General features: G+C 63.0%; 54 protein-coding genes and 1 riboswitch (2 of these 55 only partly in view). Of the genes, 20 read left to right on the top strand and 34 right to left on the bottom strand.

Annotated features, from left to right (window positions below; translation table 11 throughout):
• Nucleotides 1–298, top strand: partial view of a D-alanyl-D-alanine carboxypeptidase/D-alanyl-D-alanine-endopeptidase gene (locus tag IAG25_RS31960; protein ID WP_187608420.1) — the final stretch only. Its footprint begins 1,325 nt before the window's first position; the window shows 298 of its 1,623 coding nt (coding positions 1,326–1,623); its start codon lies beyond the left edge, outside the window; the stop codon is at nt 296–298.
• A gap of 4 nt (nt 299–302) precedes the next feature.
• Here the strand turns inward: IAG25_RS31960 and IAG25_RS31965 are convergent, their stop codons facing one another.
• Both IAG25_RS31965 and alr read right to left on the bottom strand, forming a co-directional pair.
• Nucleotides 303–1,331 (bottom strand): MerR family transcriptional regulator, encoded by a 1,029-nt coding sequence (locus tag IAG25_RS31965; protein WP_187608421.1) that lies wholly within the window; start codon nt 1,329–1,331, stop codon nt 303–305.
• 55 nt (nt 1,332–1,386) lie between these two features.
• Nucleotides 1,387–2,490 (bottom strand): alanine racemase, encoded by a 1,104-nt coding sequence (gene alr, locus IAG25_RS31970; RefSeq protein ID WP_187608422.1) that lies wholly within the window; start codon nt 2,488–2,490, stop codon nt 1,387–1,389.
• 173 nt (nt 2,491–2,663) lie between these two features.
• Here alr and IAG25_RS31975 point away from each other — a divergent pair, with 173 nt between their 5' ends.
• Nucleotides 2,664–3,092, top strand: a complete 429-nt coding sequence (locus IAG25_RS31975; protein ID WP_187608423.1) for a DUF6632 domain-containing protein — start codon at nt 2,664–2,666, stop codon at nt 3,090–3,092.
• On the opposite strand, the gene mntP is transcribed toward IAG25_RS31975, so the two are convergent.
• On the bottom strand, nt 3,058–3,627 hold the full coding sequence (mntP, locus tag IAG25_RS31980; protein WP_187608424.1) for a manganese efflux pump MntP: 570 nt from the start codon (nt 3,625–3,627) through the stop codon (nt 3,058–3,060). The genes IAG25_RS31975 and mntP overlap by 35 nt on opposite strands.
• 8 nt (nt 3,628–3,635) lie before the next feature.
• A riboswitch (yybP-ykoY riboswitch) is annotated at nt 3,636–3,802 on the bottom strand.
• A gap of 119 nt (nt 3,803–3,921) precedes the next feature.
• Here mntP and IAG25_RS31985 point away from each other — a divergent pair.
• Nucleotides 3,922–4,368 (top strand): ester cyclase, encoded by a 447-nt coding sequence (locus IAG25_RS31985; protein WP_035502114.1) that lies wholly within the window; start codon nt 3,922–3,924, stop codon nt 4,366–4,368.
• On the opposite strand, the gene IAG25_RS31990 is transcribed toward IAG25_RS31985, so the two are convergent.
• Entirely contained in the window at nt 4,365–4,853 is a 489-nt protein-coding gene (locus IAG25_RS31990) for a hypothetical protein (RefSeq protein ID WP_187608425.1), read from the bottom strand. The genes IAG25_RS31985 and IAG25_RS31990 overlap by 4 nt on opposite strands.
• Before the next feature lie 76 nt (nt 4,854–4,929).
• Complete coding sequence (locus IAG25_RS31995; RefSeq protein ID WP_187608426.1) at nt 4,930–6,630, bottom strand: outer membrane protein assembly factor BamB family protein; 1,701 nt, start codon at nt 6,628–6,630, stop codon at nt 4,930–4,932.
• A 132-nt stretch (nt 6,631–6,762) separates the two neighbouring features.
• On the opposite strand from IAG25_RS31995, the gene IAG25_RS41675 reads away from it, so the two are divergent.
• Complete coding sequence (locus IAG25_RS41675) at nt 6,763–6,897, top strand: hypothetical protein (protein WP_255504097.1); 135 nt, start codon at nt 6,763–6,765, stop codon at nt 6,895–6,897.
• A 41-nt stretch (nt 6,898–6,938) separates the two neighbouring features.
• Here the strand turns inward: IAG25_RS41675 and IAG25_RS32000 are convergent, their stop codons facing one another.
• From IAG25_RS32000 to IAG25_RS32010, 3 genes are all read right to left on the bottom strand, one after another.
• The gene (locus tag IAG25_RS32000) at nt 6,939–9,455 is read right to left on the bottom strand and encodes a membrane-bound PQQ-dependent dehydrogenase, glucose/quinate/shikimate family (RefSeq protein ID WP_187608427.1); all 2,517 of its coding nucleotides are present in this window, start codon (nt 9,453–9,455) and stop codon (nt 6,939–6,941) included.
• Nucleotides 9,456–9,627: 172 nt separating this feature from the next.
• Complete coding sequence (locus IAG25_RS32005) at nt 9,628–9,951, bottom strand: hypothetical protein (protein ID WP_187608428.1); 324 nt, start codon at nt 9,949–9,951, stop codon at nt 9,628–9,630.
• A gap of 53 nt (nt 9,952–10,004) precedes the next feature.
• Complete coding sequence (locus tag IAG25_RS32010; RefSeq protein ID WP_187608429.1) at nt 10,005–10,253, bottom strand: hypothetical protein; 249 nt, start codon at nt 10,251–10,253, stop codon at nt 10,005–10,007.
• Between the two features lie 123 nt (nt 10,254–10,376).
• Between IAG25_RS32010 and IAG25_RS32015 the strand changes: the two genes are divergently transcribed.
• Nucleotides 10,377–10,760, top strand: coding sequence for a hypothetical protein (locus IAG25_RS32015; protein ID WP_238210672.1), 384 nt, complete (start codon nt 10,377–10,379; stop codon nt 10,758–10,760).
• Between the two features lie 3 nt (nt 10,761–10,763).
• Here the strand turns inward: IAG25_RS32015 and IAG25_RS32020 are convergent, their stop codons facing one another.
• Both IAG25_RS32020 and IAG25_RS32025 read right to left on the bottom strand, forming a co-directional pair.
• Nucleotides 10,764–11,963, bottom strand: a complete 1,200-nt coding sequence (locus IAG25_RS32020; protein ID WP_187608430.1) for an amino acid aminotransferase — start codon at nt 11,961–11,963, stop codon at nt 10,764–10,766.
• Nucleotides 11,964–11,998: 35 nt separating this feature from the next.
• On the bottom strand, nt 11,999–13,399 hold the full coding sequence (locus IAG25_RS32025; protein ID WP_187608431.1) for an amino acid permease: 1,401 nt from the start codon (nt 13,397–13,399) through the stop codon (nt 11,999–12,001).
• Nucleotides 13,400–13,744: 345 nt separating this feature from the next.
• Here IAG25_RS32025 and IAG25_RS32030 point away from each other — a divergent pair, with 345 nt between their 5' ends.
• Together IAG25_RS32030 and IAG25_RS32035 are read left to right on the top strand one after the other, a co-directional pair.
• On the top strand, nt 13,745–14,008 hold the full coding sequence (locus IAG25_RS32030; protein WP_187608432.1) for a hypothetical protein: 264 nt from the start codon (nt 13,745–13,747) through the stop codon (nt 14,006–14,008).
• A gap of 87 nt (nt 14,009–14,095) precedes the next feature.
• Nucleotides 14,096–14,248 (top strand): hypothetical protein, encoded by a 153-nt coding sequence (locus IAG25_RS32035; protein ID WP_187608508.1) that lies wholly within the window; start codon nt 14,096–14,098, stop codon nt 14,246–14,248.
• Nucleotides 14,249–14,315: 67 nt separating this feature from the next.
• Here IAG25_RS32035 and aroQ read toward each other — a convergent pair whose 3' ends face one another.
• The 5 genes from aroQ to IAG25_RS32060 form a co-directional block, all read right to left on the bottom strand.
• The gene (aroQ, locus tag IAG25_RS32040; protein WP_035502129.1) at nt 14,316–14,762 is read right to left on the bottom strand and encodes a type II 3-dehydroquinate dehydratase; all 447 of its coding nucleotides are present in this window, start codon (nt 14,760–14,762) and stop codon (nt 14,316–14,318) included.
• A gap of 36 nt (nt 14,763–14,798) precedes the next feature.
• Entirely contained in the window at nt 14,799–15,857 is a 1,059-nt protein-coding gene (locus IAG25_RS32045) for a Gfo/Idh/MocA family protein (protein ID WP_309243992.1), read from the bottom strand.
• Between the two features lie 96 nt (nt 15,858–15,953).
• Nucleotides 15,954–17,369, bottom strand: coding sequence for an MFS transporter (locus IAG25_RS32050; protein ID WP_187608433.1), 1,416 nt, complete (start codon nt 17,367–17,369; stop codon nt 15,954–15,956).
• Nucleotides 17,370–17,703: 334 nt separating this feature from the next.
• Nucleotides 17,704–18,036 carry a DUF6396 domain-containing protein gene (locus tag IAG25_RS32055; RefSeq protein WP_187608434.1) on the bottom strand — a complete coding sequence of 111 codons (333 nt, stop codon included), beginning with the start codon at nt 18,034–18,036 and terminating at the stop codon, nt 17,704–17,706.
• Nucleotides 18,037–18,106: 70 nt separating this feature from the next.
• Nucleotides 18,107–20,503 carry a type VI secretion system Vgr family protein gene (locus IAG25_RS32060; RefSeq protein WP_187608435.1) on the bottom strand — a complete coding sequence of 799 codons (2,397 nt, stop codon included), beginning with the start codon at nt 20,501–20,503 and terminating at the stop codon, nt 18,107–18,109.
• Nucleotides 20,504–21,152: 649 nt separating this feature from the next.
• Between IAG25_RS32060 and IAG25_RS32065 the strand changes: the two genes are divergently transcribed.
• The gene (locus IAG25_RS32065; protein ID WP_187608436.1) at nt 21,153–22,727 is read left to right on the top strand and encodes a sensor domain-containing diguanylate cyclase; all 1,575 of its coding nucleotides are present in this window, start codon (nt 21,153–21,155) and stop codon (nt 22,725–22,727) included.
• A gap of 77 nt (nt 22,728–22,804) precedes the next feature.
• Nucleotides 22,805–23,020 (top strand): hypothetical protein, encoded by a 216-nt coding sequence (locus tag IAG25_RS32070; RefSeq protein ID WP_187608437.1) that lies wholly within the window; start codon nt 22,805–22,807, stop codon nt 23,018–23,020.
• A gap of 7 nt (nt 23,021–23,027) precedes the next feature.
• Here IAG25_RS32070 and IAG25_RS32075 read toward each other — a convergent pair whose 3' ends face one another.
• The 3 genes from IAG25_RS32075 to IAG25_RS32085 all read right to left on the bottom strand — a co-directional run bounded on the left by IAG25_RS32075 (nt 23,028) and on the right by IAG25_RS32085 (nt 26,061).
• Complete coding sequence (locus IAG25_RS32075) at nt 23,028–23,708, bottom strand: response regulator transcription factor (RefSeq protein ID WP_187608438.1); 681 nt, start codon at nt 23,706–23,708, stop codon at nt 23,028–23,030.
• A complete protein-coding gene (locus tag IAG25_RS32080; RefSeq protein ID WP_187608503.1) occupies nt 23,698–25,548 on the bottom strand; it encodes a PAS domain-containing sensor histidine kinase in 1,851 nt (616 codons plus the stop codon). The genes IAG25_RS32075 and IAG25_RS32080 overlap by 11 nt, the downstream gene beginning before the upstream one ends.
• A gap of 132 nt (nt 25,549–25,680) precedes the next feature.
• Entirely contained in the window at nt 25,681–26,061 is a 381-nt protein-coding gene (locus IAG25_RS32085; protein ID WP_222946744.1) for a response regulator transcription factor, read from the bottom strand.
• A gap of 230 nt (nt 26,062–26,291) precedes the next feature.
• On the opposite strand from IAG25_RS32085, the gene IAG25_RS32090 reads away from it, so the two are divergent.
• Entirely contained in the window at nt 26,292–27,515 is a 1,224-nt protein-coding gene (locus tag IAG25_RS32090; protein ID WP_187608439.1) for an MFS transporter, read from the top strand.
• Nucleotides 27,516–27,583: 68 nt separating this feature from the next.
• Complete coding sequence (locus tag IAG25_RS32095) at nt 27,584–28,549, top strand: LysR family transcriptional regulator (RefSeq protein ID WP_255504099.1); 966 nt, start codon at nt 27,584–27,586, stop codon at nt 28,547–28,549.
• On the opposite strand, the gene pssA is transcribed toward IAG25_RS32095, so the two are convergent.
• On the bottom strand, nt 28,539–29,150 hold the full coding sequence (gene pssA / locus IAG25_RS32100; RefSeq protein ID WP_238210680.1) for a CDP-diacylglycerol--serine O-phosphatidyltransferase: 612 nt from the start codon (nt 29,148–29,150) through the stop codon (nt 28,539–28,541). The two genes, IAG25_RS32095 and pssA, sit on opposite strands and share 11 nt — an antisense overlap.
• Nucleotides 29,151–29,336: 186 nt before the next feature.
• On the opposite strand from pssA, the gene IAG25_RS32105 reads away from it, so the two are divergent.
• From IAG25_RS32105 to IAG25_RS32120, 4 genes are read left to right on the top strand one after another with little or no spacing between them, the layout of a single operon-like run.
• Nucleotides 29,337–29,843, top strand: a complete 507-nt coding sequence (locus IAG25_RS32105; RefSeq protein WP_187608440.1) for a MerR family transcriptional regulator — start codon at nt 29,337–29,339, stop codon at nt 29,841–29,843.
• Nucleotides 29,840–31,396 carry an MFS transporter gene (locus tag IAG25_RS32110; RefSeq protein ID WP_187608441.1) on the top strand — a complete coding sequence of 519 codons (1,557 nt, stop codon included), beginning with the start codon at nt 29,840–29,842 and terminating at the stop codon, nt 31,394–31,396. The genes IAG25_RS32105 and IAG25_RS32110 overlap by 4 nt, the downstream gene beginning before the upstream one ends.
• A 21-nt stretch (nt 31,397–31,417) precedes the next feature.
• Entirely contained in the window at nt 31,418–32,380 is a 963-nt protein-coding gene (locus IAG25_RS32115) for a LysR family transcriptional regulator (protein WP_187608442.1), read from the top strand.
• A gap of 31 nt (nt 32,381–32,411) precedes the next feature.
• Nucleotides 32,412–32,837 (top strand): HIT family protein, encoded by a 426-nt coding sequence (locus tag IAG25_RS32120; protein ID WP_187608443.1) that lies wholly within the window; start codon nt 32,412–32,414, stop codon nt 32,835–32,837.
• A 26-nt stretch (nt 32,838–32,863) separates the two neighbouring features.
• Here IAG25_RS32120 and IAG25_RS32125 read toward each other — a convergent pair whose 3' ends face one another.
• Nucleotides 32,864–33,715: a LysR substrate-binding domain-containing protein gene (locus IAG25_RS32125; protein WP_187608444.1), complete on the bottom strand. Its 852-nt coding sequence runs from the start codon at nt 33,713–33,715 to the stop codon at nt 32,864–32,866.
• 77 nt (nt 33,716–33,792) lie between these two features.
• Between IAG25_RS32125 and IAG25_RS32130 the strand changes: the two genes are divergently transcribed.
• Nucleotides 33,793–34,740 carry a DMT family transporter gene (locus IAG25_RS32130; RefSeq protein ID WP_187608445.1) on the top strand — a complete coding sequence of 316 codons (948 nt, stop codon included), beginning with the start codon at nt 33,793–33,795 and terminating at the stop codon, nt 34,738–34,740.
• Nucleotides 34,741–34,764: 24 nt separating this feature from the next.
• Here the strand turns inward: IAG25_RS32130 and IAG25_RS32135 are convergent, their stop codons facing one another.
• On the bottom strand, nt 34,765–36,003 hold the full coding sequence (locus IAG25_RS32135) for an MFS transporter (protein ID WP_187608446.1): 1,239 nt from the start codon (nt 36,001–36,003) through the stop codon (nt 34,765–34,767).
• A gap of 190 nt (nt 36,004–36,193) precedes the next feature.
• Here IAG25_RS32135 and IAG25_RS32140 point away from each other — a divergent pair, with 190 nt between their 5' ends.
• Entirely contained in the window at nt 36,194–36,535 is a 342-nt protein-coding gene (locus tag IAG25_RS32140) for a hypothetical protein (RefSeq protein ID WP_051626863.1), read from the top strand.
• 9 nt (nt 36,536–36,544) lie between these two features.
• On the opposite strand, the gene IAG25_RS32145 is transcribed toward IAG25_RS32140, so the two are convergent.
• Together IAG25_RS32145 and IAG25_RS32150 are read right to left on the bottom strand one after the other, a co-directional pair.
• Nucleotides 36,545–37,048, bottom strand: a complete 504-nt coding sequence (locus IAG25_RS32145; protein WP_187608447.1) for a DUF421 domain-containing protein — start codon at nt 37,046–37,048, stop codon at nt 36,545–36,547.
• A 58-nt stretch (nt 37,049–37,106) separates the two neighbouring features.
• Nucleotides 37,107–37,700, bottom strand: a complete 594-nt coding sequence (locus IAG25_RS32150; RefSeq protein WP_187608448.1) for a ParB-like protein — start codon at nt 37,698–37,700, stop codon at nt 37,107–37,109.
• Nucleotides 37,701–37,894: 194 nt separating this feature from the next.
• On the opposite strand from IAG25_RS32150, the gene IAG25_RS32155 reads away from it, so the two are divergent.
• On the top strand, nt 37,895–39,097 hold the full coding sequence (locus IAG25_RS32155) for a GAF domain-containing sensor histidine kinase (protein WP_187608449.1): 1,203 nt from the start codon (nt 37,895–37,897) through the stop codon (nt 39,095–39,097).
• Nucleotides 39,098–39,128: 31 nt separating this feature from the next.
• Here IAG25_RS32155 and IAG25_RS32160 read toward each other — a convergent pair whose 3' ends face one another.
• The 11 genes from IAG25_RS32160 to IAG25_RS32210 all read right to left on the bottom strand — a co-directional run bounded on the left by IAG25_RS32160 (nt 39,129) and on the right by IAG25_RS32210 (nt 53,683).
• Nucleotides 39,129–39,350 carry a DUF3079 domain-containing protein gene (locus IAG25_RS32160; protein ID WP_035502180.1) on the bottom strand — a complete coding sequence of 74 codons (222 nt, stop codon included), beginning with the start codon at nt 39,348–39,350 and terminating at the stop codon, nt 39,129–39,131.
• 36 nt (nt 39,351–39,386) lie between these two features.
• The gene (locus IAG25_RS32165) at nt 39,387–40,562 is read right to left on the bottom strand and encodes an NAD(P)H-dependent flavin oxidoreductase (protein ID WP_187608450.1); all 1,176 of its coding nucleotides are present in this window, start codon (nt 40,560–40,562) and stop codon (nt 39,387–39,389) included.
• A gap of 75 nt (nt 40,563–40,637) precedes the next feature.
• Nucleotides 40,638–41,306, bottom strand: coding sequence for a response regulator (locus IAG25_RS32170; RefSeq protein ID WP_187608451.1), 669 nt, complete (start codon nt 41,304–41,306; stop codon nt 40,638–40,640).
• A gap of 45 nt (nt 41,307–41,351) precedes the next feature.
• The gene (locus IAG25_RS32175; RefSeq protein ID WP_187608452.1) at nt 41,352–43,199 is read right to left on the bottom strand and encodes a type IV pili methyl-accepting chemotaxis transducer N-terminal domain-containing protein; all 1,848 of its coding nucleotides are present in this window, start codon (nt 43,197–43,199) and stop codon (nt 41,352–41,354) included.
• 18 nt (nt 43,200–43,217) lie between these two features.
• Nucleotides 43,218–43,901 (bottom strand): respiratory nitrate reductase subunit gamma, encoded by a 684-nt coding sequence (narI, locus tag IAG25_RS32180; RefSeq protein ID WP_187608453.1) that lies wholly within the window; start codon nt 43,899–43,901, stop codon nt 43,218–43,220.
• Nucleotides 43,898–44,575 carry a nitrate reductase molybdenum cofactor assembly chaperone gene (narJ, locus tag IAG25_RS32185; protein WP_187608454.1) on the bottom strand — a complete coding sequence of 226 codons (678 nt, stop codon included), beginning with the start codon at nt 44,573–44,575 and terminating at the stop codon, nt 43,898–43,900. The genes narI and narJ overlap by 4 nt, the downstream gene beginning before the upstream one ends.
• Nucleotides 44,576–44,589: 14 nt before the next feature.
• A complete protein-coding gene (narH, locus tag IAG25_RS32190) occupies nt 44,590–46,143 on the bottom strand; it encodes a nitrate reductase subunit beta (RefSeq protein WP_187608455.1) in 1,554 nt (517 codons plus the stop codon).
• Nucleotides 46,140–49,847 (bottom strand): nitrate reductase subunit alpha, encoded by a 3,708-nt coding sequence (locus IAG25_RS32195; RefSeq protein ID WP_187608456.1) that lies wholly within the window; start codon nt 49,845–49,847, stop codon nt 46,140–46,142. Before IAG25_RS32195 ends, narH begins: the two co-directional genes overlap by 4 nt.
• Nucleotides 49,848–49,990: 143 nt before the next feature.
• Nucleotides 49,991–51,379, bottom strand: coding sequence for a NarK family nitrate/nitrite MFS transporter (locus IAG25_RS32200; RefSeq protein ID WP_187608457.1), 1,389 nt, complete (start codon nt 51,377–51,379; stop codon nt 49,991–49,993).
• A gap of 2 nt (nt 51,380–51,381) precedes the next feature.
• The gene (locus IAG25_RS32205) at nt 51,382–52,632 is read right to left on the bottom strand and encodes an MFS transporter (protein WP_187608458.1); all 1,251 of its coding nucleotides are present in this window, start codon (nt 52,630–52,632) and stop codon (nt 51,382–51,384) included.
• Between the two features lie 184 nt (nt 52,633–52,816).
• Entirely contained in the window at nt 52,817–53,683 is an 867-nt protein-coding gene (locus IAG25_RS32210) for a hypothetical protein (RefSeq protein WP_187608459.1), read from the bottom strand.
• Between the two features lie 205 nt (nt 53,684–53,888).
• On the opposite strand from IAG25_RS32210, the gene cyoA reads away from it, so the two are divergent.
• Complete coding sequence (gene cyoA / locus IAG25_RS32215) at nt 53,889–54,773, top strand: ubiquinol oxidase subunit II (RefSeq protein WP_187608460.1); 885 nt, start codon at nt 53,889–53,891, stop codon at nt 54,771–54,773.
• 3 nt (nt 54,774–54,776) lie between these two features.
• Nucleotides 54,777–56,334: the 5' portion of a cytochrome o ubiquinol oxidase subunit I gene (gene cyoB, locus IAG25_RS32220; protein ID WP_187608461.1), read on the top strand. It continues 452 nt past the right edge of the window; only the first 1,558 of its 2,010 coding nucleotides appear in the window; the start codon lies at nt 54,777–54,779; its stop codon lies beyond the right edge, outside the window.

The following is a 56,334-nucleotide window of genomic DNA, read 5'->3' on the forward strand; positions in this document are numbered from 1 at the left end:
GCCGATCTATCCGGTGTATCGCGACGCGTTGTCGATTCTGGGCATCGATGGCTCGCTCGCGGCCATCGGCCGGGATGTCGTCGGCAAGGAGCACATCAGGGTGAAAAGCGGCGCGACCGTGACCAACGGCCAGATGGTCGCGATGAACATGGCGGGTTACATGGACGCGAAGAGCGGGCGGCGCCTCGCCTATGCGCTCTTCGTCAACCACGCCGGACCGGTTCAGGCGCTGACCGACACGCTCGAAGTGTTCGACGACGAAGCGACGATACTCGGCATCGTCTGGGCGCGGTATTGAGGCATTACTCGGTGCTTTCGAGACGCCTCATCGCGTCGCGCATGAAGCCGAGCAACGCCTCGTTCGTCCACGATCCCCTGGTCAGCTCCGGCTCGTTTTGCAACGCATGCCGGATCTTCGCGTGCGTCGCGCGATCGTCGCCCGCGTAGCTGCGAAAGAGCGCCATCCAGCGTCGCGCCAGATCCTGCGCACGCGGCGAATCGGGCGTCGTGCCCTCATCGATCGCATCGCGGACATCGGCCATCAACTCCGGCCACGCCATCGCGTGCCTGCCGTAGTTCTCGCGCAGGAAGCGGAACTCCGCCGGCGACAGATAGCGCTCGTAGATCGCGATCTTCGTCACCGAGAAAGCGCGGATCACATAGTCCCGCAATTCGGGCGATATGCCGATGCTCGCCTGCATCGACGGTTCGTTGTCGTGCATACGGTTCAGCTTTGAAAGCAGGCGCGGATCGTCGTTCGTATCGCGCGCTAGCAGCGTCATCCAGCGGTCGGCGAGCGCGCGGGCACGCGCGTCGTCGGCCGGCACGCCCGCGTCCATTAGCGCACGCGCATCGGCGATGAGCGCCGTCCATTCGGATGACTGCGTGTGCGTGTTGCGGTACATAGGCAGGCGATCGAGTTCTTCGGGCGAAAAGTAGCGGTCGAACATCGTCATCAACTCCAGCGTATTGAGCCAGTCGGCCAGCTCGGGCTCCTTGCCGTCGATCAGCATGCCGCGCAGATTTCCCAGGCGGTCGCGCAAACGCGCCGCCTTCTCGATCTGATGATCGAGCATGACGATCTGCCGCGCGATGAGTTCGGCAAGAGGCGTGTCGGGCTGGGAGAGATAAGCGCCGATGTCGGCAAGCGAAAGGCCGAAACCGCGCAACGCCTGGATCCGGTGAAGCCGGGCGATGTCGTCGCGGTTGTACAGGCGGTAGCCGTTATCGGCGCGCGCTGAAGGTGTGAGCAGGCCAATGGCGTCGTAGTGATGCAGCGTGCGGACGGTCAGTCCGCTCTTCTTCGCCAGTTCTCCTGTTTTCAACAGCATGCGAGCCTCCGTTCAGTGCGCACGAAAGAGGCTAGAACCTTACGCTACGTGAGGGTCAAGCGGAATGTGCTTCCGGCTCGCTCGTCACGCCCGCATCGACGCTCACCGGCACGCGCCGCGCGAGCGCGCATATCAGCTCGTAGCCGATCGTGCCGGACGGCTCGGCCACTTCGTCCACCCTGACGTGCTCGCCCCACAGCTCCACCGACGAGCCGATGCCCGCCGCCGGGCACGGCGTCAGATCGACGGTGAGCATGTCCATCGACACGCGTCCGACGATGCGCGTGCGCACGCCGTCGATCATCACGGGCGTGCCGGTCGGCGCGTGGCGCGGATAGCCGTCCGCGTAGCCGCATGCCACCACGCCGATTCGCATCGCGCGATCCGCCGTGAAAGTGCGGCCATAGCCGATCGTCTCGTTCGGCGCGAGCGTCTGCACGCCGATGATGCGGCTTTCGAGCGTCATCGCTGCGTGCAACGGGAAGCTTTCGATGTCGCGCGCGCGGCCCGTCGGCGATGCGCCGTAGAGGATCGTGCCGGGCCGCACCCAGTCGCGATGCGCGCGCGGATGCCACAGCACCGCCGCCGAATTCGACAGCGAGCGCGTGCCGGGAAGGTTGCGCGTGGCGACATCGAATTCGTCGGTTTGCCAGTCGATCGCGCCGTCGTCCGCGTTCGCGAAGTGGCTCATGAGGCCGATCGAGCCGACCGCTGCGATGCCCGACGCACGTTCCCAGGCGGCCTCGAACTCGCCCGGCCGAAAGCCGAGACGGTTCATGCCCGAGTTCATCTTCAACTGGATGTCGATGCGTTCGCGCGGCCGCGACGCTTTCAGCAGCGCGAGTTGTTCGTCGCAATGCACCGTCACCGTGAGGCGATGACGATCCGCCGTCTCGACGTCCGCAGGCTCAAAAATGCCTTCGAGCAGCAGGATTGGCTTTTCCCAGCCGAGTTCACGCACGCGCACGGCTTCGTCGAGGTCGAGCAGCGCGATGCCGTCCGCTTCCGCGAGCGCCGGATAGATGCGCTCGATGCCGTGACCATAGGCATTCGCCTTGATCACAGACCAGACGCGCGACGACGGCGCTAGGCGTTTGACGAGTTGGAGGTTCTGACGAACGGCGTCGAGATGAATGCGCGCGGAAATCGGACGTGGCATGACGTGCTGGACAAAAGTTCGAAGGCAGTGAATAGATGAATCGTATCGGCCAAATGGCAGTCGTTGTTATTTTATTTACGCCGTTTTTTGGTGAATACGCCTGCCCACCGCAACGCCGTCCGGGCGCGCTTCGCGGTATCGTGCGCTCATGTCGCGCCGCCGAGGATTTCGCCATGAACGACGCCCGCCGTCTCGCTTGTCTGCGCATCGTGCTCGTCATCGTCGGGCTGATCGCGTTGTTCGGCGTCTTTCCGCTGATGCTGCTCTGGCCTTCGGGATGGGCGTGGGAAAGCGCCCACGAAGGCCGCTCCGAATATGCGCTGATGATCGTCGGCATCTATGCGACGCTCGGCGTGTTCCTGCTGATCGCGTCGCGCGCGCCGATGCGGCATCTGAGCCTCATCTGGTTCACGGTCTGGTCGAGCGTCGTGCATGGCGCGATCATGGCCGTGCAATCGTTCGGCGGCGCGGGTCATCTCGGTCATCTGGCGGGCGATGTGCCCGCGCTTTTCATCGTCGCCGCCGCGCTCGCCGTCTTCACGCCGCGCGGCGACAAGGCGCGCAGGCTCAGCTCAGATAGCCGAGATGCTCGGCCAGAATGACGCTGCCGACGCCGATCAGAATCAGCCCGCCGACGATTTCCGCCCGCTTGCCGATCGTCGCGCCGACGAGCCGCCCGACCATCACGCCGATCGTCACCATCAGCATGGTCGCGAAGCCGATGGTCGCGGCGGTCGAGAAGATATCGACATCGATGAATGCGAGGCCCGCGCCGACCGCCATCGCGTCGATGCTGGTCGCAAAACCGGTGAGCGCGAGCACCCAGAACGAATGCGAGTTGGGCTTTTCCTCGTCGTGGGGCGCTTCGCTGAAGCCCTCGCGGATCATGCGCGCGCCGAGCACGAACAGCAGGCCGAACGCGATCCAGTGATCCCAGGCCGTCACGTATTGCGCGGCCGCCTTGCCGAGCGCCCAGCCGACGAGCGGCGTCAGCGCCTCGATCACGCCGAAGATCACGCCGGTCTTCAACGCTTCCGCGATGCGCGGCTTGTGCAGGGTTGCGCCCTTGCCGACCGCGGCGGCGAATGCGTCGGTGGACATGGCGAAGGCAAGGAATATTGTGGAAGCGAGATTCATCGGGTAGCGCTCTGGTCGGGCAAGATGGAACGACAGAACGCGCGCCCGACCGGTCGCGAGTTCTGTCGATGGTCTTGCCAACCTGTGATGGTTGCTCATGCCACGGTCCGAACGACCGAGCGTGTTGACATGAGCGCCTTTCCATTGCGGAAAAGCCGGCTACTCCCCAGCGAAGAACCGAAAGCTTAACACGGCTTAATGACCGTTCCTGCGTTTATGAGATGCGTTGAGGTACAGTGAGCGGGCAATGCCGCCGTTCCCACCTCGTGCAGACAGCACCGTGAAGGAGGCACCATGCCGGCAGCTCACCTGACTCAATCGGCCGCGCGCGAAACGGTCGAGCGTCTCTATCGCGCGTTTTCCACGAAGGATGTCGCGCTCTTGCGGCAGGCCGTCACGCCCGACTGGCAGTACATTCCCGAGCCGCCCGGACAGAAGCCCGGCCCGGATCAGATGATCCCCATCTTCGAAGATCTCGCCAACGCGCTGCCCGACATGCACATCGAGATTCTCGATATGCTGGTGCAGGACGATCGCGTAGGCGTGCGCGCCGAAGTGAGCGGCACGCAATCCGGGCCGTTGCTGGGCATCGCCGCGACCGAGAAGCCGATCCGCTTCGCGATTCATTCGTTTCACGAACTGCGCGACGGACTCGTGTCGAAAACCTGGCATCTCGAAGACTGGCTCAGCGTGTTCCGGCAACTCGACGCCGTGCCGCCGAGAGTCAATCCGCCGGTCTAGCCGCGCCGGATTCGCGTCTTCGCGCCGGGCATCGCGTTCGCGCGCAGGACATGCTCCACGCACAATCCGACGAGCGTCGCGTCGAGCCGCTCCAGCGCGCTCGCCGCGGCGCGCAGTGCGGGCACATCCGTGCCGAACGAATCGAAGAAAAGCCATTCGCGCTGCCTCGCCGCGACCCGCGCCTCTTGCGCCGCCGCGCACAACTCGCGCATGCGCGCGAATCCCGCCGCGCGCGCCTTCTTCTCCAGCATGCCGACGAGCACTTCGAGCGGCTCACGCGCGTCAAGGACAGCGTTCGTGCGTGCGTCGTCGAAAAGCGAAAGAAAACGCAGCACGCTGCCCTGCAAACGCCGATGCGCATCGACGAGATCGCGTATCGATTCGGCCCGCTCGTGGTCGCGCGCCGCCTTCACGGTGATGATGGTCGCGCCGTAGCCGCCGTCGGCCAGTTCGCGGCCCGGTGCGTCGATAGATGGAGTCGCCATGATGCCCCGTAACCCGATGCAATTCGTTATATCGACAAGAATATAACGCATCGTGATTCCGGCGCGCGATCTCTCCTTATTTCGGCAATAACCCGAACACGGCGACAGCGTTTCTCGTGCCGACATACACCTTGCCGTTCGCGATCATCGGCGTGATGAACTTGTTGCCCTGACCGAACTGGTCACGCGCGCCCGCATCGTTGCTGCTGTAGAGCTGTCGGCCGAGATTGGTCGCGTCGTACGCGCGCAGGGCGGCCGTCGTGCCGTTCTGCGCCGCCCACAGGATGCCGTTGGCCGTGCCGTTCGCCGAAATGCTCGGCGTCGCGCCCGGAAAGGCGAACGCGTTCGATGTCTGGCTCGTCGGCGTTCCCGAAAGCACGGCGTTCGTCACCGAGAAAGCCCTGATGCTGTCGCCAACCGCGCCGAAATAGACCGAGTTGTTGAAATATGCGGGCGCGCCGAACATCGGCCCGCGAATCTGGCCGACGAGCTCCTGATAGATGTGATCCGCATTCGAATCGAACTTGCCCATCGAAAGACGGTTCACGACGTATATGGTCGCGTTCTTGCCCGCGCCGATCGCGAGATGGCGGACCGTGCCGCTCGCATCGGCGAAATCGGGCAGAACCATCGCGCCGCCCGAGCCCAGATCCTCGTCCTGATTCGATTCCTGCACCGTGTTCGAGGGCTCGAAATAATCCTGCACCCTGAGCGGCGACGTGTTCAGCCTCAAAAAGCCATTGCCGAAATTGCCGTTGATCGGCATTTCCTGCGCGTTTTGCGTCGGGTCGAAGGTGCCGTTGGCATCGAGGAAATAGATCGCTTCGCCGTCCGATGCGAGGCCCGCGCCGCTCATCCAGATCGAGCCCATCTGGCCGTTCGGCGTGACGTTCAGCACGCTCGCCTGCTGCAGTGTGTTCGCGTCGTAGCCCATGACCCAGCCGGTGTACGGCATGAAGTCGCAGTGCGAGGTCCACGCGGTGTACACGACGCCGTTGAGCAGGAGCAACGACGCGCGCTCCGCGTACTGACCCGGATCGAATGTGAGCGTGCCGTTCTGACTGCCCGCGCCGTTGCCCGGATAGGTCGCGCGAATTTCGGTCGGGCCATTGAAGAGTTCGGCGCCTGTCGCGATGTCGAGCGCGTGGATGCGCTGGTGATAGCCGCCCGACGCGTCCTTCGACATGCCGACGACATACATCGCGCCATTCGGTCCGCGCGAACGGTCGATGACCGGCGTCGCTGTGACGCCGATGGTCGGCGTGATCTGCGTGCACTTGTGGTCGTCGCTGGGCGACTCGCCGTTGCCAAGCGTCGAGACTTTCCAGAGCACGCTGCCAGTGTCGGCGTCGAAGGCGTACACGCTGGCGTTTTCCGTCGCGACATACACGACGTTGTGCGTGCCGCCCGCAATCGGGACGCCTGCGAGAAAGAGCGGCTGGGCATCGACGGCGCCGTCGACGGGGAAGGTCGCGAGCTTGCCGAAGCTGGCCGAATTGACGTTCGCGGGCGTGAGGACGGTTTCCGCGAGTTGTTGCCCAGTGCGGGCGATGTCGTTGTGCCAGGTGGCGACGTCCATCGGAGACGCGGCAGCAGGCGCCGATGCGCCCGACGGACTGGACGCGCTCGACGGACTCGACGCCGCAGCAGGCGCGCTGCCGCCGGTTGCCGCAGCCGTGGTATCGCCGCTGGAACCGCCGCCGCTGCACGCACCGACGATCGCTACAACAAGCGCAACGCCGGCTGCGGCGGCCAAAGTCAGGAACCGCGTGTTCATCTGCATGCTCCTCTACGGTGAGACACAACGCCACGGCGATCCACTTCACGCGCAAAGAATTTGTTGCAATGCGTCACAATGTGCTAATCTAGGGTTATTACCTAGATAGTTACCCCTAGTACGGAGTCCACCATGGGAATCATCGCCGCTACCCCGATCGCCCTCGTTTCCTTCATCGCCGCCAAGCTCCGCGCCGCCACGCGCGACGCGCTCGTCGCACGCGCCAAGGTCAGCGCGCTGATGGCCGAAGCCTACCGTCGTTCGTAACGCGCAGGCGCGGGAGAATATTCCCGCGCCTTCTTCATTGCTCATTGCAGCGTGTAGGCGATCACGTAGTCGCCTGCCTTCGTGCCGAGCGAACCGTGACCGCCCGCCGTCACGAGCAGATACTGCTTGCCGCTCGCATCGGCATAGCTCATCGGCGTCGCCTGACCGCCTGCCGGCAGGCGCGCTTCCCACAGCTTCTTCCCGTCGCGCACGTCGTAGGCGCGGACGTACCGGTCGAGCGTGCCCGTCAGGAACGCGACGCCGCCCGCCGTCACGATCGTCCCACCGAGGCTCGGCACACCGAGCGGCATCGGAATCGGCAGCGGCGCGCTGTCGATGATCGTGCCGTTCTTGTGCATCCACGCGATCTTGTTCGTGCGCAGATCGACGCCCGCCATGTAGCCCCACGGCGGCGCCTGACACGGAATCCCGAGCGGCGATAGAAACGCACTGATCTCATAGGCAAACGGCGTGCCGCGCGCCTGCTTGATGCCGCTCGTCTCGCTCGTGCTCGTCGCGCCTTCCTGCAGCTTCTCGCGCGGAATCAGTTTCGACGTGAACGCCATGTAATCCGGATTCGCGATGAGAATTTGCCGAACCGGATCGACCGAAATTCCGCCCCAGTCGAACACGCCGAAATTGCCGGGAAACACCAGCGTTCCCTGCTCCGATGGCGGCGTAAACGGCCCGTCGTAGCGCAGACTCCTGAACTTGATGCGGCACCAGAGCTGATCGAACGGCGTCGTGCCCCACATGTCCGCTTCCTTCACGTGCGGCGGATTGAAGTTGAGCGCGGAGACCGCCTGCGTCGGTGCGCTGTGGTCGCCCTTCGCCGCGCCCTGCGGCACCGCCACTTCGCTGATCGGCACGATCGGCTGCCCGGTTTCCCGATTCAGCACGTAGATGCTGCCCTGCTTCGTCGATGCGATCACCGCCGGCTGCATGCCCTGCGCCGTTTGTAGGTCGACGAGGGTCGGCTGCCCGCCGACATCCATGTCCCAAAGATCGTGATGCGTGAACTGATAGTTCCAGCGCGCCCTGCCCGTCGCGGCATCGAGCGCGACGAGGCCCGCCGCGTACTTCTCGGCCTGCGGCGTGCGCTCGCCGCCCCACTGATCGGGTGTCTGATTGCCCATCGGCAGATAGATCATGCCGCGCTTCTCGTCGACGCTGAACATCGACCACATGTTCGGCGAATTGCGCACATAGGTGCCGCCCGCCGCGATCGGTTCGGTGGCGTCCGGATTGCCCGGATCCCAGTTCCAGACGAGATGACCGTCGTTGACGTCGAACGCGCGGATCACGCCGGACGGCTCGTTGTTCGATTCGTTGTCGGTCACGTGGCCACCGACGATCACGAGGTTGCGGAACACGGCCGGCGGCGACGTCGAGTAATAGCCGCCCGGCGTGAACGGGCCGATGTTGGCGCGCAGATCGATCGCGCCTCCCTTGCCGAAACTCGCGCAGGGTTTGCCGGTTTCCGCGTCGAGCGCGATCAGGCGGGCGTCGGCGGTCGGAAGGAAGAGACGGCGCGGGCATTCGGCGAGCGCCGTGGTTTGCGCGGGCGTCTGCACCGGCGCGGCGGGCTCCGATGCGGCCACGGGCCCGGAAGCGGCCTGCGCCTCGGTGTCCGATGACGCGGCCGGCGCGCTCGCCTCGACCGGCGCGGAAGCTGTCGCGGCTTCGGCGGGCATCGGATGCATCGCCGTATCGTAATAAGCGACGCCGCGGCAAGTCATATGCTCCCAATGCTTGAAGCCGATCGGGCTCTGAATCTGCGGATCGAAGCGCCACTTTTCCTTGCCGCTCGCCGCGTCGAGCGCGATCACCTTGCTGTGCGGCGTGCACAGGAAGATCGTGTCGCCGACCTTGAGCGGCGTGTTCTCGTCGGTGGTTTCGGTCGGATCGTCGGGGCCAGGCATGTCGCCGGTGCGATACGTCCACGCCACTTTCAACTGATGCGCGTTTTCCGGCGTGATCTGCGCGAGCGGCGCGTAACGCTGCGCGAGCGGCGAGCCGCCATAGTCGGTCCAGTCGCCCGGCGCGCGGCCGGTCGCGGCGTTGGCATCGGCCTGATTCGCGTCGGCGGCCACATTCACGTCGATGCGTCCCGGCCGGTCGTGCGGATCGATGAAATACGTGCCGATGCCGAGCAAGAGCGCGAGCACGATCGCGGCGGCGAGCGGCGTGCGCGCCGCGCGCGCGGTCGAAGGCGGACCGAACAGCGCGCCGCGATGCACGAACGGAATCAGCAGCCACAGCCCGAGCAGCAGCCAGATCCACAGACGCGGCATCAGTTGCCAGAAGTCGAAATGCACTTCGAACACGGCCCAGACCGTCGATCCGAAAAGCACGAGCGCGAAGAGCAGCAGCGCGGAGCGCCGCCGTATCAGCAGCAACAGCCCGGTCAAGACGATGGCCCCGCCCGCGATCGCGTAGTACCACGATCCTTTCAGCGTGACGAGATACGCACCGCCCGCCGCCAGCAACGAGCCGATGACGATGAACACGACGGCCGTGAAGAACGTAAGCGGATGAAGTCTTCCGTTGCCAGCCATGCTGAAACCCTCCGTGACGATGAATGGCGGAACACGGCCGGTGCGCGGTCGTGGTTCGGACGCTGTCGCGTCGTGGGTAGGAGCAAACGCTGTGCCGTTCGGCGGGAGATGACGCGTGCGACGCGTGCTTACAGAAGACTTGCCTTGGAAAAGGCGCGTGCGCGCCTGCGGATCAGCGCGGCCGCGGCCAGAGTCCGCCGCACGCATTCGCCGGCATCACGCCGGAGACGAACGCCGCCTTCAGATCGGCGCGTTCGGAGAAACGCGGCGCATCCATCCACATCAGGAATTCGTCGCCCCAGTTTCCCCACGCGTTTTCGTCGAAATCGAAATCCTCGTCAATGCGGCCGTTGTCGCGCAGATACGCGCCGACCACTTGCGTGCCGTTCCAGTACGCGACGGCGACGTCGGTGAGATCGGCGGTCATGCCGCGCGGCAGATCGCGCAGCAGCATCGCGACATGCGCTTTGAACGATTTGAATTCAGTCGGTCTCATCGCGTGCTCCGCTTCAAAAAAGTGCGTGAAAAAACTGCCTGCGGCGTGCCCGTTCAGCCGAACACGCCTTTGTTCAAATCCTTTTCGAACGCGGCGGTCCATTCCGTGCCGTGTCCGATGCGATATTCGCGTTCCTTGAGCGTGGAACGTCGAGTGATGGTGACGACGCCCTGCAACGGATAAACATCGTCCACGATGTCGGACGCGCCACCTTCCTGCACGAGAAAATCGCCTTCATCGAGCCGATGGCGCGCGAGAATCGCGAGGAATTCCGTTCTTTCGTCCGGTGCGATCACAGTCATGAGACCCTCCATGATCGAAGCCTGTCTTCATTCAAAGTAGCACACGCGCGGAGGAACGTCGGCGCATATCTTGCGACGAGCGCGGGACGGCGCACGCGCCATTTTTAAGCAAGGAGTCGATCGATGATGAAACGCGCATCCAACACGATTCGCGCGGGCGCGCTCGCGGCGCTCGTCGCGTGCTCGCACGCGCACGCCGACGATGCCGTCTGCGGCACACTCGAAAGCGCGACGAACGGGCAGGACGGCATGATCGCGCTGCGCGAAGGAGAAAGCGTGAATTTCTGGCGGGGCGGCGCCGTGCGGCACGGCGCGCTGCATGTCTACAAGGACGGCGAGGTGTATCGCGTGTACTGGCAGCCCGAGGGAAGCGGCGACCTGTACGTGCTCGCGAATGAAAGCGCGACGAGCGCGCGGCTCATCCTGACGCCGCCGCGCGGCACGAAGGTCGATACGGGACCGGGCAGCCTGCCGCCGCAGAAAGTGCTGTCCTGTCCCGCGCTGTAACGATTATTTTGCGGCGAGCACCTTGCCGATCGCATCGGCGACGGTCTGCACGTTGCTGTCGTTCAGACCCGCGACGCACATGCGGCCCGAGCGCAGGATATACACGCCGAATTCCTCCTTGAGCCGATCCGCCTGATCCGCGACGAGACCCGTGTACGTGAACATGCCGCGCTGCTTGATGTAGCGCGTGAGCATTTCGCCGCGCACGTGATCCTTCAGGCCGTCGTGGATCGCCTGACGCATGCGCGCGATGCGCTGGCACATCGACGCGAGTTCCTGTTCCCACGAGCGCTTAAGCTCAGGCGTATTCAGCACATGCGTGACGATCTTCGCGCCGTGCGTCGGCGGATTGCTGTAGTTCGCGCGCACCGCGCTCGTCAACTGGCCGAGCACGCGGTCGGCCTCGGCGGCATCGTCGCTGATCACGTGCAGACCGCCGCAGCGCTCGCCGTACAGCGAGAAATTCTTCGAGAACGAATTCGCGATGAACGCCGGCACGCCACGGCGCGCGAGTTCGCGCACGGCGAACGCGTCGTCGTCCAGACCTGCGCCGAAGCCTTGGTACGCCATATCGACGAACGGCAGCAGATCGCGCTTCTGCAGCACGTCGATGATCTTCAGCCATTGCGACTGATCGAGATCGACGCCCGTCGGGTTATGGCAGCACGCGTGCAGCAGAACGACGCTCTTCGCGGGCAATTTGTCGATGGCTTCGAGCATCGCGTCGAAGCGCAGGCCGCCGGTGGCTTCATCGTAATAAGGGTACGTGTTCACCTCGAAGCCGGCGCGCTCGAAGATGAAGCGATGGTTCTCCCACGTCGGGTCGCTCACCCACACTTTCGATTGCGGGAAATAGCGCTTGATGAAGTCCGCGCCGACCTTAAGCGCCCCCGAGCCGCCGAGCGTCTGCACGCTCGCGATGCGACCGTCCGCGCGCGACGGGCTGTCGTTGCCGAACACGAGCGACTGCACCGCGTCGCGATAATGCGCGAAACCGGCCATCGGCAAATACGGTTTCGGGCCGAGTTCCTTCAGGATCGACAGTTCCGCTTCGCGCACCGCCTGCATCACGGGCAAGCGGCCTTCGTCGTCGAAGTAAATGCCGATGCTCAGGTTGACCTTGTTGGTGCGCGGGTCCTTCTGGAAATTTTCGTTCAGCGACAGGATGGGATCGCCGGGGTAGGCATCGATATGTTCGAACATGGTGTCGGTATCAGGACGAGAGTCAGGACGAGAGATCAGCGGGATTGCAGGCGGTTGGCGCGCTTCGCGTCAGCGCCCCTTTTTTTGAGATAGTAGCCGATTCCGAGAACGGCCAGCCAGACGGGGATCAGGTAGACGGACAGGCGCAGGTCCGGAATCTCGTACATGACCCACACGATGCACGCGAGAAACGCGAGCACGATGTAGTTTGTGAACGGATGGCCGAAGCTCGGAAACGATGTTGTTTCGTTGCTCGCGCTTTTCTGCCGGCGGAACATCACGTGGATGATGCTGATCATCGCCCAGTTGATGACGAGCGCCGACACCGCGAGGCCCATCAGAAGGCCGAACGCGCGTCCCGGAATCACGTAGTTGATGACGACGCAGGCCGCCGTGACAGTCGCCGACACGGCCAGCGCCGCGAGCGGAATGCCGCGCCCGCTGACGCGCAGGAGCGCGCGCGGCGCGTTGCCCTGTTGGGCGAGACCGTAGAGCATGCGGCTGTTCGCATACACGCCGCTGTTGTACACGGACAGCGCGGCGGTCAGCACGATCACATTGAGCACGTTCGCGACGAGCGTGCTGTTCATCTCGCGAAAGATCAGCACGAACGGGCTGCCGCCGGTCGCGACCTTGTCCCACGGATAAAGCGCCAGCAGCACGCCGAGCGCGCCGACATAGAAAATCAGAATGCGATAGATGACCTGATTGGTCGCACGCGGAATGCTGCGCGACGGATCTTCCGCCTCCGCCGCCGTGATGCCGACGAGTTCCAGCCCGCCGAACGAGAACATGATCACGGCCATCGACATCACCAGCCCGTGCACGCCGTTCGGAAAGAAGCCGCCGAGCCGCCACAGGTTGGTGACGCTCGCCTCCGGGCCGGCCTTGCCCGACGCAAGCAGATAGCCGCCGAACAGAATCATTCCGACGATCGCCGCCACCTTCACGATCGCGAACCAGAACTCCGTCTCGCCGTAGGACTTCACGCTCGTCAGGTTGATCGCATTGACGATGACGAAGCATCCGAGCGCCGATATCCACGTCGGCAATCCCGGCCACCAGTACTGCATGTAGATGCCGATAGCCGACAGCTCCGCCATGCTCACCAAAATATAAATGGCCCAGTAGTTCCATCCGGAAGTGAAGCCGGCGGCGTGGCCCCAGTACTTGTCGGCGAAATGGCTGAAGGAGCCGGCGACCGGCTCGTCGACGATCATCTCGCCGAGCTGACGCATGATGAAAAACGCCATCAGGCCGGCGATCGCGTAGCCGAGCAGCACGGACGGCCCGGCGAGCTTGATCGTCTGCGCGACGCCGAGAAATAGCCCGGTGCCGATCGCGCCGCCGAGCGCGATTAGCTGGATATGCCGGCTCTTGAGTCCGCGCTTGAGTGTTTCGCTTTGGGGTGCGTCGTTCGTCTTGCCTGAAACCATGTCGATGCCTGCGTGAACCGCAAAAATTACCGCTTTCGTATGACCGAACGATCGACCGGGTCGTTTCGTCCGACTTTTGACGCGTCTCTTGAAATGAAAACTGTTGTTTTTTCGTGCGGACGACCCCACAGGGCGCTGCAAAAAAGGCCGATTATCTGTGCACGGATCTGCGATTTTACCGCCCGGCGACCCGAGAAGCCTTGATGGGCGGACCTACCGCAGTACGCGTCCGATCTTCAGAACCGCACAACAATCGATTTGAGGCTGGAATCAGGTGTTGTTCGGAGGATTGACAAGGGCGCGTCGGCGGGAGAATCGCATCATCCACTCACAAACGGGGTCGCCATGTATCAGACGATGGAAGGAAACGCCAGGCCGCATCGCACGGCAGAGTGTTTCATCGAAGGATCGCAGGTCGGCGCGGCAGCGACGCAAGCTGAATTGCTGCAAGCGCTGCAGTCGGCGTCGGACAACATCATGCGCCTCGCGGGCAAGCTGCGCGGCGAGCGCGATGCCACCGCCGACGATGCCGAGACCATCACCGAGCAGCATGCGCTCGCGCAAGAGCTGATCGGACGTTTGCTGGCGCTGCCCGCGTCGCAGGCGTAACGGACCAACAGGGCTAACGGAAGGCGGGCAGCGGTGACGGCATGAGCCGCCCGCGCCCGGAGCATCGGGGAGAAGGAAATGAGCTACTTGACGATCATCGCCGCGGTCTGGGGCATTTGCGCGGTCTGCGCGGTGCTGTTCATCCGCGGCGCGGCGCAGCGCAATCCGGAACCGTTGCGCGTGCAGCGCGACCACGAACCGGTGCGGCATGCATCAAAGGATTTCGGTCGTTCGGTCTGACCCGGTGTTACCGGCGAGACGCGCACACGCCTCGCCGGAAAGCCTCGCAACGCAGTGCCTTTGCGCCTTACTTGCCCGCGTTGATCGCAGCGACCGCCGCGCGCAAGCCCAGCAGATAGCTGTCCACGCCGAAGCCCGAAATCTGCCCCTTGGCGATTTCCGCGAATACCGACTTGTGGCGGAACTCTTCCCGCGCGTGAACGTGCGACATATGCACTTCGATGACCGGCGCCGTCAGAATGGCGAGCGCATCGCGGATCGCGTAGCTGTAATGCGTCCACGCGCCGGCGTTGATCACGATCGCATCGATCTTTTCCTCGAACGCGCGATGAATCCGCGAGCACATCTCGCCTTCGATATTCGTCTGGTAGCACTCCACCTCCACGCCCAGCTCCTTGCCCAGCGCGGTCATTTGCTCGTCGATTTGCGCGAGCGTCGCCGTGCCGTACTGCTTCGGGTCGCGCTTGCCGAACATGTTGAGGTTGACGCCGTGCAGCGTCAGGATCTTTGCCATGTGATTTCCTTGAACGGGATGGGGAATTGAAAAGATTCAGGCGGTCTCGACGATCTTGCCGCTCGTGGCGGCGAGCACGATGGCCTCGGTGATCCGCAGATTCTGCAGCCCGTCGCGCGCGCTGACAATAGGCTCGGCCTCGCCGCGCGCCACGCGCCCGAAATGTTCCATCTGATGCGCGAGCGGATCGTCGCGTTGCATCGGCACGATGCTTTCCTCGAAGGGCTTCCACCATGACCGGTCTTCCGCCCGGCCGTAGGACTTGAGACGCATCGTCGGGACGGAAAGCGAGCCGAAGGTGCCCGCGATCACGTAGCAGTCTTCATCGGGATAAGTCGAATACGCCTTGTTCTCCTGCGAGGTCTGCTCCCAGCTGCGCGGGGACGCGGCCGTGTCGGAGAGCATGAACGTGCCGAGCGCGCCGCTCGCGAAGCGCAGATTGATCGCGACAGTGTCCTCGACGGGAAAGCCGCGCGTCGCATGCGAAGCGAACGCCTGCACCGCGACGATATCGCCGCACAGCATGCGCAGGTTATGCACCTCGTGAATCATGTTGAGCAGGATCGGGCCGCCGCCCGGTTCGCGCCGCCACGGCGCGCTCGCGTAATACTCGTCGGGCTTGAAGAACACCGCGCTGCCCATCACCGCGACGAGCTTGCCGAGCCGCCCTTCGTCGATCACCTGCTTCGCGCGCGCCATGATCGGGCTATGCGCGCGATGATGACCGATCAGCACCTTGACGCCCGAACGTTCGGTTTCGTCGACGAGCGCCTGCGCTTCATCGACGGTCGGCGCGATCGGCTTTTCCAGCAGCATCGGCACGCCGGCCGCGAGACAGATGCGCGCGTGCTCCACATGCAACTGGTTCGGCGTCGCGAGCACGATGCCGTCCGGGCGATCCTTCGCGAGCAGTTCGTCGAGCGTCCTGTAGAGCGGCACGCCCGCTTTCTCCGCGATGGCCGTCGCCGCCGGCGCGGGATCGACGATGGCGGAGAGCGTGCATGTCGCACTCGCCTGCGCGACGCCCATGTGCGCCTGGCCGATATAACCCGCGCCCGCCACCGCGATACGTGTCTTGCCTGAGTCAGTGTTCACTTGAATTCACCAGATCGATAAAAAGTGCGCGCGCGAAGGCACGCGGACGGCGCGGACCACGCGCCGCCGTGAGGACAACAATGGGGAAGATGAAGCCTAGGAAGCGCGGGCGTTTGCGACCGATTCCGCGCGCAGGCGCTCGTACTCGGACTTCTCGACCGGCCGCGCGTCCTGCTCGCCGAGCTGGCTGAGCGGAATGCGATACGTCTCCCGCGCGCTCCAGGCGGCGATGGCGGAGATGATCGTGACGGCGAGCGTGATCGAGCCGATCGTGAGCGGAATGTTCGTCGATCCCGGCGGCGCGACGGTCGCGAAGAGCGCGGGCAGGAGCGCGGTGATCGTCGTGCCGACGTTCTGCGAGATCGCCATCGCGGACACGCGCGTGCGCGTCGGGAAGAGCTCGGGATAGAAGCTCGGGAAGATCGCGTTATAGCCCTGGTAGACGACGCCCCACATCAGCAGCGACGCGACGATCGCCATGCCGACGCTATGAATGCTGATCGCGTAGAGATACAGATACGACAGCAGCCCCGATGCAATCGCCCCGACGATGATCGGCGGCTTGCGCCCGATCTTGTCGGAGAGATTGCCGACGAGCGGAATCACGACCACGGCGAGTATGTTGCCGACGACCGGAATCCACAGATACACGCTCTTGTGAAAACCGACGCCGTAGGCTGCCTGCACCGCGTACGCCGCGCCGAAGATCGTCGCGACCACGGGGATCACGTTCATCAGCGCCATGCAGACGACGCGGAACATGTCGCCGAGGTTGTACTTGAAGGCATCGACGATCGGCGAGCGCGGCACTGCGCCTCTCTCGCCTTCCTTCTCGAACGCGGGCGTCTCATGCACTTCGCGGCGGATGATGTAGCCCGCGACCAGCACGAACGCCGAAAGCAGGAACGGAATGCGCCAGCCCCACGAGTTGAACGAATCCTCGGGCATGTAGTACGCGAGCGGCAGGAACACGGCGGCGGCGAGAATCTGTCCGGCCTGCACGCCTTGCAGCGTGAAGCTCGCGAAGTAGCCGCGCCGTCCGAATGGCGAGTGTTCGAGAATCATCGAACTGGCGCCCGAGATTTCGCCCGCGACCGCGAAACCCTGCACCAGCCGCAGGATCACGAGCAGCGCCGGCGCGAGCATGCCGACGCTGTGATAGGTCGGCAACAGGCCGACGGCCATCGTCGAAAAGCCCATCAGGAACATGCACAGCACGAGCACGTTCTTGCGGCCGTGCGTGTCGCCGAGATGGCCGAGCACGAACGCGCCGATCGGCCGCGCGACATAGCCGACGCCGTAGGTCGCGAGCGACGCGACGATCGCCACTTTGGGATTGCCCGATGGAAAGAAAAGCTGCGGAAAGATGAGGGCAGCGGCCTGCGCGTAGATGAAAAAGTCGTAGTACTCGAGTGCGGAGCCTATCCAGCCGCTCGCGGTGGCTTTCTTCGTCTGCTTCCGGTGCTCGGCGTGCGACTCGCCGTTTGCACCCGAGAGAGAGTTCGTGTCCATGACGTCTCCATTTATGTTCGCACGACGGTTTCTGTGGCCATCTTTACGACGATACTGCTTTTTCGTTCTTCGCCGACGACGTCCGCGCCGGGTCGCGCGCAGGACATCTCTTCATGATCGCCCCTGAATCGAAAGCTTTCGATGAGGCAAAACCCGCGCGCCGGCGTCTGGCAGAACGGTGTGAGCGCAAGATTACTATGTCGGCGGAAAAGCATAATTCGGCGCGGAGGAAAGTCAGAATGCGCTCGGAGAGAATAATCGGGCGGCGGCGAGGCTGCGTCGGAGTCTTGGCCAGAGGCTGCCGGTCGCTTGGAGTTCTTGGGAAACAGAAGGATCACCCTGGCAGGCCCGACACCGGCAGACCGGTCGACGGGTTCAAACCCTTCTCCTTCGTGAGACGGTTCACCAGTTCGTCCGATGGCTTCCGTGGGGGCACCGCAGCGTCCTGCTGCTTTTGCCATTCGAATGTGCCGTCCCATGGCGGGAGTTTGGCAGGTGGCAGTGGAACAATCTTGTCGATATCGGGAATGGTTGGGTTCAGCAACTCATTCTCATGCAGAAAGCGAAGTATTCGATCATACCGATACACACGCTCTTGATCATGCCGGAGCGCCAGTTCGGTCGATGGTGGTCCCTTGAAACCATCCCGCAACGAGAAAGCGGACATTGCGTTTCCGGCTTTTACGCCTTTCTGGTATGCCACAACAGCGTCAGACAGCCGGCCATCAGTTAGGAGATCAATCCCCAAATCGTAGCCCGCAGGCCCGTACCCCTGATCTACTGCACAGTTTCGCATCTGTTTTGATACTTCCGGGGCTGCCTCGGGAGCTGATCGGCTGTCCTGGCAAGCTGTTTGGCAGCGTTGAGCGGATCCGATCTGATGTCGCACTTGCCTTGCTCCACGCGGCACATTTCTCCAGGATGTCGCCAGGCGTGCCGTTCTCGATACGGTTGGCGTTGATCTTGATGTACGATCCGCCTGCGCCAATCCAGACTTCCTTCGCCGCCGAAAGCACGAGGCGACCGTTTACGCTGGAGATCGTCACGTCCTTAAGCGCTGACAGCGCCATCTCGTCGTTCTGCGATTGGATCTCCACTTTCCCCTTCGCAAACAGTTTCATCCCCATCCGCTGTGCGAACATCGAAATCGCGTCGCCCGCCGCGACGGTGAAGCGCCTAAGCACGCCAATGTCCGCGCTGCCGCCTGCCGTCGCGATCAGGTTCTCGTTAGCGCTGAATTGCATATGCGACCCCGACACGAGACCGACTCCATCTGGAGCGCTGACCAGTACACCCGCCCTCTTTAGTTGCGTGAGCGTGCCATCGAGAAGCTCCTTCTGCTTCTCGTAATCCGCTGCGATCGCTCGAGCGGCCTTAGCTGCCTCCGAGAGCGACTGCATCTGATGATATGCCTGTTCGAGCAGATCCTGCGCAGGCTGCATTTCGAGCTGTTTGCCGGTCGCCGCGTGCTGGGCATCAGCGGAAATGAACACGCCCTTTCCTCCGCGGACGGCCGCGTGCTCGTCGCTGCGCAATTCCGCGCCTTTTCCTCTTTCCTTGCGATCCCCGTCGACCATATGTCCGAGATTCAACTCGCTGGTCTGATACGGCGTCGTCAGATGAATGTGCTCAATGCCCTCTCTATCCTCCATGCGCAATTCGTTTTGCGCGGCGGTCCTGATGAGGTTTCGAGTATTGTTGAGGTTATTGACGAGGTCCGGATTCAGGCTGTCATGCAGTGCACCGATAATCACCGGCCTATTCGGATCTTGCGCCGTAAAAATGAGCGCGACTTCCGTCCCGTCAATTAACGGAAAGTGGTGCCCATAGTTGGCGCCCGCATACGGCTTGGCCATCCGGATTGCACGGCTCCTTCCACCGGGACTCCACTCGTCCAGATCGAACGGCATCTTCACGACGTACAGCCCCTTCTCCGTCAAATAGCTGTATTGGTATTTGCCGGGAGAATCCACCCGTGCTGGAAGAATGCCTTCGATCTTCGGTGGCTTGACCGAATCGATGCTCGTGCGCCATCGGCGATCCGCCGGAATCGCGCGGACGGCAGTCCAATACGACGTGCCACGTCCACCACCACAGCGGATCGACGTGATTAAGAGCCCGTGCGGCGCATCCTTTGGATTCGCATCAAGCCCCATCACCTCGCCGACTTCGAGCGAGAACGGATTGCCCCGGCCGCGATAGCTGATCTGCGTGGCCAGATGCTCCTCGTGACGCCGACGCGCAATCTCGCGACCTTCTTCCAGCGTCTCGTAGTGCTCGCCCCAATGACTATCGACACCGTCCGTGGTCTTGTCGCCCGGCGCGGCGTTCTGCTCGATCAGCAGCGACACATCCGCCTGACGATGGTTGTAGTCGTTCAACTGAATCGCTTCGGGCACGCGCTGCGTGATGGTCCTCAAAGACCGAATCGACTCTGTTCCTGCACTCTCAAGGCCAGAGTGCAAACGAAAAGGCACGACGCGCTGCTTACGAGCGTAGGCATCCAGATCATCGCCGAAGATGATGACGGTGCGATCGCTCTTCTGCTCGAAACGGAACCAGATTCCCGCTTCGGCGCAGAGCCTTTGAATAAAGGAAAACGTGGTCTCGTGAAACTGAGTAACGTACTCAAACCGCTTGTATTTTCCGCGCAGACTCTTGAAATCGAAATCGACGCCCAGGCGATAGCCGTAGTGGCGCAACGTATCCGTGATGATTTCGACAACGGATTGCTTCTGAAACAGCCTGCTTTTCCGCGCTCTTGCAAGGTCTGCTATTTTCGGAACAAGCGTGACGCGATAGTGCGTCTCATCGGCCGATGAACCAAGGTTCTCGAAGCGCTGAATAATCCCGTGCGTCGAATACTTCAACGGCATCGTGCTGAAGTCTTTCCAGCGCGACCCGAACATTTGTTCCAGATAACCTTGCGCCGGATCAACAGGCTCAATGGAAAACGTCGCCGGCCTGCCTACGACCTGGTCCATCGCGATATCGGCAAGCGCACTTGTGAATTCGATGCGATATTCATACAGCGCGCTAATGTCTGCGCGGCCATTGAATCGAAGAACCGAGATCGGCCCCGGTTGCGGCTTGAGAGTCAGGCTGTAGGCCTGATTGGGTATCACCATCGACATGCGAAAGAAGCTCCCTGAAGTTGCGCCGCCCGGCTTGCGGAAGCACCGTGGCGATCCGATTCGAGCCCCAGTCGCCTCTGCTCCGCGGTCGTGCAGCGCCTGCCAGGCCAATACGCGTGATCGTCGCACAAAGACTCTCTGCTTGGATACAGCAATATATCGCAGTCCGTAATACGCGGTCGGATGCCTCTGATCAATCAGGCACTTAGATTCTACGGAGCGAATTTCATTTCGGAATAGTCCTATGTTTAGAGTTCCTAAACCTTAGTAAATCACTCAACGAATATGCACCGGTGAAGCAAAGGACTTGGGCGATTGAGCACGGACTTCACGCCGGACGGGCGGCGCACGTTTGGGAGTCACGGGCACAGTCGCAGGATACGGCGACACCCGCACCATCGTGGATCAGCGTATATGCCGTGCGCGCGTACTCGACGAGGTTGAGCGCGACGCCGCCGGAGGGTGACCGACGCAGCCATAAAGCATCGCTAATGTGAAACGTGCGGCGCTTTGCCCTCGAGGGAGAAATTGCAGCGCCTGCTCAGCATTGCCCTAAAGTATGGGCAGCCGCGGCCGTATACACGAGTACCGGCGGTGACGGCATCGCCGTCGCCGTGTTTTCGTCCTCTCGCTGGCCCCGGTCTTCCGTATGTCAGGCAATCCGTCCTTGATCGATTCGATTCTGGCCACGCCGGCGACAGAGAACGGGCGCATCACGGCCGCGATTCGCGCATCGTTGCTGTCGACGCTCGTCGAGGACCTGCACCCGCTCCTGCTGTCCGGCATTTCCAGCGCGTTCGTCGCGATGATCGCGCTCGGGCGTCAGCAGGCGCTCTGGGCGATGCTCTGGGTCGCCGCCGATCTGCTCCTGCTCGCCGTGCGTCTGTCCATCGTGTGCCGCTATCGCGCGCTGAGCCGTCCGAGCGCGCCACATCCCGGACCGTGGGCCGAGCGCTACGCGCCGTTCGCGCTCCTGACGTGTCTCGTGTCCGGACTCGGCACGATGGCCTGCGTGATTTCCGGCGATGCCGTGCTCGCGTCGCTCGCGATCATGGTGACGGCGGGCCTCCTCGGCGGCATCGCGTCGCGCAACGCGGGCACGCCGCATCTGGCGATCGCGCAGGTGTGCCTCGGCGCACTGCCGATCGGCGTCGGCGGGCTGTTCGGGCCGGCGGGCTACTGGATTCTCGTGCCGCCGCTCTTTCTCTATATCGGCGCGATGTGCGCGGTCGTGCAGCGCCACTATCGCGGCCTCGTCGCGCTGATGACCGCTGAGCAGGGTCACGCCGAAATCGCCGCGCGCTTCGATGCGGCGCTCGCTCACATGCCGCACGGTCTCTGCACCGTCGATGCGTCGGGCAAGGTGGTGATCGCGAATCGCAAGGCGGCGGAACTGTTCGGCGCGACCGTCGAAACGCTGCGGCTGAACGTGTCCTTGCCGGAATTCATCGGCTATGTCGGGCTGTCGAAGTTCGGCGAGACGCTGCGCGCGCAGTTCTCCGAGCGTTGCGCGCAATGGCTCGAGGCAGGCAATCTGCCTCTCGATCTGCCGTTGCGCGACGGCCGCCATCTCGAACTGAGCCGCAACCCGGTGCCGGACGGCAGCGCGGTGATCATCATCGAGGACGTGACGGAGCGCCGCAAGGCCGAGGCGAAGATTCTGCACTGGGCGCATCACGACTCGCTCACGGGCCTGCCGAACCGGCGCTATCTCGGCGACCACGCCGGGCGTCTGATGGCGGGCGGCGCCGGCCGCGAAAAAGTGATGGTGATGTATGTCGATCTCGACGGCTTCAAGCGCGTCAACGACACGCACGGCCACAACGCGGGCGACGATTTGCTGAAGCTCGTCGCCGACCGCCTGCGCAACGCGATGCGCCGCGGCGAACTGGCCGCGCGTCTCGGCGGCGACGAATTCGCGATCGTCGCGACGTATATCGCGGATGCCTCGAACGCCGTGTTCGCGCGCAAGATCATCCGCGAGTTGTCCGCGCCCTACACGCTCGCGTGCGGACAGACGGTGCGCGTGGGCGTGAGCGTCGGCATCGCGCTCGCGCATCCGGGCGAAGTGTTCGAAAGCGCGTTGAAGCGTGCCGACGCGGCGCTCTACGAAGCGAAATCGGAAGAGCGCGGCAGCTATCGGTTTTCCGATCGCGACGGCGACGCGCTCACGAACGACGAGCAGGCCGTCGCCGCACTGGGCGAACGCGGCCGCGCGTGGTAACGCATCACACGTTGGTATGAGCGCGCCGAGCCGTTCGTAGAATGGTCGGCGCGCGTGCGCTTCTCTAAGCTGACGTCATGGTCACGCATTGGGAGCGCATCATGGGCGATACATCGACACGCGTGTTGTTATCGGGTTGCGCCGCCGTGCTGGCGTTCGGAACGTGGTATTCGGTGAGCGCGCCGCATGACTGGAGCGCGCTCCATCGCGCGGGTTACGACACCGAACTGCCGCTGGAGCGGATCGCGCTCGACGAAGAAGCGGCATCGTCCGTCAGAACGCCGCACCGATAAACGCGCCCTACGGCCGCTGCGCGCGCGTCGGCGTCGATGCGCCCTGCGGCATCTTCACGCCGAGCGCTTCCGCCTTCAGCACGAGATCGGCGAGCGAACGCGCCGCCATCTTCTTCATCGCCTGGCCGCGATGAATCTTCACCGTGATCTCGCTCAGATTCATTTCCGCCGCGATCTGCTTGTTCATCAGGCCCGACACGACGAACGCCATCACCTCGCGCTCGCGTGGCGTCAGCGATTCGTACGAGCGCCGCAAATCCGCGACGGAGCGGCTCGCCGCGCGCCGTTCCTCGTCGGCCTCCAGCGCCTGCGCGACGGCATCGAGCATGTCCTGATCGCGGAACGGCTTCGCGAGAAAATCCCTGGCGCCCGCCTTCATCGCTTTCACGGTCATCGCGATGTCGCCGTGCGCCGTCATGAAGACGATCGGCAAGCCCAACTGACTCGCGGCCATCTGCTCCTGCACGGCGAGGCCGCTTTGCCCTTTCAGACGCACGTCGAGGATCAGGCAACTGGGCACCTCCGGCATGTCGTACGCAAGGAATTCGTGCGCGGACGCGAACGTCGTCACGTTCAGGTCGACGGAACGCAGCAGCGAGCGCAGCGCGTCGCGCATCGATTCGTCGTCGTCGACCACGTACACCATCGCGGCGTTCGTCTTCGTGTCCGCGTCCTTGTCAATGCTCATCGTCTGCCCCCTGGTTTTCGGGCAGCACGAAGCGCAAGCGCGCGCCGCCTTCATCGGGCGATTCCGCCCATATCCTGCCGCCGTGCGCCTCGATGATCGAACGGCAAATCGACAAACCCATGCCCATGCCTTCGGCCTTCGTCGTGAAGAACGCGTCGAAGAGACGGCGCGCGTTGTCCACGCTGATGCCCGTGCCGGAATCCTGCACGGTGATCTGCGCGTAGCCTTCGTCGCTCGCGCTTTCGCCGGTCGCGATGCGCAACACGCGCGGCCCGTTCACGCCGGACATCGCCTGCGCGGCGTTCATGAACAAGTTGATGAGCACCTGCTGCAACTGCACGCGATCGCACTGCACGGTGGGCGACGGCGTCGCGAGTTCCGTGCGCACATCCACGCGATGACGTCCGAGCTCGCGCCGCACGAGCTCGATCGTCTCGCCGACGATCTCGTTCACGTCGAGCGTCGCGGGCTGGCTGTCGCGCTTTCGCGCCATCGCGCGAATACGTGCGATGACCTCGCTCGCGCGCTTGGCGTCGCGAATCATCTGCGAGATGGATTGCTGCGCTTCGGCGATTTCCGGCTGCGCGCGGTTGAGCCAGCGCAAGCCGGCGTCGCCGTTGGTGACGATCGCGGCCATCGGCTGCGTGACTTCGTGCGCGATGGATGCCGCGAGTTCGCCCAGCATCGTGACGCGCGTCACGTGAGCCAGTTCGGCGGTCGAGCGCGCGAGCGCTTCCTGCGCGAGCTTGGTGTCGGTGACGTCCATCAGCGCGCCGACGTATTCGTCGCCGTCCGCTTCCGTCGATGCGCGATGCGCGACGAAATGCACATGCTTCACCGAGCCGTCCGGCAACGAAAGCCGATGCTCCACGTCGATGTCGCACGCGCCGCCGATCGCCGATTCATGCGCGCCGCGCACGATGCCGATGTCGTCGGGATGCGTGCGCGCCAGAATCGCGTCGATGGACGGCTCGACATCGCGCGGGTAATCGAAGATGCGGTACGCCTCGTCGGACCACCACATCGTGCCGGCGGGCAGGCGCGTCGCGATGCTGCCGGTGCGCGAGAGGCGCTGCGCGTCGAGCAGAAACGCCTCGCTGCGCTTGAGCGCATCGCGCTGGCGCTGCAATTCCGCTTCCATGCGCTTGCGCTGCGTGATGTCGTTGCTGGTCGCGAGCACGGCGCGCGGCAGGCCGTTCGCGTCGCGCAGCAACGCGGCGCGGCTCGCGATCACGATCTCGCCGCCGTCGTGCCGCACGCGCGTGATCTCGCCGTCCCAGCGCCCCGAGCGCAACAGTTCCGTTCGAATCTGCGCGTGCGGCACGGGCGAGTTCGACTGCGTCATGCGATGAATCGGCTGACCGATCGCCTCTTGCGCCGAATAGCCGTAGAGCGCTTCGGCGCCGCGATTCCAGAACGTGATGCGGTCGTTCATGTCGTGCGCGACGATCGCATCGTGCGCGAGATTGAGCAGTTCGAGCTGCTCCTGCATTTTGGTCGTCGTGGACTGATTGCGCAGCGAGAGAATGCCGGTCGTGCCGATCGCGAGCAGGCTCACGGCACAGCGCGCGAGCGCCCCGCCCGACACGTTTTCGTCGTGCGAGAGAATGAAGCCGATGAGCGTGAGCACCACGCAGCCCCATGCCGTCGTGATGGTCGCGGTGCGATTGCCGGTCGACGCGACGAGCAGCACGACGATCACATACAGCACCGCGATGGCGATATCGAGCGGCGTGAGCGCATCGATCAGGAACACGACGAGCGCGATGGCCGCCGCGAGCATCCAAACGATGCGCACATCGTGACGCACCGCGCGCGGCGCGCTCTGGAATGTCTCCATCACGGCCGGACGGACGCCGGCGAATGGAAACGAACGACGAACGAAGCAAGCGGCATGGTCATTGAGCGTTCGAAAAAGCGTTCGTTGGAAAAATCGCGGCCCGCGCGCGCCGGCCGGATGACGCAATGAATTCTAATCCTTCCAAAAGCCTTGCCTGATGCGTTCCAGGCAATCGGCGACGGCGGTTCCATCGACGGGCTTGCTGAGAAAGCACACCGCGCCGCCGTCGAGCGCCTGACGACGTGCGGCGTCCGATGCGAACGCGGTGATGAACATGACCGGCACGTCCGGCTTCAGTTCGTGCAGGCGCTGTTGAAGTTGCAGGCCGGACATGCCGGGCATGTTGAGATCGGTGATGATGCACGCGAGGCCGTCGAGCGGATCGGCGTCGAGAAACGACTCCGCCGACGGATACAGGCTGACCTCCCAGCCGAGCGAGCGCAACAGGCTGGAGGAGGCGACGCGGACGGATTCGTCATCGTCGATCACGGAGACTCTGGAAGGCGATTGCAAGGGCGTTGTCCTGGACCGTGCGTGAATTTCGGCGGGCATGGGACTGGTCCACCGCTTGGATGGAACTCATCTTACGCACGCGGCGATGGCCGCGAAATCATATGTACGTATAGGTTTGAAGCGTTCGCTTTCATTCCCGCATTCGTCCGACAAAGCAGCGCGGGCGGACGTGTCGAGCGCGTTGCGCGCCAAAACCGTATAGTCCCGTTCTGCCACTCCGGGAAAACCACATGTCGACTCCAACATCGACCGCGCTCGACGGCGGCAAGCACGTCGAGCTCACGCGCGGACTGATCGCGCTTTTCGCGTTCTGCTGCGGCGCGATCGTCGCGAACCTGTACTACGCGCAACCGATCATCGAGCTCATCGCGCCCGATCTGCACATGGCGGGCGGCACGGCGAGCCTGATCGTGTCGCTTACGCAGATCGGCTACGCGCTCGGCCTGTTTTTCATCGTGCCGCTCGGCGATCTGCTCGAAAACCGCAAGCTCATGATCGCGACTGCGCTCGTGTCGATCGCGAGCCTCACGGCCGCCACGTTCACGCACACGCCCGGCTGGTTTCTCGTGATCTCGCTTCTGATCGGTTTTTCGTCGGTGGCGGTGCAGATTCTGATTCCGCTCGCGGCGCATCTCGCGCCGGACGAATCGCGCGGCAAGGTGGTTGGCACCATCATGAGCGGACTGTTGCTCGGCATTCTGCTGTCGCGTCCGATATCGAGCCTCGTCGCGGGCCACTTCGGCTGGCGCGCGATGTTCGGCGTCGCCGCCGTGCTGATGATCGGCATCACGACCGTGCTGGCGCTCACGATCCCGCGCCGCCAGCCGAGCCATCAGGCGACGTACTTCGAATTGATCGGCTCGCTCGGCCACCTCGTGCGCACGATGCCGGTACTGCGTCATCGCTCGTTGTATCAAGGGCTGATGTTCGCGTCGTTCAGCCTCTTCTGGACCGGCATTCCCGTCGAGCTGACGCGCCATTACGGACTCTCGCAGACGGCCATCGGCATCTTCGCGCTCATCGGCGCGACGGGTGCGACATCCGCGCCGATCGCCGGGCGTCTCGCGGACGCGGGCCATACCGTGCGCGCGACGCTCATCGCGCTGATTCTCGCGGCGCTCGCGTATCTGCCGGTCGTGCTGCATCCGGCGTGGGGCGTCGGCGCGCTCGTGGTGACGGGTGTCGTGCTCGATTTCGCCGTGCAGATGAACATGGTGCTCGGTCAGCGCGAGATCTACGCGCTGCATGCCGCGAGCCGCAACCGGCTGAACGCCGTGTACATGACGAGCATCTTCGTGGGCGGCGCGTTCGGCTCGGCGCTGGCGAGCCCGCTGTACGAGCGCGGCGGCTGGACGCTCGTCGCGACCGTCGCCACGGTGTTTCCGCTCGTCGCGCTGGCGCATTTCATCCTGATCGGCCGCCGTCACTCGGCCCGAACCTATACGCAAGGATAGTCGGCCTGTATCCACGGCTGATGGCGTGAAGCGCTTCGCGAACGTATCTTGATTCCATCGATGACACGATGAAATCGGGAGGCGAAGCGGATATGGACAAGCTCTTCAGCATGCGCGTGTTCTCGCGCGTCGCCGAAACCGGCAGTTTCAGCGGCGTCGCGAAAGACATGGATTGCAGCGTGGGCATCGTGTCGCGAGCGGTCGTCTCGCTCGAAGACGGCCTGCGCACGAGGCTGTTGCAGCGCACGACGCGCCGCGTGTCGCTCACCGACAGCGGCGAGCGTTACTACCGCAAGTGCAAGACGATCCTCGCCGAAATCGATGCCGCCGACGCCGAAGCGAGCGCTGCCGCCACGATCCCGCGCGGCCGGCTGCGCGTGCACGCGATGCCCGATCTGGGCCTCACGCAGTTGATGTCGACGATCGTCGAATACCGGCGCGCGCATCCGCAGGTGACGGTCGAGCTGAAGCTCTCGCCGGGCATGCCGGATCTCGTGCAGGAACAGTTCGATGTGTCGGTGCTGTCGGCGGCCTCGCTGCCCGATTCGGGCAACGCGTACCGGATCGTCGGGCGCTTTCAGCGCGTGCTGGTCGCCGCGCCCGCGTATCTGCGACGCCATGCAGTGGAATCCATCTCCGATCTGCCGATGCACGCGCTCACGCGCATCAACGCGCCGTTCGCGCATCCGTGCGACTGGCACGCGGAACTCGCATCCGGCGTGACCGGCAGCATCGATCAAATCGTGGTCAACGACGCCGCGGCGATACGCGTCGCGCTGCTGGCGGGCGCGGGCGTTTGCGCGATGCCGCATTACGTCGTCGCCGACGACATCAAGGCCGGCCGGCTCGTGCGTCTCTTTCCGGACTATCCGCTGCTGGGCGGGAATGTGTACGCGGTCTATCCGTCGCGCCAGCATGTCGATGCGAAGATCCGGACTTTCGTGGATTGTCTGTCGACGTCGCTGAAGAACGCGTTCGATGCGGCGCCGCTGGAAAGCGCGCCGCATGACATGGCTCAGGATGTCATGGCTTAGGAATGCGGATGCGGCTGATCATCAGCGATCCGGAAATCGCGTAGATCAGCACGAGCGGATGCAGCGTGAAGCCGCCGACGCGCCAGGTGCCGAGCCACATGCTTTCGCCGATCGCGCCGGACCATGCGCCGACGGTCAGCAGCAGCACGATGACGAAGGACGTGGGAATCGGCGTGCCTTCGAAATGCGTGACCTTGCCGCCGCTGCCCGACATCTCTTCGGTCGTCACGTTGTAGCGCGCGAGACGCGACACGCCGCACGCGACGAAGTACGCCAGCACCACGCGGTCATACAGCCCGCGCATGCCGAATCCATAGCCGATGATCGCTGGCGCGACGCCGAACGAAATCACGTCGGCGAGCGAATCCAGTTCCTTGCCGAGAAGCGATGCCTTCTGACGCCAGCGCGCGATGCGGCCGTCGAGCACGTCGAACACGAGCGCGGCGAACACGAGCGCGCAGGCGAGATAGATATGCAGCACGTCGGAATCGTCGAGATAGGACATCGACGAGAACAGCGCGCCCGTGCCGCACACCGCGTTACCCAGCGTGAACCAGTCGGCCAGGTGGAAATCGCGGATCATCGAGAATCGTTTTTTCATTCGTTTCTGCTTTCGTCACGTTCGGGCAGCGCCGATGGCCGGCGCCGCGAGGCTTTCAGTCTATCATCGCGCCCTCTTTCATCAGCACTCCGCACGTCAGCACCTCGCATGCCCGGCAAACCTGTACGCGAACGTACAGGTTTGCGTTATAATGCGCGGCATCGACACCGCACTTTCGATGCCGTCATGTCCGAAACCAAGCCCGCGTTCCTCACTATCCGCGACGCCGCCGAGCGCCTGCAGGTCACGCCGCGCACGCTCAAGTACTACGAGGAGCGCGGTCTCGTCACGCCGTCTCGCAGCGAAGGCCGTTACCGGCTCTACAGCGAGCAGGACCTGGAACTGTTCGCGCGCATCCTGCGGCTGCGTTCGCTCGGGTTCTCGCTGCAGGGCATCGTCGAGATGCTGAAGCGGCCAATGGAAACGCAAAGCGAAGGCGGTAGCGGCTATTCGGCTTCGTCGTTGCGGGAGATCGAACAGGCGCTGTCGCAGCAGATCGAATCGGTCGATGCGCGCATCGCGGCCGTGCGCCGCGAATTGAAGGAAGCGCAGGCGGTGCGCAGCGAACTCGCCAGCGACCTCGACTATTTGCGGCGCAGAATCGCGGGCGAAAGCAAGGAAGTGCTGCTGCGGGAACGCCTGGCCGCACGCAAGCAGCGCAAGGCGCAGAGCGCCGGGGACGCCGACGAATGACCGAAGCGGCATATCGGCATCCGAAGCCGATCGCGGAGCGCGTGCTCGGCGATCTGTTTCCGTGGGCCATCGCGCTCGCAACCGGCCTCGATTACTTCGACAACTCCGTCTTCGCGTTCTTCACGAGCTATATCGCGGGCGGCATCAACGCATCGTCCGATGAGCTCGTCTGGGCATCGAGCGCGTATGCGGTGGCGTCCGTGCTCGGCATCCTGCAGCAGCAATGGTGGATCGAGCGGCTCGGCAACCGGCGCTATATCGCGGGATGCCTGTTTCTGTTCGCGGCGGGCGCGGTGGCGGCGACGTTGTCCGAATCGGCCATCGAACTGGCGTTCGCGCGCGGCTTTCAGGGCTACTTCATCGGCCCGATGATGAGCGCCGCGCGCATCCTCATTCAGACGCGCTTTACGCCGCAGACACGCCCCGCCGCGACGCGCCGCTTTCTCAACATGATCCTGCTCGGCTCCGCGCTCGCGCCCTTGTGCGGCGGCTATCTGGTCGCGTCGCTCGGGTGGCGTGCGCTCTTCTCGTGCACCGCGTTCGCGGGCGTCGCGCTCGGCGTGCTGGCGTTCGTCGCCGTGCCATCGACGGGCCGCGTGCATCCGGAGGAGCGCGGCGAGGCGCACTTCTGGCCGTACATCATCTTCGCGTTCGCGCAGGGCGCGCTGCAGATCGTCATGCAGCAAGTGCGATTCGAGCTTTTCAGCACGTCGCCCGAGTTGATTGTGCTGACCGTCGCCGGGCTGCTGTCGCTCGCGTGGTTCGTGTGGCATCAGTGGCATCATCCGAAGCCGCTGTTGCGACTGCATGCGCTGCGCGAGAAGACGTTTCAGGTGGGCATCGTGCTGTACATCGCGTTCTACTACATCAACAACGCGATGAGTTTTCTCGTTTCGCGCCTCCTCGAAGGCGGGCTCGGCTATCCGGTCGAAAACGCGGGGCGGCTCGTCGGCTTCACGTCGATGGTTTCGCTCGCGATGGCCGTCGTCTACTTCCGCTTCTCCTCGCGCATCAGGCACAAGAAGTGGCTGATCATGACCGGCTTTCTGATAGCCGCGTTCATCGGCACATGGATGATCAACATGCCGCCCGATGTCAGCATGCCGTGGCTCATCGCGCCGATGGTCCTGCGCGGATTGCTGCTGCTCTTCATCGCACTGCCGGTCGCGAACCTGACGTTCCGTGTGTTCGCGATCGACGAGTACAGCCACGGCTATCGCTTCAAGAACATCGTCAAGCAACTGACGTATTCGTTCTCGACAGCGACGATCATCATTCTCGAACAGCATCGCGTCGCGCTGCATCAGACGCGGCTCGTCGAAACCGTCAACGTGTATGACCCGACGTTTCAGAGCGTGTATCAGAGCCTGCTCGGCGCGTTCGAGCGCATGGGCCACGGCGCGTCCGAAGCGAAGAGCCTCGCGCTCGTCGAGATCGGCCGGATCGTCACGCAGCAAGCGAACTTCCTCAGTTCGATGGATGGCTTCTACTACATCATCGGTATCGCTCTGTGCGCGAGTGCGATCGCGGCATGGCAGAAGCAAATCGATTGATTCGTCTCAGAGCAAAAGAAAGTGGACACACTCAGCAGCATGCGGATGTTTGCCCGCGTCGCCGAAGAAGGCAGCTTCACCGCCGCCGCGCAGCGCATGAACATATCGACGGCCGCGACCTCGCGCGCCATCGCCACGCTGGAAGCGCGTCTGAATACGCGGCTTCTTCATCGCAGCACGCGGCGCGTGATCCTCACCGAAGCGGGCCGGCGCTACCTGCAGCGCTGCGAGCAGATTCTCGCGTGCGTCGATGTGGCCGAAGCCGAAGCCGCCGATGCGCAGTTGCGCCCTTCCGGGCACTTGCGCATTCATGCATCGACGAGCCTCGGACAGTCGTATGTCGTGCCTGCCATCGTGCGGTATCGGCAACGTCATCCGGCCGTGTCCATCGATCTGACGCTGTCGCAGCACATGCCCGATATCATCGACGAAGGCTACGATCTCACCGTGCAGGCGAGCATCGCCGAATTGCCGGATTCGAGTCTCGTCGCGCAACGGCTCGGCACGGTGCATAGCGTGCTGTGCGCGTCGCCGGCGTATCTGCGCGAACATGGCGCGCCGCGCACGCTCGCGGAGCTGTCGCGCCATCCGTGCCATCAACTCGTTTCGCCGATCTTTCCGCGCGATGTCTGGACCTTCGAAGGCCCGAACGGCACCGAGACCTTCGCGCTCGCGAAAACGAACTTCGGCGTGAATGTCGCGGGCGCGCTGGCGGTTGCACTGCGCGAGGGAATGGGCATCGGCGCGCTGCCGATGTCGACCGCGAGCAAATTGCTTGCAAGCGGTGCGCTCGTGCGCGTGCTGCCTGAGTACCGGTTGCAGGCGCTCACGCTTCACGCGCTCTATCCGTCGCGGCAGTATCTGAATGCGAAGGTCAAGACGTTCGTCGAGTTCATCAAGGAGGTCGTGCCGCGGATTCTGGAAAGCGATGCCGCTCATATCGATGCCGCACGCGAGAGCGAACGCCATCACGAAGTATCATGAGATGCGTTGATCACGTCACAGGGAAACGACCATGAGCTACGACCCGGAGAACATCTTCGCCCGGATTTTGCGGGGCGACGCGCCGTGCATCAAGGTATGCGAGACGGAGCACACGCTTGCGTTCATGGACGTCATGCCGCAATCCGAAGGGCATGTGCTCGTGATTCCGAAAGAGCCGGCCGCCAATATCCACGACGTTTCCGATGAAGGACTCGCCGCCTGCATGCGTACCGTCAAACGCGTGGCAGCGGCGGTGCGTGAAGCATTGAAACCGGACGGTATGTTGATCGCGCAGTTCAACGGCGCGGCGGCGGGCCAGACGGTGGAGCACATCCACGTTCATATCATTCCGCGCTGGGGCGACGTGCCGCTCAAGGCTCATGGACGCGAGCGCGCCGACGATACTCAACTGGAGGCGCTGGCGCAGCGCATACGCGCGGCGCTTGCTGCCGGGTGACGGATCGGGCTGGAAAGCAGCGCGCCTTACAGCCTGAAGTTTGCCTTGATGGCGGCGATAAGCACGTCAATCGCTTCGCTTCCACGACCGGCGCCGTCACGCATGAGGACGACTTCGTGATCGCCGATTCGCGGGAGCGTGTCCAGCACGCTCATATCGTCGCTGACGCGTGCACGGTCGAGCAGCGTGACCGCAAGCCCCGACTCGACGCAAGCCTTGATGACCTGGCTCGACGCGCTATCGAGCACGACACGCCATTTGCGCCCGGCACGTTCGAGCGCGTTTGTCATCGCCACGCGATAGGGGCAAGGCTCGCCGTACAACGCCAGCGGAAGCGGACGGTCCTCGTTCACAACGAAGGTCGAGCTTCCGACCCAGACCGGCGTGGTTAGGGTCAGGACATCCGCCGGTCTGCTCGCCTTGACGGGCTGAACCAGTAACGCTACGTCGAGCTTGCCGCGCGTCACCCAGTCCCGAAGCTTGAGGCTCGGTGCGGTTTTCACTTCCAGCACCACATTGGGCCAGCTAGCCGCGAAGCCTGGAAGAATATCCCGGACGACGTGCGTCGCGTACTCGTCCGGCACGCCCAGAACGACGCGTCCCGCGAGCGTTTTTCCCTGAATATCCTGCAGCACGCGGTCGTGCGCGCTCAACAGTTCGCTCGTGCCCGCGAGCAGCCTTTTGCCGAGCGCCGTCAGCGTGACGGACTGATTGTCCCGTTCGAGCAGCCTTCCGCCAGCGATCGCTTCGAGACGCTGGATATGGATGCTGACCGCAGCCGGGCTTCTGTGAACATGCTCGGCCGCCGAACGAAACTTGCCGAGCCGCGCCACCGCATGAAAGGTGCGCAGGAGTTCGATATCGAGGATGGATTCCATGATGGTTCAGCCAAATTGAACGACCTCATGAATATATTTTGATTTTCGAATCGTCGCACGGGTATTAGGCTGGATGCATGACAAAAGCTTCTCGACCTTGCCTCGCCGCTCACTCGCCTGCCATCGAGGCGCTGCGCGTGCCTTTGCCTGCGCTGGAAGCGTTGATGGTCGTCGCGTGGAGTTCAGGTTTCGTCGGGATGCGATTTTCCACGGACTACGCACCGGTCTTTCTCGTGGTGCTGTGGCGTTGCGCGGTGCTTTCCGTCTGCCTGCTTCCGTTCGTGGCGCGCGAGATCGTCAACGCACCCGCATCGGTATTGCTGCGACAGGCCGCGATTGGCTTGTTCGCGTTGACTGGCTATATCGCGGGCGTTGCGAAGGGAATCGAACTCGGCGTATCGGCCGGTCTTTCCGCTCTGATCGCAAATCTCCTGCCGGTCGGTACGGTCGCCATTTCGTCCATATTTCTCAGGGAGCGGATCTCGGGCCGGACGTGGGCCGGCATGGCGCTCGGGATGGCCGGCGTACTCATGGTCAGTCGAGACGCGTTGACGCTTGGCTCCGCTCCGCTTTGGGCGTACGCGTTGCCGGTCGCGGGCATGATGTCGCTCGCCGTGGCCAGCATCTGGCAACAACGGAGCGCGTCTCGCGCAGGCTCGCTGAGCCTCTTGCCGACCCTCTGGACACACTGCGTCGTGTCGTGTCTCGTGTTCGCCTGCCTGCAGATGTCGCAAGGCAGCGTGAGACCGATTGCGACAGTCGGTTTTGCAGCCAGCGTCGGCTGGACGGCGGCCATCTCGACGATCGGCGGTTACGGCCTGTACTGGGTATGTTTGCGGCGTTCGTCGCCCGCGCGCGTATCGAGCGTCCTGTTTTTGAGCCCTTCCGTCACTTTCGTATGGGCGTGGGCACTCTTCGGAGAGCCGCTTTCCTGGCCGATGCTCGTCGGAACGATCGTCTCCGGCCTGGGAATCGTAGTCTTGACGCGGCCGCAGGGAAGCAGCGGCGGCGCTCGACGACTCTGACGCCGGCAAAGCCGACGCCATACGTCAATCCGCTGATGGTTCGCACTCGCCGACGAAATCCGATCCGCGAGCCGGCCGTTCCAGTGCGGCAAGGCGGCTCAGTGTCATCAATCCGAGCACCGCGAGCCCGCATCCCAGCGTGAAGTCCGCGCGCACCCCGGCATGATCGACAATCGAACCGCCGAGCGCGGAACCCACGGCAATCGCGACCTGAATGATGCTGACGAACATCGCCGAGCCCGCTTCTGGCAGGTCCGCCGTGCCGCGCTGAATCCATACGCTGAAACATAGCGGCAGCGCGCCGAAGGCCACGCCCCAGAGCAGCATCCCGGCTGCTTCGCCGATGATCGAATGGTCGAGCAGAAGCATCGAAGCGATCGCGGCGAGCAGGAGCACGATCATCGCGGCGACGGACTTTTTCAGATGCTTCGCGACCGCCATCGACATCAGCGCGTTCGAAAAGAATCCGACCAGCCCGAATCCGAACAGCAGCAACGTGATTGCGCTGATGGAGAAGTCCTGCTCCAGGAGCGGCGCGATATACGTGTAGGTCGAAAAGTGCGCGCCGAAGACGAGCGCGACCATCAGCAAACTCCACCGGGTCTCGGGACGGCGAAGCAGCGTCCTGAAATCGCCGATGCGCAGCGCCGACGCCGACGGCAGCGAGGGCACGAGAAGCGCCTGCGCGACGAGGGCGAGCGCCACCAGCCCTGCGGTCGCGGCAAACGACGCCCGCCAGGACGCGAACGATGCGATGAACGTACCGAGCGGCACGCCGATAACCGTCGCGCAGGTGACGCCCGTCAGAATGGTCGCCGTGGCCTTCGCGGCGTCCTTCGGTTCGACGAGTCGCGGTGCGGCGGCCGTCGCGAGCGTCCAGAATCCGCCCAGCGCGGCGCCGAGCAACGCGCGTCCGGCGAGCAGGACCGGGAAACTCGTCGCAATTGCGCACAACACGTTGGAAACCAGAAGTACCGCCGTCAGCAACAGAAATACAAAGCGGCGGTCCATACGTCCGGCACCGGCAATCAACGCCGGTGCGAATATCGCGGCCATGATCCCCGGCGTCGTCACCATCAGGCCGGCAACGCCGGGTTTGACGCCGAGGTCGTGAGCAATCTGGCTCAACAGTCCGACCGGCAGGAACTCGGCCGTGACGAAGGCGAATGCGCTCACGGCGACAGCGACCACGGATAGCCACTGGCGCAACGATGTGCTACCTCCATGCAACGACGCTGAAGTTGCAGGTGTATCGATTTGCATGATGAGAAACCCTGGAAGAAGCCGACCACTTTAAGCGGGCCTCCGCGCGGGAAAAAGTATTGCGGCCTGAACAGACAAGCCGACGCAGCCGAACAATCCGATACGCTCGGCGCGATAAGCCTGTCGATTCGAGGCTGCGGAGGAGTAAGCTTTCTATGCCGGACCCACATCTTTCGATGGAGACAGCGAAATGGACACCGCTTCAGAACTGGCGTCCGGCCCGGCCGGCCATACGCCCGAGTCATTGAAAACGCTGGCCGCGTATCTGGAAGTCTCTCTGGAAAAGGGCAAGTGCGTGGTCATGATGCGCCGCGGTGCGGAGCTTTTCGCGGTCTACATTGGTAATCCGGGCGACGAGGACGCCAGATTGACTCCCCACGGCACGATCTCGACGGCGATGGCGGAAGAACTGCTCGAATCGACGACTCACGTGGGTTTGAACTGGATAACCGTCGGCGATCAGAAGTATCGTTTTTTTCGAAGCTTTACCTACATCGACGAAGCCGGCGCTGTGGTGTTTGCGCCGACTTAGGCAGCCGGATTAGTGGTCGCGCTTCATCTTCTTGCGGACGAGACTAACCTGCCCGTTGCGTTCGAGTATGGCCGAATGCACGTCGTCGAGATCGAGCGTGTGAAGCTCCTGTCGCGCGGTCTCGAATACATCGGTTCTTGTGATGAGTGCCGCCGACATCTGGTCTTCGTTGAACCGGCCATCCTTATAGACTTCTCTTTCCACGCCGACCACGAGCGACTCCAGCCGGGGCGAACGCAGGCAAGCCCAAGCGAGCGCCCGATGTATCAGCACCATGACTAACGACGCAAGCATCGTCGGCACCGCTGGCGAAGCGCCGACAATAACGCGACTCAACGTGGCGCCGAGGAGTATCGCGACCACGTAATCGAAGGGAGAGCGTTGTCCGAAGGAGCGTCGGCCCGAGATACGAATGAAAACGAGCGCCGCGAAAAAGACGACGACTGTCCTGGCAGCCATCTGGAAGGCATCGAGATCCCTGCCTTCTCCGAATATCGCGATGAGGATGTTCATCGGGTCCTCCAAGTATGCGAGCGTGACCGGGTTTCGGCAGTCGCCATAGAAGGGTCACTCAATCCGCCGGGCCGAGATATCCCGGAAGTCCGAGCGCGACTTTCGTCTTCGCGAGTTTCACTCCTTTTTTGACCAGCGCATCGTATTCGGCGTCGCTTTCGGGCGGGGGCAAATGGCGTCGCAGGAAATCGGACCAGCGGAATTCTTCGAGCGGAACCGTCGTCTTTTCATATCCGCCCGCGTCGCGCACGGCCGCCGACAGACTCCGAAAATCATCGTCGATCAGTTCCCACACATGGTCCCGAAAGTCGGCGAATGCGACGCGCCGGCCCTGCGCGTCGTAGGGATAAGCCCAGCGGTTGTTCTCCATGGTCAACCAGAAATCGGCCCTGGTGAGCGACGACAAATCACAGACCAGAACGAACGGAACGCTCTTTATTCCGGCGCGCCACAACGCGCTTGCAACGTGGTGATGGTCGATTGCGAACGGGGCGCCGTCCGGACCGAGCACGACAGGAACCGGCTTTTCAGCGATGGCCATGTCCAGATCGTGACCCGTCAGCGACTCGTAGGTTTTCGTTTTGTCGAGTATCTCTCGCAAACCGTGCGTCACCTGAGTGGGACGCAAGAGGTCGATTTTTACTTTCTTCATTCTTGTCTCCCTCCATCTGCACCGTACAAGTGGCATTTTCGCCTTTAAACTTCGATAGCAGGAACCATGCCGTTATTTGATGTAGTACGCTGATCGCGTCGCGAAGATCGGGAGTATTTTGCGGGCGTCGGCCCGAGGCCCCGGATTTCCGACTGATTTTGTCGATGCCCCAACCTGGACGCGTGTGCAGCACCATGCAAAACATAGTCAACGCAGTGGATTCAGGTGAGGCACTCGCGCGAGATATCGGCGCGGTAGCCCGTATCGGCGCTGTCCCTTCGATGCTGAAGATGATTTGCGAAGAGACCGGGATGGGCTTTGCCGCCGTCGCGCGCGTGACCGATGCAACCTGGACGGCCTGCGCGGTCCTCGACAAAGTGGGATTCGGCCTCAAGCCGGGCGGACAACTACAACTTCACACCACGCTTTGCTTCGAATCCCGCGCGGCACGACTGGCGATCGTCATCGACGACTTCAGCGAGAGCGAGAAGTATCGAGCTCACCATACGCCGGCAATTTACGGTCTGAGGAGCTATATCTCCGTCCCGATCGTCCTGCCGGACGGCGAGTATTTCGGAAACCTGTGCGCGATCGATGCGAGCCCGGCGGCCGTTTCAGACCCGAAGATCGTTCGCATGTTCGAGGTCTTCGCCAACCTTATCGGCATGCAGCTGGACAGCGAGCAGAGGCAGCGGTCGACAGAGTCGCAACTGATTCGGGAACGGGAAACCGCCACGTTGCGCGAGCAATTCATTGCGGTTCTTGGTCACGACTTGCGCAACCCGCTGTCGGCCGTCAGCGCAACGGCCGAGATATTGAGCCGCCGTGAAGCGGAACCCGACATTGCAGCGATGGGACATCGTTTGAAGCGCACGGCATCGAGAATGGCGCGGCTCATCGATGACGTGATGGACTTTGCGCGCGGTCGCATGGGCTCCGGAATGGCGATCGCGCTGAACGACGAAAGCGAGCTTGGTGTGCATCTGCGAGCGGTCGTCGACGAACTTTGCATGGCGTATCCGTCGAGAGTGGTGGATTGCTCCATCTCCTTGAGCGGGCCGGCTCGATGCGATATCGCTCGTCTTCAGCAGCTCATGTCCAATCTGCTCGCGAACGCGCTGACGCACGGGTCGCCGGACGCACCGGTAGTGGTGCGCGCCATCGTCGAAGAAGGGATGCTCGTACTCTCGGTATCCAATGCTGGCGAGCCGATTCCACCGCAGTTGCTGCCGAGGGTATTCGAACCTTACTGGCGGCCCAAGACCAGCGCGCCGGGCGGAGGACTGGGTTTGGGTCTCTATATCTGCCAACAGATCGTCAAAGCACATGGCGGGACACTCGAAGTGTGCTCGTCTATCACAGACGGAACACGCTTCACCGCGCGCATTCCGTTATAAGCGAGCGGTGGCGCAAGCATGCGCCCGCCACTTACTTCGACCGCGCGGCGCCCGGTTGAATCGACCTGGCGTTTTCGGCGACGTCGAGATTCCACTCGCCGTGCTCGTACCAGTCTTCGCCGAGCAGTTCGGCCGGATGCTGCGTGCGGCTCGAACCGTTACCGCAGCGCAGCGCGTCCGTCGCGCAATAGTGATCGCAGCCCCAGCAATTGCGCTCGGGATGTTGCGGGTTGAGCGGAAAGCGCTTCGACATCGCGTTGATGCTCCTTCGATCACGGCCCTTCGGTATTCAACATGCCGCCGGCGCAACTTTCGTCGCGCCGGTCAACAGCAGTTCGATCAGATCGCGCACGCTCCGGATCGCCGCGCCGAACGGCAGTTTCTCGCGTCCCCGGAAGAACAGGCCGTTGCCGACATCGCCGCGCAATGCCGCGGCGAGGCGCGTATCGATGCAGAAGTGACCGAACTTCTCGATGCCGTCGCGCAGCCCGCACGCGCTCAGGCATTCGAGCGCCGACGGACACGTCTGCTTGCGCGCACCGATCTTCGTGCGAATCCGTTCCTCGTTGCGCAGATAGCGCATGAGCCACGGCGTCTTCACGGCGCGCGCGGGCAGTCCGGTCACACTCACGAATTCGACGATATCGTCCGGCGTCGCCTCGACCAGCACGCGCTTGAACTCGGGATGCGCATCGCCCTCTTCGGTGACGGCGAACGGCGTGCCGATCTGCACGCCGTTCGCCCCGGCCGCGAGCCACTTGCGAACGGCGTCATGACTGTTGATGCCGCCCGCGACGATCACCGGCACGTCCTCGCGCTTCAGCCCGAGCGATGCAAACGACGCGTCGAGTTCCCTCAGCACGCGCTCGAAGCCGAAGCGCTCGTCGTGCATGTCCGCGACGTCGCTGACGCCGAGATGCCCGCCGGCATGCGCTGGATGCTCGATCACGATGGCGTCGGGCAAGCGGCCTTTCTTCATCCACTTCTTGAGAACGAGCGTCACGCCGCGACTGTCGGAGAGGATCGGGACCAGCGCGATATCGCAGCCCTGCGTGAGGTCCGGCAAGTCGAGCGGAAGGCCCGCGCCCATGACGATCGCATCGGCGCCCTCCTCGCACGCGACGCGCACGTAGTCCGCATGCGCGCTCACGGCTTTCATCACGTTGACGGCGATCATGCCGCGCCCTTCCGACAACGCGCGCGCCGCCTTGATCTCGCGTGCGAGCGCGATCAGGTTCGCGCGTTCGAGCATCGGACGTGTCTGGTCTTCACGGCACATCGCGAGCAAGTCATCGTGATGATGACGCAAGTCGATGCTCGCGATGGTGCCGAGCGCGCCTTCACGCGCCACGCTGCCCGCCAGCCGATGCGCGGAAATGCCGACGCCCATACCGCCCTGCACGATCGGCAACAGATTGCGGCCACGAATCGTGAGCGGCGCGAAAGGGTGAGCGTGAGAGGTCATGGGCAATTCGGTTCGGTAAGAATTCATGTTGTACAGCTCGATGTGATGCGGGCTTCGATACATGTCGGTGAAGATTCAGGCGGCTTCCGTCGCTGGCGCCGCATCCTGCCCGACCGCGTAGATCGCGACCTGCACGCGGCTCGTCAAATTCAGCTTGCGCAGGATGTTGCGCACGTGGATCTTCACCGTGCTCTCCGCGAGCATCAGCGAACGTGCAATTTCCTTGTTGCTCGCACCGCGCGCCAGTTCGCGCATGATGTCGCGCTCACGTGTGGTAAGTGGATCGGCCGTGGCGACAGGCGGCGGAACCGGCGCGTTCTTCGGTGCGCGCATGCTGGCGACGAGTTTCACCGTCATGTCGTCGGCGATGACCGGATGACCCGCTGCCGCCTTGCGTATCGCGCTAGCGAGCGTGTCGGTTTCGATGCTCTTGAGCAGATAGCCGCACGCGCCATCGCGCATTGCGAGCGCGAGTTCATCGAGATCCTCTGAAACGGTCAGGATGACGACCGCGGTTTGCGGCACGTCTTGCACGAGCAGCTTCAGTGTTTCGAGCCCCGAGAGTCCGGGCATGTGGAGATCGAGCAGAATCACGTCCGGAAGAAACTGCTTGGCGCGCTTCAGGCCTTCGAGCCCATCGGCTGCTTCGCCGACGACTTTGAAATCGGATTGCCGCTGCAAGATGGCGTGAACGCCTGAGCGGAACAGCGTGTGGTCGTCGATCAACAGAATGCGGATGGTCATGACACAACTCGAAGCAGCTCTCGAAACCAGCGCGCGAGACCCTGTTCAGGCGGTCTGACGCGCCGGAACCGGCAAGACGAGTTCGACGCGTGCGCCGTGCCCAGGCGCGCTAGTCAACCGAAGCGTGGCGCCGAGCCTTTGCGCACGCTCGCGCATGATGTGAAAGCCGACATGCGTCTCGCCCAGGACGGCCATCTCTTCTGGATCGTAGCCCTGACCATCGTCCTCGACAAGGAGGCTGAAGTCGCAAGCATTGACGATTGTCACGCTAACGTGTCGCGCCTTCGCGTGTTTGCGAATGTTGGAGAGCGCTTCCTGCAGAATGAAAAGCACCTGCAGTTGCTGATCCGGCGGCAAGGGCAAACCGCCTTGCTCGCGGTAGTCGAGTAATGGCACGATGCCCGTCTGCACGCCGAAACGTTCGATCGATTCATCCACCGCTCGCCTGAGTTCACCGCTGCCGAGCTTCGTGCGGAAATTCATCAGAAGCTCCCGCACGTCGACGTAGCTTTCGGCAACACCGCCCGCGAGCAGGGGCACGATCTCGCGAATCTCGTCCATGCGTGCTTCGCGCGTCGCGGCGTCGAGCAGATGCACCTGCATCTTCAGAAAGTTGAGACTCTGCGCGATGCTGTCATGCAAGCCTTGCGCGACCAGATTGCGCTCCTCCGACACCGCGAGCTGCCGCGCGAGCGCCGCGATCCGCCTGCTCTTGAGCGCCGTCCCAAAGTGTGCGCCGAGCGTTTCGAGCAATTGAGCTTCCGACGCCGGGATGATGCGCTCGCCACGGAAATGCAACGAGAAGGCACCGAGCTTTTCGCCTTGCGACACGATGTTGAACGCCGCCACGCTCGCAAAGCCCGCGCGCCGGCAAGGCCGTTCGTCGCAGACACAGCCGTCGGCGGCGAGGCAGCGTTCATTCTCAAGCAACGCGTCGGGCAGACCTTCCAAACCGATCAACCGCACCTGACCGTCCTCGGTGACGAGGCGAACGGCCGCGCCGTCCGCGTCGAACTGGCGCGTGAGGCGCGCAAGAAAGCCCCGGCACAGCGCGTCGACGTCATTCGACTGATTCAGGAATGCCGCCATTTCATAGAGCGCCGTCAACTCCCGGTTCTGCGCGGCGAGTTCGGCCGTCTTCGCGTCGACGCGGCCCGCGAGATCGCGATAGAGCATCTGCAATTCCGCGGCCATACGGTTGAAGCCTGCCGCAAGATGCCCGAACTCGTCTTGCGTTTCGACGGGCAAACGCGCGTCGAACTCCCGTCCTTCGATGCGCGCGAGCCCCTCCTGCAAGCGTTGCACAGGCACGACGATCCATAGATAGAGCAGGTAAGCGATCGCCGCGGTGCCCAGGCACGCCATCGCTGCGAGCGCCCTCTGCGACGTGCGCAGCCACGAGGTCTTGCGCGCATTCTCCCGCTCGATCAGCCCGACGAGTTCGTCCGCGCCCGTGACAAAAGCACGCAACTCGAGCAGATAGCGCGATACCGCCTGCGGTTCGGCAGCCATGCCTTTGCGCACATCGGGTTCGAGCTGCGTGTGCCACACTTTCGCGACATGATCGAACTGACGGCGCACGTCGGCGTCGTCGGGAAGAAAGAGCGGGCGCTCCGGATCACCTTGGCGCAGGCGATCGAACGTCGAGTTCATCTGTTCGATCTGGAACTGCAACATGGCCTGCGAAGTCTCCGGGCGCTTCAGCAGAGCAATCGCCAAGGCGTTCGCACGCATGCGCAGGCTGCCCGCGTCGTTGATCGCAGCGCCCGCGCCCTGCAGTTGCCACGATAGCCAGAGCGTCCCGCCGATCATCGCGAGCACGAGGACGAGCGACACCATTGACAGCGTGACGATGCGTGTGGTCAGACGTTCGCGAAACGACGGCAGGGACATGCTTCTCCAGTGACGGAATCAGCGGCTGCGGACCAGTTGCCACGCCCGTCCGAGATAGCCGAGCGAAGCGAAGCCGCTCCACACGTGCACGAGCCGCGTGAACGGGAGGATCACGAAAAGGCTCATGCCCATGAACAAATGTACGCGGAAGAGCAGCGGCGCATCTGCGACATAGCGCGCGGCATCGGCTCTGAACGTGACGATATGCTGCGCCCAGGTCATGAGGCGCACCATCATCGAGCCATCCATGTGACCGGCCGACACACCGATCGTCGAAAGCCCGAGCAGCAGCGTGACCAGAATCCAGAGCAGCAGCACGCGGTCGCCGATCTTCGTGATTGCCGAAAGGCGCGCGCTCGCGAGGCGGCGATGCAGCAGGATCAGCAGTCCGGCAAGACACATCGTGCCCATCACGCCGCCAGCGACCATCGCGACCACCTGCTTGACGCTGTGCTCGATGCCGAGCGCATCCCACAACGCGACCGGCGTGAGCAAGCCGACGAGGTGACCGAAGAACAGCCCGAGAATGCCGATGTGAAACAGAATATTGCCGAGTCGGAGGTTGCCGCGCTCGACGAACTGCGTGCTGTCCGCCTTCCACGTGTATTGCTCGCGCTCGAAGCGCACGAGGCTGCCGAACAGGAAGATGCTGGCGGCGATATACGGATAGATGCCGAACACGAAGGCGTTGAACATGTTCATCGTGTGTCCTTTGCGTTGGGTGCGCCTGCGCGGGCCATCGTTGCGCCGCGCGGATGAAAGCGAATGGTTTGCGTGTCCTGTCGCGTGTGCGGCGCGAGCAGCGGCTCGACGCCGTCCGGACCCGGCCCGAAGGTTTCGAGCATCTCGTCCATGTCGCGCACGGGCGGCTGCGCGAGCGGGCGCGGCTCGATAGTGGCAAGCTCGCGCAAGACGGCGAACACGGCCGCATAAGGGCTTCGATCGCGTGCGAGGCGCTCCCCGACCGCGTCGAGTACATGAATCGCGTCATCGAGCAATGACTGTGCGCGAGCCGGTTCGATCGCGCCGAGCACTTCGAGGAAAAGCGGCACGTAATCGGGCAACTCGTTCGATGCGACATCGAGGCCGAGACCGCGATACTCCTCGAGCAGATCGACCATCGCCTGACCGCGATCGCGGCTTTCGCCGTGCACATGCTCGAAGAGATGCAGCGAATGCGACGGATTGCGATCGAACGTAGCGACGTAGTTCTGCTGCACTTCGATGAGCGGCAGCTTCAGCGACGCGATGAGCGGCGCGAGCCGCGCCTGCGCCTGCGGCCAGTCGTGCAGCGCGGCTTCGATCTCCGGCAGCGCGTCCAGAAGCGCGGGCTCGGGATAATCGAGCAGCGCGGAAAGAATGGGATAGAGCGACATCGTATGTTCCTTGATCAACCGTCCGCCAGCGCCTTCCTGCGCGACTTCGGCAGCGCCGCGTAGCTCACTTCGCCATGCGTCCGCGATCCGAAGAGCGATCCGTCAGACGCGCCCGGCGAGCCGCAATTGCCGAATGAAAAGCCGCAACTGCCTTTTTCGTCGAAGCTGTCATGCGCCATTTCCTTGTGCGACGACGGCACCACGAAACGGTCCTCGTAATTGGCGATCGCCATCAGCTGGTACATCTCTTCCACTTGCGATGCCGTGAGGCCTACATCGCTCAGCACGGCGTCATCGCTCACGTTGTTCACGTTCTGCGCCCGCTTGTAGACGCGCATCGCGAGCATACGATCGAGCGCGGCGACGATCGGCGCTTCATCGCCCGCGGTGAGCAGATTCGCCAGATAACGCATCGGAATGCGCAGGCTTTTTACATCGGGAATCACGCCGTTCATGCCCATGTGGCCCGCGTCGGCCGCGGATTGAATCGGCGAAAGCGGAGGCACGTACCAGACCATCGGCAAGGTGCGGTACTCGGGATGCAGCGGGAACGCCACCTTCCACTCGCACGCCATGCGATAAACCGGCGAGCGCTTCGCCGCGTCGAGCCAGCTTTGCGCGATACCCTGGCGCGCCGCTTCGGCCTGGACTTGCGGATCATGCGGATCGAGGAAGAGGTCGAGTTGCGACTGATAGAGATCCGTCGTCTCCTGAACCGATGCCGCTTCGGCGATACGGTCGGCGTCGTACAGCATCACGCCGAGATAGCGGATGCGTCCCACGCACGTTTCCGAGCACACGGTCGGCTCGCCCGCTTCGATGCGCGGATAGCAGAACACGCACTTCTCCGCCTTGCCCGACTTCCAGTTGAAGTACATCTTCTTGTACGGACAGCCAGACACGCACATTCGCCAGCCACGGCATTTGTCCTGATCCACGAGCACGATGCCGTCGTCCTCGCGCTTGTACACCGAACCCGACGGACACGACGCCACGCACGCCGGATTCAGACAGTGCTCGCACAGACGCGGCAGGTACATCATGAAGGTGTTCTCGAACGTCGAGTACATCTCCTTCTGCACATTTTCGAAGAGCGCATCGCGGCCGCGCGATTCGAATTCGCCGCCGAGATCGTCTTCCCAGTTCGGCCCCCAATGGATCTTGTCCATCTTCTTGCCGGTGATCGCGGACACGGGGCGCGCCGTGGGCGGCGTCCGGGAAAGCGGCGCGTTCTGCAGACGCTCGTAGTCGTAGGTGAACGGCTCGTAGTAGTCGTCGATAGCCGGGAGATTCGGGTTCGCAAAAAGGTTCGCGAGCACTTTCAGCTTCGGACCCTGACGCAGTTCGATGCGGCCATCGCTCTTGCGAATCCAGCCGCCGTTCCATTTCTCCTGGCGCTCCCACTGCTTCGGATAGCCGATGCCCGGCTTCGTCTCGACGTTGTTGAACCACGCATACTCGACGCCATCGCGCGACGTCCACACGTTCTTGCACGTGACCGAGCACGTATGGCAGCCGATGCACTTGTCCAGATTCAGGACCATCGCGACCTGCGCGCGGATCTTCATGATGCTGCTCCTTCGATGAGCGGGCCTTCGAGCCAGTCGACATTCTTCATCTTGCGCACGATGACGTATTCGTCGCGATTGCTGCCCACGGTGCCGTAGTAGTTGAAACCGTAGGCCTGCTGCGCGTATCCGCCGATCATGTGCGTCGGTTTGAGCACCGTGCGCGTCACCGAGTTATGGATACCGCCGCGCATGCCGCTCGTCTCCGCGCCCGGCACGTTGATGATCTTCTCCTGCGCGTGATACATGAGGCACATGCCGCGCGGCACGCGCTGGCTCACGACGACGCGCGCCGTCAGCGTGCCGTTCACGTTGAACACTTCGACCCAGTCGTTGTCCTTCAACCCGGCTTCCTTCGCTTCGGCTTCCGACACCCACACGTGTGGACCGCCGCGCGACAGCGTGAGCATGCGCAGGTTGTCCGTGTACGTCGAGTGGATGCCCCACTTCTGGTGCGGCGTGATCCAGTTCAGCACGAGTTCATGTTCGCCGTTGGGCTTCGCACCGAGCATCGGCGAAATGGTCTTCGTATCGATCGCGGGCTTGTAGACGCACGAACCCTCGCCGAAATCCAGCATCCAGCGATGATCCTGATAAAACTGCTGGCGGCCGGTAAGCGTGCGCCAAGGGATCAGCTCGTGCACGTTCGTGTAGCCCGCGTTGTAGCTGACTTCTTCCGATTCGAGCCCGGACCAGGTCGGCGCGGAAATGATCTTGCGCGGCTGCGCCTGGACGTCGCGGAAGCGGATCTTGTCGTGCTCGCGGCCGAGCGCGAGATGCGAGTGATCGCGTCCGGTGATCTTCGAAAGCGCTTCCCACGCCTTCACCGCGACGTGGCCGTTCGTTTCGGGCGCGAACGTGAGGATCATCTCGGCGGCATCGATTGCGGTGTCGAGACGCGGACGCCCTTCTTTCTCGCCGGACAGCGACGCGAGTTCGTTCACCTCATGCGCCGTATTCCAGTTGATGCCCTTGCCGCCGTTGCCGAGCTTCGCGAGCAACGGTCCGACCGACGTGAACTTGTCGTAGATCGCGTTGTAGTCGCGTTCGACGAGCGTCATCGACGGCGCGGTCTTGCCGGGAATCAGATCGCATTCGCCATGACGCCAGTCCTTCGGCTCGAACGCCTGCCCGAGTTCGCCCGGCGTGTCGTGCATGAGCGGCGTGCACACGAGATCGGTGCGCGTGCCGAGATGCTTGCCGCCGATCTCCGCGAACTTCTTTGCGATCGCCTTGTAGATTTCCCAGTCGCTCTTGCTTTCCCACAACGGCTGCACCGCCTCCGACAACGGATGAATGAACGGATGCATGTCCGACGTGTTCAGGTCGTTCTTCTCGTAGAACGTCGCGCTCGGCAACACGATGTCGCCATACAGGCACGTCGTGCTCATACGGAAATCGAGCACGGTCAGGAGATCGAGCTTGCCTTCGGCGGCGTCGCGCACGTTCACTTCGCCTGGCTTGATCGCATCGGCTTCATCGGCGAACAACGCGTTCTGCGTGCCGAGGAGATACTTAAGGAAGTATTCGTGCCCTTTGCCCGAGCTGCCGAGAATGTTCGAACGCCACACGAACATGTTGCGCGGAAAGTTCGCCGGATTGTCGGGATCGTCGCAAGCGAAGCCGAGCGCGCCCGACTTCAGTTGCTCCACCGTGTATTCGATCGGATCGCGGCCCGCGCGCTTCGCGGCATCGACGATATCGAGCGGATTCGCGCCGAGCTGCGGCGCCGACGGCAGCCAGCCCATGCGTTCCGACTTCGCGTTCATGTCTAGCATCGAGAGGTTCTCGTAGCGCGACTTGTCGGCGCTGGGTCCGAGAATCTCATCCACGGCCACTTTCTCGTGACGCCACTGGCTCGTATGGTTATAGAAGAACGACGTGCCGTTCATCTGGCGCGGCGGGCGCGACCAGTCGAGCGCGAACGCCAGCGGCGCCCAGCCGAATTGCGGACGCAGCTTTTCCTGGCCCACGTAATGCGCCCAGCCGCCGCCGCTCTTGCCGATACAGCCGCACATCATCAGCAGATTGATGATGCCGCGATAGATCATGTCGTTGTGATACCAGTGATTCAGCGCCGCGCCGACGATCACCATGCTCTTGCCCTGCGTGCGGTCCGCGTTATCCGCGAACTCGCGCGCCACCTGAATCACGAGATGACGCGGCACGGTCGTGTGCTTCTCCTGCCATGCGGGCGTGTAGGGAACGTCGTCATCGTAGGACGTGGCGACGTTCGCGCCGCCCAGACCCTGATCCACGCCGTAGTTCGCCAACTGCAAGTCGTACACGGTCGCGACGCGAGCGCTCGCACCATCCGCGAGCACGATGCGCTTCACGGGCACGCGGCGCGCCAGCAACGCGTCATGTTCCGCGCCGAAGTACGGGAAACTCACATCCGCCACTTCGTCGTGCGCGCCGATGAGCGACAAACGCGGATCGATATCGCGGCCCGAGCCGCCGTCCTTCTGTTCGAGATTCCAGCGCCCGGCCTTCGCGCCGTCGTCGTGATTCGGCTCGCCCCAGCGAAAGCCGATCGTGCCGTTCGGCGCGACGATCCTGCCGCTCGTCTCGTCGATGACGAGCGTCTTCCATTGCGGATTGTTCGCCTCGTCGAGATCGTTCCGCAGTTGCGATGCGCGCAGGAAATGGTCGGGCACGAGCGTGCCTTCGTGTTCGCGCAGCACGACGAGCATCGGCATGTCGGTATAGCGCTTCACGTAATCGCGGAAGTACGCGGACTTGGCCGTGGCGTGAAACTCCTTCAGCACGACATGGCCCATCGCCATGGCGAGCGCGGCGTCGGTGCCCTGCTTCGGCGCGAGCCAGATGTCGCCGAACTTCACCATTTCGCCGTAATCCGACGACACCGCGACCGTCTTCGTGCCTTTGTAGCGCACCTCCGTGTAGAAGTGCGCGTCCGGCGTGCGCGTTTGCGGCACGTTGGAGCCCCACACCATCAGGTATGTGGAGTTGTACCAATCCGCGGATTCGGGCACGTCAGTTTGCTCGCCCCAGATTTGCGGCGATGCCGGCGGCAAGTCGCAGTACCAGTCGTAGAAGGAAAGGCACGCGCCGCCGATCAGGCTCAGATAGCGCGCGCCGGCGGCGTAGGAAACCATCGACATCGCGGGAATCGGCGAGAAACCGATCACGCGATCCGGTCCGTACTTGCCGATCGTGTAGGCATTCGCCGCCGCGATGATCTCGCTCGCGGTATCCCAGTCCGCGCGCACGAAGCCGCCGAGGCCGCGCACGCTCTTGTAGCGCTTCGCTTTCTCCGGGTTCTCGCAGATCGATGCCCACGCCGCCACTGGATCCAGCGTCTTGCGCGCCTCGCGCCACATCTCGATGAGACGGCCGCGAATCATCGGATGCTTCACGCGCTGCGCGGAATACACGTACCAGCTATACGATGCGCCGCGCGGACAGCCGCGCGGTTCGTGATTGGGAAGATCGGGACGCGTGCGCGGATAGTCCGTCTGCTGCGTTTCCCACGTGATTAGACCGTTCTTGACATAGACCTTCCACGAGCAGGAGCCCGTGCAGTTCACGCCGTGCGTGGAGCGCACGATCTTATCGTGCTGCCAGCGGCTGCGGTAGGCGTTTTCCCACTTGCGATCTTCGTTCACGACCGCGCCATGTCCGTTCGCGAACGTGGACTTGACGCGCGACATGAACTTCAGTCGATCCAGAAAGTGACTCATCCGTTTCTCCGGGCGTGGCGGCCATGCGCCGCCACGAATACATTGATTCGAGTGTAGAGACGCGATGCCCGCGCGCCCATTCTCCGAAAGGAGCGATCGAGACGCGTCATGAGGACTAGCGCGTCTACGCCTTTCGGACTAGCTCAGCACGGCATGTCCGCGTTGCGGCGCGCATAGCAGACCCAGGTGACCACCGCGCACACCGCGTAGAACGCGATGAAGCACCAGAGCGCGGCGTCGGGCGAGCCGGTCATGCTCATCGATGTGCCGAAGCTGCGCGGGATGAAGAAGCCGCCATACGCGCCGATCGCGCCCGCGAATCCCAGCACCGCTGCCGATTCCTTGCCCGCTTCGTGCATCGCCTGCTTCCTGATCGCTTCGGTCTTGCCTTCGGCTTCGCGCTGCTTCTGCGTGAGGAAGATCACGGGGATCATGCGGAACGTCGAGCCGTTGCCGATTCCCGTCAGCGCGAACAGTGCTATGAACATGGCGAGGAAGCCCGCGAAGCTGCCGTCCGAGCCGTCGTGCGGGAGAAACGCCATCACGCCGAAGACCGCGGCGATCATCGCGATGAGGGTCCACAATGTGACGCGCGCGCCGCCAAGGCGGTCGGAAATCCAGCCGCCGACAGGACGCGTCAACGCGCCCGCGAGCGGTCCGAGGAACGCGTAGGCCGTCGGGTTGATCGACGGAAACTCCGCTTTCGTCAGCAGCGCGAGGCCCGCCGAGAAGCCGATGAACGAGCCGAACGTGCCGATATAGAGCAGGCACATGAGCCAGTTGTGCTTGCGCCTGAAGATGATGGCCTGTTCCGCGAACGATGCCTTCGCGTCCGCGATATCGTTCATCCCGAACCACGCCGCGAACGCCGAGATCACGATGAACGGCACCCAGATGAAACCCGCGTTCTGCAGCCAGATGCTGTGCTCGACACCCTTCAAGACATAGGTCTGGGTTTCGCCGGCGAGCGTGCCGAACACGCTTGCGGAAATGACGAGCGGCGTCACGAACTGCACGACCGACACACCGAGATTGCCGATGCCCGCGTTCATGCCAGTCGCGAAACCCTTCTTCGCTTTGGGAAAGAAGAAGCTGATGTTTGCCATCGACGAACTGAAGTTCGCGCCGCCGAGGCCGCACAAAAGCGCGAGCACGAGCAGCGTCGAATAGCTTGTCGATGGGTCGCGTAGCGCGACGCCCATGCCGATCGCCGGAATCAAGAGACTTGCCGTCGAGAACGCCGTGAAGCGCCGGCCGCCGAAGATCGGCACGAGGAACGAATAGAAAATGCGCAGCGTCGCCCCCGATAGCGCGGGCAGCGCGGTGAGCCAGAACAACTGGTCCTTCGTGAAGTGAAAGCCGCCCTTGTCGAGACTGACGACCACCACGCTCCACAGCGACCACACCGTAAAGGCCAGCGCCAGTGCGGGAATCGAAATCCAGAGGTTGCGGCGGGCAACCGATTCTCCCGTTTCGCGCCAGAAGGCGGCGTTCTCGGGCTCCCATCGAGTGAGCAAGTATCTTGAAGACATGACTAGTGTTTGGGTTGAAACGTGAAGTGCATGCAGATGAGACTGACGGCAGTCGCGCCGAACATCAGCATGAAACAGGTGGTGCGCACGCCGGTGAGATCGGCGAGCGCGCCGAAAAGAATCGGCAACAGGAAACCGGCGAGACCGCCTACGAGTCCGACGACGCCCGACACCGCGCCGATGTTCGCGGAGAACTCATCCGCGACGAACTTGAAAACCGACGCCTTGCCGACCGCCATCGCAACGCCGACGACGAACATCAGCGCGGTGTACGCGACCGGTCCCGTCTCGATGTGGAACGTGCGCGGACCGTCCTTCGCGTGGACGACGAAGTCCGTGACCGGATAGCTCAGAAGGAAGAAGCACGCGAGCGCGATCCACATGACGATCCATGTGGTGCGATACGCGCCGAAGCGGTCGGACATCCAGCCGCCGAGCGCGCGCAGCATGCCGCCTGGAAGCGAGAAGCAGGCGGCGAGAAACGCGGCATGTTCGATGCCGAAGCCGTACTGATTCACGTAGTACTGCGGCATCCACAACGCGAGCCCGACGTAGCCGCCGAACACGACCGAGTAGTACTGCGCGTAACGGAGCATGCGACGGTCGTTCATCACGGCCATCTGCGCGGCGAGGCCGGGCGCGCCGGCGCTGCGATGCGCGGGGTTCGACGTCGACGCGAACCAGAAGAGCAGCGCGGTGACGAGCATCGCGATGGAATAGACCTTCGGCACGATGGTCCACGTGCCCGCCGCTAGAATCAGCACGGGCGCGACGAACTTGGTGAGCGCCGCGCCCGAGTTGCCCGCGCCGAAGATGCCCATCGCGAAGCCTTGGCGCGACTTCGGGAACCAGCGCGCGACATACGGCGTGCCCACGGAAAACGACGCCCCCGCGATGCCGACGAACAAACCGAGCACGAGGAATTGCCACAGTTCGGTGGCGTAGCCGATCAGCCAGATCGGTATGACGGTGACGGCCATCGTGCAGAAGAACACGGGGCGGCCGCCGAAGCGGTCGGTCCAGATGCCGAGCGGCACGCGCAACAGCGAGCCGGTGAGCACGGGCGTCGCGGCGATGAGGCCGAACTCGGTATCGGTGAGATGCAACTGCTTTTTGAGGGGAATGCCGAGGATGGCGAAGACCATCCAGACGGCGAAGCAGATCGTGAATGCGAACGTGCTGGCGCCGAGCACGCGCCAGGCGCGCATGTCGGCCAATGCTCTTGATTCGAGGTGTGTGTCGACGACGCTCATCGTCCTTCCCTTGTCGTTGCTGCTTTATCGACAAGGGTAAGGAACGTCGCGCGAGTCGCCTATCCGCCATGCGGATGCGGCGACGTCGTGCCGCTAGTCAGTGCGGCGTAGTTCGGATGGGTTAGCGCCTTCGCGTTTCACGTCTTTTGCGAAGCCCGCGCGTGGAATGCGCATCGCGCCTTTTCTAGTCCTGTCGCAGCGCCTTCGGAACGATGTAATGTCCGTCGTTGTATTCCAATGTGAAGTTCTTGCGCAGCGCCGGCGAGTCCCTGTCAGTGCAGGTTTGGCCGACCATTTTGTTCACTGTGTGGGTCGACTTTTCAGCGATTTTCAGAGCCGCGTATCCCTCGCGGCCCGCAGGACCGATATCGATCGTCCGGGTCGTGGAATCGAGATAGCCGTCACACGCTCCGTCGTTCTCGCCGCTGTAGTTCGACATAGCCAGCCGGTCGACAAGCTTGCGCAATGTCTGACCTTCGATCGTATAAAGATTCAGCGACGTCGAGCCAAAGGGATTCACGCGCGACGAGCCGGAGTAATCGACCCGCACGCCGAACGCGCGATTTCCCGGCTTCAGTTGATACCGCGCCGTATCGAGTTCGATGCCGTCCACCCGAACAGCGTCGAAAGTAATCGCGTTCGGCTCGTAGACGTGCGCGATCACCGAGCCGGAAGCGCTGTCTGCCACGAGAACCTCCACATCGTCGATGCCTTCGTCGTCGCTATCGCCTTTCTGCTTGAGCGGCAATACGGCGAGCGTGAGATCCGGGTTGGTCGGCCATTCCTTGCAAACGGCAAGGCGCGAATCGAGCGTTCGCCCGTGATGCAATTTGTCGACCCATGTCTGCATGAAATCGGAACACGCGGCGTGGGCGAATACAGGTGCCAGCAAGCTGGCGGCGAGAATCGAGATTTTCTTCTTCATATTGTCTGTTGCCTTCTGGAAATCGGCGCATGCCGATGGGGCCCGCGCCGGACAATCATTTTCATCTTTGCGACATGATTTGACCCGCGCCCAGCCACCTTTTATGACACCCGCGACGTCAACCATTCGTTGTAGACTCTCCTGCCCTTTCGGACCACTCCGCAAGAGTCATATCGCGCGCGACACCCTGTCGCATCAGCTTGATCTGAAACAATTTTCCAAACATTCGGGCCATCGCGAAAAATCGCGCGTGGCATGATCTTGACGCGGCGCAAAGCCGTGCAGTGGCGTTCTTCCCGGGACGCTTCGATCATAGAAACCAGCGAATGCAATGAATGAAAATACCCAACGTTTAGCAGTGCCATTGTTATCGGGGCTGATAGCCAGTGTCGGTCTTTCGGGATGCAAGCTGGAGGTTTTGGACTCGAAAGGCGTGATCGGCGCAGCGGAATCCTCGCTGATCGCCACCGCGACTTACACCATGCTTCTGGTCGTGGTTCCGGTGATTCTGCTCACCCTGTTCATCGCATGGCGCTATCGGGCGTCCAACAAGAACGCCACCTACGCGCCGAAGTGGGCGCACTCCACGGCCATCGAAGTCGTGGTCTGGATCATCCCCGCGATCATCATCCTGTACCTCGGCATCCTCACGTGGAAAAGCACGCACGAGCTCGATCCGTACAAGCCGCTGGAATCCAGCGTCAAGCCGATCAACGTCGAAGTCGTGGCGCTCGACTGGAAGTGGCTGTTCATCTATCCGGATCTGGGCGTGGCGTCGGTGAATCAGCTCGCGTTTCCGGTTGGCACGCCGGTGAACTTCCGCATCACGTCGGATTCGGTGATGAACTCGTTCTTCATCCCGGAACTCGGCGGCCAGATCTACGCGATGGCCGGCATGCAGACGAAGCTGCACCTCCTGACCGATCACGCGGGCGACTACGCGGGCATTTCGGCGAACTACAGCGGCAAAGGCTTCTCCGACATGAAGTTCCGCGCGCTGGCCATGTCCAACGCCGACTTCGACGCGTGGCTCAAGCAAGTCAGGAACGCGCCCGAAGCATTGAGCATGGACGTCTACACCGGCGTCGCGCGCCCGAGCGAGAAGGTTGCCGTGCGCTACTTCTCGACCGTCGATCCGAAGCTCTTCAGCAACATCGTCGCGAAGTACAACTACGGCAACTCGGTCGTAGGCGCAAATTGTGTAACAAAGGGGTAAGCCATGTTCGGCAAATTAACGCTTGAGGCGATCCCGTACCACGAGCCCATCATCATGGGGGCGACCGTCTTCATGGCGATCCTCGCACTCGGTACGGTCGCCCTTCTCACCAAACTCGGCAAATGGGGCTGGCTCTGGCGCGAGTATCTGACTTCGGTCGATCACAAGCGCATCGGCGTCATGTATCTCGTCGTCGCCGGGCTGATGCTCGTGCGCGGCTTCGCCGACGCCGTCATGATGCGCATTCAGCAGGCCATCGCGCTCGATTCGCCGGGGTATCTGCCGGCGCATCACTTCGACCAGATTTTCTCGGCCCACGGCACCATCATGATCTTCTTCATGGCCATGGCGCTTCTGGTCGCGTTCTTCAACCTCGTCGTGCCCCTGCAGATCGGCGCGCGTGACGTGGCCTTCCCGTTCATCAACTCGCTGTCGTTCTGGATGACGGCCGTCGCCGCCATTCTGATCAACCTGTCGCTCTTCATCGGCGAGTTCTCCTCGACGGGCTGGCTCGCGTATCCGCCGCTCTCCGAGACGCAGTTCAGTCCGGGCGTCGGCGTGGACTACTACATCTGGGCGTTGCAGTTGTCCGGCGTCGGCACGCTGCTGACGGCGGTGAACTTCTTCGTCACGATCGTGAAGATGCGCGCGCCCGGCATGACGTGGATGAAACTGCCCGTCTTCACGTGGACGGCGTTCTGCTCGAACGTGCTGATCATGGCCACATTCCCGATCCTGACCGTGGCGCTCGCGCTGCTGGCGCTGGACCGCTACATGGGCATGCACTTCTTCACGAACGACGGCGGCGGCAACCCGATGGTCTACCTGAACCTGATCTGGGCCTGGGGTCACCCCGAGGTCTACATCCTGGTTCTGCCCGCGTTCGGCATCTATTCGGAAGTGGTCGCGACGTTCTCGAAGAAGCCGCTCTTCGGCTACAAGACGATGGTCTGGGCGACGTGCTGCATCATGGTGCTGTCGTTCCTCGTGTGGCTGCACCACTTCTTCACGATGGGCTCGGGCGCGAACGTCAATGCCTTCTTCGGCATTATGACGATGATCATTTCCATCCCGACCGGCGTGAAGATCTTCAACTGGCTCTTCACGATGTATCGCGGCCGCGTGCAGTTCACGACGCCCGTGCTGTGGACCATCGGCTTCGTCATCACCTTCACGCTCGGCGGCATGACCGGCGTGATGCTGGCGATCCCGGGCGCGGACTTCGTGCTGCACAACTCGCTGTTCCTGATCGCGCACTTCCATAACGCGATCATCGGCGGCGTGGTGTTCGGTTACTTCGCGGGCGTGCAGTACTGGTGGCCGAAGGTGTTCGGCTTCAAGCTCGACGAAAAGCTCGGCCGCAACGCGTTCATCTGCTGGTTCGTGGGCTTCTTCGTCGCGTTCGTGCCGATCTACATTCTCGGCTTCATGGGTGCGACGCGCCGCCTGAATCACTACGACAACCCGGCGTGGCAGCCCTTCTTCATCGCCGCTGCTGTCGGCGTGGGCATCATCGCGCTGGGCGTCGTGTTCCAGGTCCTGCAGATCGTCGTGAGCATCG

It is taken from the genome of Caballeronia sp. EK, assembly GCF_014384845.1.
GTDB lineage: Bacteria > Pseudomonadota > Gammaproteobacteria > Burkholderiales > Burkholderiaceae > Caballeronia > Caballeronia jiangsuensis.

Coding starts and splice junctions, on each gene's coding strand:
- IAG25_RS31965 (WP_187608421.1), bottom strand. CDS start 1,331: ATGCTGTTGAAAACAGGAGAACTGGCGAAGAAGAGCGGACTGACCGTC.
- alr (WP_187608422.1), bottom strand. CDS start 2,490: ATGCCACGTCCGATTTCCGCGCGCATTCATCTCGACGCCGTTCGTCAG.
- IAG25_RS31975 (WP_187608423.1), top strand. CDS start 2,664: ATGAACGACGCCCGCCGTCTCGCTTGTCTGCGCATCGTGCTCGTCATC.
- mntP (WP_187608424.1), bottom strand. CDS start 3,627: ATGAATCTCGCTTCCACAATATTCCTTGCCTTCGCCATGTCCACCGAC.
- IAG25_RS31985 (WP_035502114.1), top strand. CDS start 3,922: ATGCCGGCAGCTCACCTGACTCAATCGGCCGCGCGCGAAACGGTCGAG.
- IAG25_RS31990 (WP_187608425.1), bottom strand. CDS start 4,853: ATGGCGACTCCATCTATCGACGCACCGGGCCGCGAACTGGCCGACGGC.
- IAG25_RS31995 (WP_187608426.1), bottom strand. CDS start 6,630: ATGAACACGCGGTTCCTGACTTTGGCCGCCGCAGCCGGCGTTGCGCTT.
- IAG25_RS41675 (WP_255504097.1), top strand. CDS start 6,763: ATGGGAATCATCGCCGCTACCCCGATCGCCCTCGTTTCCTTCATCGCC.
- IAG25_RS32000 (WP_187608427.1), bottom strand. CDS start 9,455: ATGGCTGGCAACGGAAGACTTCATCCGCTTACGTTCTTCACGGCCGTC.
- IAG25_RS32005 (WP_187608428.1), bottom strand. CDS start 9,951: ATGAGACCGACTGAATTCAAATCGTTCAAAGCGCATGTCGCGATGCTG.
- IAG25_RS32010 (WP_187608429.1), bottom strand. CDS start 10,253: ATGACTGTGATCGCACCGGACGAAAGAACGGAATTCCTCGCGATTCTC.
- IAG25_RS32015 (WP_238210672.1), top strand. CDS start 10,377: ATGATGAAACGCGCATCCAACACGATTCGCGCGGGCGCGCTCGCGGCG.
- IAG25_RS32020 (WP_187608430.1), bottom strand. CDS start 11,963: ATGTTCGAACATATCGATGCCTACCCCGGCGATCCCATCCTGTCGCTG.
- IAG25_RS32025 (WP_187608431.1), bottom strand. CDS start 13,399: ATGGTTTCAGGCAAGACGAACGACGCACCCCAAAGCGAAACACTCAAG.
- IAG25_RS32030 (WP_187608432.1), top strand. CDS start 13,745: ATGTATCAGACGATGGAAGGAAACGCCAGGCCGCATCGCACGGCAGAG.
- aroQ (WP_035502129.1), bottom strand. CDS start 14,762: ATGGCAAAGATCCTGACGCTGCACGGCGTCAACCTCAACATGTTCGGC.
- IAG25_RS32050 (WP_187608433.1), bottom strand. CDS start 17,369: ATGGACACGAACTCTCTCTCGGGTGCAAACGGCGAGTCGCACGCCGAG.
- IAG25_RS32055 (WP_187608434.1), bottom strand. CDS start 18,036: ATGTCCGCTTTCTCGTTGCGGGATGGTTTCAAGGGACCACCATCGACC.
- IAG25_RS32060 (WP_187608435.1), bottom strand. CDS start 20,503: ATGTCGATGGTGATACCCAATCAGGCCTACAGCCTGACTCTCAAGCCG.
- IAG25_RS32065 (WP_187608436.1), top strand. CDS start 21,153: ATGTCAGGCAATCCGTCCTTGATCGATTCGATTCTGGCCACGCCGGCG.
- IAG25_RS32070 (WP_187608437.1), top strand. CDS start 22,805: ATGGTCACGCATTGGGAGCGCATCATGGGCGATACATCGACACGCGTG.
- IAG25_RS32075 (WP_187608438.1), bottom strand. CDS start 23,708: ATGAGCATTGACAAGGACGCGGACACGAAGACGAACGCCGCGATGGTG.
- IAG25_RS32080 (WP_187608503.1), bottom strand. CDS start 25,548: ATGGAGACATTCCAGAGCGCGCCGCGCGCGGTGCGTCACGATGTGCGC.
- IAG25_RS32090 (WP_187608439.1), top strand. CDS start 26,292: ATGTCGACTCCAACATCGACCGCGCTCGACGGCGGCAAGCACGTCGAG.
- IAG25_RS32095 (WP_255504099.1), top strand. CDS start 27,584: ATGAAATCGGGAGGCGAAGCGGATATGGACAAGCTCTTCAGCATGCGC.
- pssA (WP_238210680.1), bottom strand. CDS start 29,150: ATGAAAAAACGATTCTCGATGATCCGCGATTTCCACCTGGCCGACTGG.
- IAG25_RS32105 (WP_187608440.1), top strand. CDS start 29,337: ATGTCCGAAACCAAGCCCGCGTTCCTCACTATCCGCGACGCCGCCGAG.
- IAG25_RS32110 (WP_187608441.1), top strand. CDS start 29,840: ATGACCGAAGCGGCATATCGGCATCCGAAGCCGATCGCGGAGCGCGTG.
- IAG25_RS32120 (WP_187608443.1), top strand. CDS start 32,412: ATGAGCTACGACCCGGAGAACATCTTCGCCCGGATTTTGCGGGGCGAC.
- IAG25_RS32125 (WP_187608444.1), bottom strand. CDS start 33,715: ATGGAATCCATCCTCGATATCGAACTCCTGCGCACCTTTCATGCGGTG.
- IAG25_RS32130 (WP_187608445.1), top strand. CDS start 33,793: ATGACAAAAGCTTCTCGACCTTGCCTCGCCGCTCACTCGCCTGCCATC.
- IAG25_RS32135 (WP_187608446.1), bottom strand. CDS start 36,003: ATGCAAATCGATACACCTGCAACTTCAGCGTCGTTGCATGGAGGTAGC.
- IAG25_RS32140 (WP_051626863.1), top strand. CDS start 36,194: ATGGACACCGCTTCAGAACTGGCGTCCGGCCCGGCCGGCCATACGCCC.
- IAG25_RS32145 (WP_187608447.1), bottom strand. CDS start 37,048: ATGAACATCCTCATCGCGATATTCGGAGAAGGCAGGGATCTCGATGCC.
- IAG25_RS32150 (WP_187608448.1), bottom strand. CDS start 37,700: ATGAAGAAAGTAAAAATCGACCTCTTGCGTCCCACTCAGGTGACGCAC.
- IAG25_RS32155 (WP_187608449.1), top strand. CDS start 37,895: ATGCAAAACATAGTCAACGCAGTGGATTCAGGTGAGGCACTCGCGCGA.
- IAG25_RS32160 (WP_035502180.1), bottom strand. CDS start 39,350: ATGTCGAAGCGCTTTCCGCTCAACCCGCAACATCCCGAGCGCAATTGC.
- IAG25_RS32165 (WP_187608450.1), bottom strand. CDS start 40,562: ATGACCTCTCACGCTCACCCTTTCGCGCCGCTCACGATTCGTGGCCGC.
- IAG25_RS32170 (WP_187608451.1), bottom strand. CDS start 41,306: ATGACCATCCGCATTCTGTTGATCGACGACCACACGCTGTTCCGCTCA.
- IAG25_RS32175 (WP_187608452.1), bottom strand. CDS start 43,199: ATGTCCCTGCCGTCGTTTCGCGAACGTCTGACCACACGCATCGTCACG.
- narI (WP_187608453.1), bottom strand. CDS start 43,901: ATGAACATGTTCAACGCCTTCGTGTTCGGCATCTATCCGTATATCGCC.
- narJ (WP_187608454.1), bottom strand. CDS start 44,575: ATGTCGCTCTATCCCATTCTTTCCGCGCTGCTCGATTATCCCGAGCCC.
- narH (WP_187608455.1), bottom strand. CDS start 46,143: ATGAAGATCCGCGCGCAGGTCGCGATGGTCCTGAATCTGGACAAGTGC.
- IAG25_RS32195 (WP_187608456.1), bottom strand. CDS start 49,847: ATGAGTCACTTTCTGGATCGACTGAAGTTCATGTCGCGCGTCAAGTCC.
- IAG25_RS32200 (WP_187608457.1), bottom strand. CDS start 51,379: ATGTCTTCAAGATACTTGCTCACTCGATGGGAGCCCGAGAACGCCGCC.
- IAG25_RS32205 (WP_187608458.1), bottom strand. CDS start 52,632: ATGAGCGTCGTCGACACACACCTCGAATCAAGAGCATTGGCCGACATG.
- IAG25_RS32210 (WP_187608459.1), bottom strand. CDS start 53,683: ATGGTTGACGTCGCGGGTGTCATAAAAGGTGGCTGGGCGCGGGTCAAA.
- cyoA (WP_187608460.1), top strand. CDS start 53,889: ATGAATGAAAATACCCAACGTTTAGCAGTGCCATTGTTATCGGGGCTG.